The organism is Enterovirga rhinocerotis (assembly GCF_004363955.1).
Classification (GTDB): domain Bacteria; phylum Pseudomonadota; class Alphaproteobacteria; order Rhizobiales; family Beijerinckiaceae; genus Enterovirga; species Enterovirga rhinocerotis.
In genome coordinates, this window is sequence record NZ_SNZR01000013.1 from 1 (window position 1) to 54,118 (window position 54,118).

56 protein-coding genes, 1 tRNA gene and 2 pseudogenes (1 of these 59 cut by a window edge) are annotated in these 54,118 nt (G+C 67.7%); 32 read left to right on the plus strand and 27 right to left on the minus strand.

What is annotated here, in order from left to right:
- Positions 1-258: hypothetical protein (locus EV668_RS11710; RefSeq protein WP_208111524.1), on the plus strand; the 258-nt coding region annotated here is incomplete at its 5' end.
- Here EV668_RS11710 and EV668_RS11715 read toward each other — a convergent pair.
- Positions 253-999, minus strand: a complete 747-nt coding sequence (locus tag EV668_RS11715) for an SOS response-associated peptidase (RefSeq protein ID WP_133770211.1) — start codon at positions 997-999, stop codon at positions 253-255. The genes EV668_RS11710 and EV668_RS11715 overlap by 6 nt on opposite strands.
- Before the next feature lie 116 nt (positions 1,000-1,115).
- Between EV668_RS11715 and EV668_RS11720 the strand changes: the two genes are divergently transcribed.
- The 6 genes from EV668_RS11720 to EV668_RS11745 all read left to right on the plus strand — a co-directional run bounded on the left by EV668_RS11720 (position 1,116) and on the right by EV668_RS11745 (position 3,803).
- On the plus strand, positions 1,116-1,343 hold the full coding sequence (locus tag EV668_RS11720) for a DUF2798 domain-containing protein (protein ID WP_133770213.1): 228 nt from the start codon (positions 1,116-1,118) through the stop codon (positions 1,341-1,343).
- Between the two features lie 49 nt (positions 1,344-1,392).
- The gene (locus EV668_RS11725; protein ID WP_133770215.1) at positions 1,393-1,608 is read left to right on the plus strand and encodes a hypothetical protein; all 216 of its coding nucleotides are present in this window, start codon (positions 1,393-1,395) and stop codon (positions 1,606-1,608) included.
- Between the two features lie 40 nt (positions 1,609-1,648).
- Positions 1,649-1,900 carry a hypothetical protein gene (locus tag EV668_RS11730; protein WP_133770217.1) on the plus strand — a complete coding sequence of 84 codons (252 nt, stop codon included), beginning with the start codon at positions 1,649-1,651 and terminating at the stop codon, positions 1,898-1,900.
- A 238-nt stretch (positions 1,901-2,138) separates the two neighbouring features.
- Positions 2,139-2,543: a hypothetical protein gene (locus EV668_RS11735; protein ID WP_133770219.1), complete on the plus strand. Its 405-nt coding sequence runs from the start codon at positions 2,139-2,141 to the stop codon at positions 2,541-2,543.
- The gene (locus EV668_RS11740) at positions 2,530-3,039 is read left to right on the plus strand and encodes an ImmA/IrrE family metallo-endopeptidase (RefSeq protein WP_166652435.1); all 510 of its coding nucleotides are present in this window, start codon (positions 2,530-2,532) and stop codon (positions 3,037-3,039) included. The genes EV668_RS11735 and EV668_RS11740 overlap by 14 nt, the downstream gene beginning before the upstream one ends.
- Before the next feature lie 194 nt (positions 3,040-3,233).
- Complete coding sequence (locus tag EV668_RS11745) at positions 3,234-3,803, plus strand: hypothetical protein (RefSeq protein ID WP_133770223.1); 570 nt, start codon at positions 3,234-3,236, stop codon at positions 3,801-3,803.
- A gap of 468 nt (positions 3,804-4,271) precedes the next feature.
- Here EV668_RS11745 and EV668_RS11755 read toward each other — a convergent pair whose 3' ends face one another.
- The 3 genes from EV668_RS11755 to EV668_RS11765 all read right to left on the minus strand — a co-directional run bounded on the left by EV668_RS11755 (position 4,272) and on the right by EV668_RS11765 (position 6,705).
- Positions 4,272-4,523: a hypothetical protein gene (locus EV668_RS11755; protein ID WP_133770227.1), complete on the minus strand. Its 252-nt coding sequence runs from the start codon at positions 4,521-4,523 to the stop codon at positions 4,272-4,274.
- Between the two features lie 580 nt (positions 4,524-5,103).
- Positions 5,104-5,856: a hypothetical protein gene (locus EV668_RS11760; RefSeq protein WP_133770229.1), complete on the minus strand. Its 753-nt coding sequence runs from the start codon at positions 5,854-5,856 to the stop codon at positions 5,104-5,106.
- A gap of 669 nt (positions 5,857-6,525) precedes the next feature.
- On the minus strand, positions 6,526-6,705 hold the full coding sequence (locus tag EV668_RS11765; protein ID WP_245513125.1) for a transcriptional regulator: 180 nt from the start codon (positions 6,703-6,705) through the stop codon (positions 6,526-6,528).
- A gap of 158 nt (positions 6,706-6,863) precedes the next feature.
- On the opposite strand from EV668_RS11765, the gene EV668_RS11770 reads away from it, so the two are divergent.
- The 4 genes from EV668_RS11770 to EV668_RS24775 all read left to right on the plus strand — a co-directional run bounded on the left by EV668_RS11770 (position 6,864) and on the right by EV668_RS24775 (position 8,431).
- The gene (locus EV668_RS11770) at positions 6,864-7,208 is read left to right on the plus strand and encodes a hypothetical protein (RefSeq protein ID WP_133770233.1); all 345 of its coding nucleotides are present in this window, start codon (positions 6,864-6,866) and stop codon (positions 7,206-7,208) included.
- Between the two features lie 85 nt (positions 7,209-7,293).
- Positions 7,294-7,698, plus strand: coding sequence for a hypothetical protein (locus tag EV668_RS11775; protein ID WP_133770235.1), 405 nt, complete (start codon positions 7,294-7,296; stop codon positions 7,696-7,698).
- Positions 7,699-7,808: 110 nt separating this feature from the next.
- The gene (locus EV668_RS11780) at positions 7,809-8,279 is read left to right on the plus strand and encodes a hypothetical protein (RefSeq protein ID WP_133770237.1); all 471 of its coding nucleotides are present in this window, start codon (positions 7,809-7,811) and stop codon (positions 8,277-8,279) included.
- Positions 8,276-8,431, plus strand: a complete 156-nt coding sequence (locus tag EV668_RS24775; protein WP_166652436.1) for a hypothetical protein — start codon at positions 8,276-8,278, stop codon at positions 8,429-8,431. Before EV668_RS11780 ends, EV668_RS24775 begins: the two co-directional genes overlap by 4 nt.
- Before the next feature lie 173 nt (positions 8,432-8,604).
- Here the strand turns inward: EV668_RS24775 and EV668_RS25595 are convergent, their stop codons facing one another.
- A complete protein-coding gene (locus tag EV668_RS25595) occupies positions 8,605-9,777 on the minus strand; it encodes a calcium-binding protein (RefSeq protein WP_166652437.1) in 1,173 nt (390 codons plus the stop codon).
- 466 nt (positions 9,778-10,243) lie between these two features.
- A complete protein-coding gene (locus EV668_RS11790; RefSeq protein ID WP_208111525.1) occupies positions 10,244-10,765 on the minus strand; it encodes an NUDIX hydrolase in 522 nt (173 codons plus the stop codon).
- Between the two features lie 157 nt (positions 10,766-10,922).
- On the opposite strand from EV668_RS11790, the pseudogene EV668_RS11795 reads away from it, so the two are divergent.
- Both EV668_RS11795 and EV668_RS11800 read left to right on the plus strand, forming a co-directional pair.
- A pseudogene (locus tag EV668_RS11795) lies at positions 10,923-11,432 on the plus strand (Na+/H+ antiporter NhaA); the annotation flags it as partial.
- Positions 11,433-11,996: 564 nt separating this feature from the next.
- Positions 11,997-12,245: a hypothetical protein gene (locus tag EV668_RS11800; protein WP_133770242.1), complete on the plus strand. Its 249-nt coding sequence runs from the start codon at positions 11,997-11,999 to the stop codon at positions 12,243-12,245.
- 1,199 nt (positions 12,246-13,444) lie between these two features.
- Here EV668_RS11800 and EV668_RS11810 read toward each other — a convergent pair.
- The 5 genes from EV668_RS11810 to EV668_RS11830 all read right to left on the minus strand — a co-directional run bounded on the left by EV668_RS11810 (position 13,445) and on the right by EV668_RS11830 (position 17,991).
- The gene (locus EV668_RS11810; protein ID WP_133770244.1) at positions 13,445-13,693 is read right to left on the minus strand and encodes a hypothetical protein; all 249 of its coding nucleotides are present in this window, start codon (positions 13,691-13,693) and stop codon (positions 13,445-13,447) included.
- A gap of 124 nt (positions 13,694-13,817) precedes the next feature.
- Entirely contained in the window at positions 13,818-15,086 is a 1,269-nt protein-coding gene (locus EV668_RS11815) for a hypothetical protein (protein ID WP_133770246.1), read from the minus strand.
- A gap of 306 nt (positions 15,087-15,392) precedes the next feature.
- Positions 15,393-15,468, minus strand: a tRNA-Thr gene (locus EV668_RS11820).
- A gap of 59 nt (positions 15,469-15,527) precedes the next feature.
- Positions 15,528-16,853: a UDP-glucose dehydrogenase family protein gene (locus EV668_RS11825; protein WP_133770248.1), complete on the minus strand. Its 1,326-nt coding sequence runs from the start codon at positions 16,851-16,853 to the stop codon at positions 15,528-15,530.
- Positions 16,854-17,031: 178 nt separating this feature from the next.
- Positions 17,032-17,991 (minus strand): 3-hydroxyacyl-CoA dehydrogenase NAD-binding domain-containing protein, encoded by a 960-nt coding sequence (locus tag EV668_RS11830; RefSeq protein ID WP_133770250.1) that lies wholly within the window; start codon positions 17,989-17,991, stop codon positions 17,032-17,034.
- A gap of 347 nt (positions 17,992-18,338) precedes the next feature.
- On the opposite strand from EV668_RS11830, the gene EV668_RS11835 reads away from it, so the two are divergent.
- The 3 genes from EV668_RS11835 to EV668_RS11845 all read left to right on the plus strand — a co-directional run bounded on the left by EV668_RS11835 (position 18,339) and on the right by EV668_RS11845 (position 20,216).
- Positions 18,339-19,373: an aspartate-semialdehyde dehydrogenase gene (locus EV668_RS11835; protein ID WP_133770252.1), complete on the plus strand. Its 1,035-nt coding sequence runs from the start codon at positions 18,339-18,341 to the stop codon at positions 19,371-19,373.
- A gap of 107 nt (positions 19,374-19,480) precedes the next feature.
- Positions 19,481-19,807 (plus strand): hypothetical protein, encoded by a 327-nt coding sequence (locus EV668_RS11840; RefSeq protein ID WP_133770254.1) that lies wholly within the window; start codon positions 19,481-19,483, stop codon positions 19,805-19,807.
- Positions 19,794-20,216, plus strand: a complete 423-nt coding sequence (locus EV668_RS11845; protein ID WP_133770256.1) for a type II toxin-antitoxin system VapC family toxin — start codon at positions 19,794-19,796, stop codon at positions 20,214-20,216. Before EV668_RS11840 ends, EV668_RS11845 begins: the two co-directional genes overlap by 14 nt.
- An 18-nt stretch (positions 20,217-20,234) precedes the next feature.
- Here EV668_RS11845 and EV668_RS11850 read toward each other — a convergent pair whose 3' ends face one another.
- Both EV668_RS11850 and EV668_RS11855 read right to left on the minus strand, forming a co-directional pair.
- Positions 20,235-21,404: a CobW family GTP-binding protein gene (locus EV668_RS11850; protein WP_133771953.1), complete on the minus strand. Its 1,170-nt coding sequence runs from the start codon at positions 21,402-21,404 to the stop codon at positions 20,235-20,237.
- Between the two features lie 38 nt (positions 21,405-21,442).
- Positions 21,443-22,858 (minus strand): D-alanyl-D-alanine carboxypeptidase family protein, encoded by a 1,416-nt coding sequence (locus tag EV668_RS11855; protein WP_133770258.1) that lies wholly within the window; start codon positions 22,856-22,858, stop codon positions 21,443-21,445.
- 161 nt (positions 22,859-23,019) lie between these two features.
- Between EV668_RS11855 and EV668_RS11860 the strand changes: the two genes are divergently transcribed.
- The 3 genes from EV668_RS11860 (at position 23,020) to EV668_RS11870 (ending at position 26,545) form a co-directional block, all read left to right on the plus strand.
- On the plus strand, positions 23,020-23,928 hold the full coding sequence (locus EV668_RS11860; RefSeq protein WP_133770260.1) for an EamA family transporter: 909 nt from the start codon (positions 23,020-23,022) through the stop codon (positions 23,926-23,928).
- An 88-nt stretch (positions 23,929-24,016) separates the two neighbouring features.
- Positions 24,017-25,198, plus strand: a complete 1,182-nt coding sequence (locus EV668_RS11865; RefSeq protein ID WP_133770261.1) for an acetyl-CoA acetyltransferase — start codon at positions 24,017-24,019, stop codon at positions 25,196-25,198.
- Positions 25,199-25,339: 141 nt separating this feature from the next.
- The gene (locus tag EV668_RS11870) at positions 25,340-26,545 is read left to right on the plus strand and encodes an MFS transporter (RefSeq protein WP_133770263.1); all 1,206 of its coding nucleotides are present in this window, start codon (positions 25,340-25,342) and stop codon (positions 26,543-26,545) included.
- Here EV668_RS11870 and EV668_RS11875 read toward each other — a convergent pair.
- Complete coding sequence (locus tag EV668_RS11875; protein WP_425359619.1) at positions 26,520-26,786, minus strand: BolA family protein; 267 nt, start codon at positions 26,784-26,786, stop codon at positions 26,520-26,522. The genes EV668_RS11870 and EV668_RS11875 overlap by 26 nt on opposite strands.
- A gap of 77 nt (positions 26,787-26,863) precedes the next feature.
- Between EV668_RS11875 and EV668_RS11880 the strand changes: the two genes are divergently transcribed.
- From EV668_RS11880 to cobT, 4 genes are all read left to right on the plus strand, one after another.
- Positions 26,864-27,484, plus strand: a complete 621-nt coding sequence (locus EV668_RS11880) for a J domain-containing protein (RefSeq protein ID WP_133770267.1) — start codon at positions 26,864-26,866, stop codon at positions 27,482-27,484.
- 142 nt (positions 27,485-27,626) lie between these two features.
- Positions 27,627-28,613, plus strand: a complete 987-nt coding sequence (gene cobS, locus EV668_RS11885; RefSeq protein ID WP_133770269.1) for a cobaltochelatase subunit CobS — start codon at positions 27,627-27,629, stop codon at positions 28,611-28,613.
- A gap of 12 nt (positions 28,614-28,625) precedes the next feature.
- Positions 28,626-29,348 carry a haloacid dehalogenase type II gene (locus EV668_RS11890; protein WP_133770271.1) on the plus strand — a complete coding sequence of 241 codons (723 nt, stop codon included), beginning with the start codon at positions 28,626-28,628 and terminating at the stop codon, positions 29,346-29,348.
- Complete coding sequence (cobT, locus tag EV668_RS11895; RefSeq protein WP_133770273.1) at positions 29,345-31,249, plus strand: cobaltochelatase subunit CobT; 1,905 nt, start codon at positions 29,345-29,347, stop codon at positions 31,247-31,249. Before EV668_RS11890 ends, cobT begins: the two co-directional genes overlap by 4 nt.
- Positions 31,250-31,440: 191 nt before the next feature.
- Here cobT and EV668_RS11900 read toward each other — a convergent pair whose 3' ends face one another.
- The 6 genes and pseudogenes from EV668_RS11900 to hemC all read right to left on the minus strand — a co-directional run bounded on the left by EV668_RS11900 (position 31,441) and on the right by hemC (position 38,476).
- The gene (locus tag EV668_RS11900; RefSeq protein WP_133771954.1) at positions 31,441-31,869 is read right to left on the minus strand and encodes a Fur family transcriptional regulator; all 429 of its coding nucleotides are present in this window, start codon (positions 31,867-31,869) and stop codon (positions 31,441-31,443) included.
- A gap of 124 nt (positions 31,870-31,993) precedes the next feature.
- A complete protein-coding gene (locus EV668_RS11905; RefSeq protein WP_133770275.1) occupies positions 31,994-32,359 on the minus strand; it encodes a ComEA family DNA-binding protein in 366 nt (121 codons plus the stop codon).
- Positions 32,360-32,745: 386 nt separating this feature from the next.
- A pseudogene (locus EV668_RS11910) lies at positions 32,746-34,263 on the minus strand (heme biosynthesis HemY N-terminal domain-containing protein); the annotation flags it as partial.
- 14 nt (positions 34,264-34,277) lie between these two features.
- The gene (locus EV668_RS11915) at positions 34,278-34,727 is read right to left on the minus strand and encodes a hypothetical protein (protein WP_133770279.1); all 450 of its coding nucleotides are present in this window, start codon (positions 34,725-34,727) and stop codon (positions 34,278-34,280) included.
- A 13-nt stretch (positions 34,728-34,740) separates the two neighbouring features.
- Entirely contained in the window at positions 34,741-37,548 is a 2,808-nt protein-coding gene (locus EV668_RS11920; protein WP_166652438.1) for a uroporphyrinogen-III synthase, read from the minus strand.
- A 1-nt stretch (position 37,549) separates the two neighbouring features.
- Positions 37,550-38,476 carry a hydroxymethylbilane synthase gene (gene hemC / locus EV668_RS11925; RefSeq protein WP_133770283.1) on the minus strand — a complete coding sequence of 309 codons (927 nt, stop codon included), beginning with the start codon at positions 38,474-38,476 and terminating at the stop codon, positions 37,550-37,552.
- A gap of 101 nt (positions 38,477-38,577) precedes the next feature.
- Between hemC and tsaD the strand changes: the two genes are divergently transcribed.
- The 3 genes from tsaD to EV668_RS11940 are packed head-to-tail and all read left to right on the plus strand — an operon-like array spanning position 38,578 to position 41,040.
- Positions 38,578-39,630 carry a tRNA (adenosine(37)-N6)-threonylcarbamoyltransferase complex transferase subunit TsaD gene (gene tsaD, locus EV668_RS11930; RefSeq protein ID WP_133770285.1) on the plus strand — a complete coding sequence of 351 codons (1,053 nt, stop codon included), beginning with the start codon at positions 38,578-38,580 and terminating at the stop codon, positions 39,628-39,630.
- Positions 39,627-40,610 carry an NAD(P)H-dependent glycerol-3-phosphate dehydrogenase gene (locus tag EV668_RS11935; RefSeq protein ID WP_133770287.1) on the plus strand — a complete coding sequence of 328 codons (984 nt, stop codon included), beginning with the start codon at positions 39,627-39,629 and terminating at the stop codon, positions 40,608-40,610. Before tsaD ends, EV668_RS11935 begins: the two co-directional genes overlap by 4 nt.
- A gap of 13 nt (positions 40,611-40,623) precedes the next feature.
- Entirely contained in the window at positions 40,624-41,040 is a 417-nt protein-coding gene (locus EV668_RS11940; protein ID WP_133770289.1) for an EVE domain-containing protein, read from the plus strand.
- A gap of 33 nt (positions 41,041-41,073) precedes the next feature.
- Here EV668_RS11940 and EV668_RS11945 read toward each other — a convergent pair whose 3' ends face one another.
- Positions 41,074-42,300 carry an ABC transporter substrate-binding protein gene (locus EV668_RS11945; protein WP_133770291.1) on the minus strand — a complete coding sequence of 409 codons (1,227 nt, stop codon included), beginning with the start codon at positions 42,298-42,300 and terminating at the stop codon, positions 41,074-41,076.
- A gap of 322 nt (positions 42,301-42,622) precedes the next feature.
- On the opposite strand from EV668_RS11945, the gene EV668_RS11950 reads away from it, so the two are divergent.
- The 3 genes from EV668_RS11950 to hydA are packed head-to-tail and all read left to right on the plus strand — an operon-like array spanning position 42,623 to position 45,993.
- A complete protein-coding gene (locus EV668_RS11950; protein ID WP_133770293.1) occupies positions 42,623-43,537 on the plus strand; it encodes a DMT family transporter in 915 nt (304 codons plus the stop codon).
- The gene (locus tag EV668_RS11955) at positions 43,530-44,492 is read left to right on the plus strand and encodes a DMT family transporter (RefSeq protein WP_208111526.1); all 963 of its coding nucleotides are present in this window, start codon (positions 43,530-43,532) and stop codon (positions 44,490-44,492) included. Before EV668_RS11950 ends, EV668_RS11955 begins: the two co-directional genes overlap by 8 nt.
- A gap of 52 nt (positions 44,493-44,544) precedes the next feature.
- A complete protein-coding gene (gene hydA / locus EV668_RS11960; RefSeq protein WP_133770297.1) occupies positions 44,545-45,993 on the plus strand; it encodes a dihydropyrimidinase in 1,449 nt (482 codons plus the stop codon).
- A gap of 8 nt (positions 45,994-46,001) precedes the next feature.
- Here hydA and EV668_RS11965 read toward each other — a convergent pair whose 3' ends face one another.
- Together EV668_RS11965 and EV668_RS11970 are read right to left on the minus strand one after the other, a co-directional pair.
- Positions 46,002-46,751 carry an IclR family transcriptional regulator gene (locus EV668_RS11965; RefSeq protein WP_166652439.1) on the minus strand — a complete coding sequence of 250 codons (750 nt, stop codon included), beginning with the start codon at positions 46,749-46,751 and terminating at the stop codon, positions 46,002-46,004.
- 55 nt (positions 46,752-46,806) lie between these two features.
- Positions 46,807-47,706, minus strand: a complete 900-nt coding sequence (locus tag EV668_RS11970) for an amino acid ABC transporter substrate-binding protein (protein WP_133770301.1) — start codon at positions 47,704-47,706, stop codon at positions 46,807-46,809.
- A gap of 311 nt (positions 47,707-48,017) precedes the next feature.
- On the opposite strand from EV668_RS11970, the gene EV668_RS11975 reads away from it, so the two are divergent.
- Together EV668_RS11975 and EV668_RS11980 are read left to right on the plus strand one after the other, a co-directional pair.
- Entirely contained in the window at positions 48,018-49,166 is a 1,149-nt protein-coding gene (locus tag EV668_RS11975) for an aminotransferase class V-fold PLP-dependent enzyme (RefSeq protein WP_133770303.1), read from the plus strand.
- 135 nt (positions 49,167-49,301) lie between these two features.
- Complete coding sequence (locus tag EV668_RS11980; RefSeq protein ID WP_245513127.1) at positions 49,302-49,613, plus strand: c-type cytochrome; 312 nt, start codon at positions 49,302-49,304, stop codon at positions 49,611-49,613.
- 33 nt (positions 49,614-49,646) lie between these two features.
- Here EV668_RS11980 and EV668_RS11985 read toward each other — a convergent pair whose 3' ends face one another.
- Positions 49,647-50,984 carry a carbohydrate porin gene (locus EV668_RS11985; protein ID WP_245513129.1) on the minus strand — a complete coding sequence of 446 codons (1,338 nt, stop codon included), beginning with the start codon at positions 50,982-50,984 and terminating at the stop codon, positions 49,647-49,649.
- A 203-nt stretch (positions 50,985-51,187) separates the two neighbouring features.
- Between EV668_RS11985 and mntR the strand changes: the two genes are divergently transcribed.
- Entirely contained in the window at positions 51,188-51,670 is a 483-nt protein-coding gene (gene mntR, locus EV668_RS11990) for a manganese-binding transcriptional regulator MntR (RefSeq protein ID WP_133770309.1), read from the plus strand.
- 130 nt (positions 51,671-51,800) lie between these two features.
- Here the strand turns inward: mntR and EV668_RS11995 are convergent, their stop codons facing one another.
- The 3 genes in view from EV668_RS11995 to EV668_RS12005 are tightly spaced (at most 30 nt apart) and all read right to left on the minus strand, a layout consistent with a single transcriptional unit that may run on beyond the window.
- Positions 51,801-52,682 carry a 3-hydroxybutyryl-CoA dehydrogenase gene (locus EV668_RS11995; protein WP_133770311.1) on the minus strand — a complete coding sequence of 294 codons (882 nt, stop codon included), beginning with the start codon at positions 52,680-52,682 and terminating at the stop codon, positions 51,801-51,803.
- A gap of 30 nt (positions 52,683-52,712) precedes the next feature.
- Positions 52,713-53,651, minus strand: coding sequence for an electron transfer flavoprotein subunit alpha/FixB family protein (locus EV668_RS12000; RefSeq protein ID WP_133770313.1), 939 nt, complete (start codon positions 53,649-53,651; stop codon positions 52,713-52,715).
- A gap of 17 nt (positions 53,652-53,668) precedes the next feature.
- Positions 53,669-54,118, minus strand: partial view of an electron transfer flavoprotein subunit beta/FixA family protein gene (locus tag EV668_RS12005; protein ID WP_133770315.1) — the 3' portion only. The gene runs 300 nt beyond the window's last position; 450 of the gene's 750 nt are visible here — the last part of the coding sequence; its start codon lies off the right edge, out of view — the gene reads right to left on this strand; its stop codon occupies positions 53,669-53,671.

Sequence of the window (54,118 nt, forward strand, 5' to 3'; positions counted from 1 at the left end):
TGGCGTCGATCGAACCCGAACCTGCCCGAGCCCGAGCGTGCGGCGCATGTCGCGGCCCTGATGGACGCGCGCCGTCGTCTCGGGGTCGCCAAGCGAGCAGGTCGCCCGGATGAGTTGCGAAGTGCGCGTGCCGACGTCGACGCAGCGAAACGCGCGCTCGGCGAGCGCGGCCCGGTCTGGTGGACCGATGGCGCACCCGACTTCAACCGACGGATGGCCCGGACGACGATCTATGCCGATTGGCTCGCAGCCTTATAGGAGGGACGGCTCGGGCTGCGGCGGCGGATCTTCCTTCTCCCCTCGGGCGACGATCTCGAGCATCTCTGCCGGCAGCGGACGTTGAAGCGCCGAGGCTTCGGACCATGGAGCACCAAGCCAGACGTCACGCTCGGCTTCGGTCGTTAAGATGACTGGCATGGCCTTCGGATGGATGGACGCGACCGGCTCACTCGGCTCGGTCGTCAGGAAGGCGAAGAGGTCGATCGTCTCCGGCCCGGTCTTCACCTTCCGGACCGAAGTCCATTGCGGGGTCCAGATCCCGGCGAAGGCCACAAGCGGACGGTGCTCGCCGAATGCGAACCAGACTGGCAGCTTGTCGGCTCCCGGCTCGGCGAAGCTGGTCAGGGGGACGAGGCAGCGGGACTCGGGGCCGAGCCAGCGTTGCCAGTGCTTTGAAGACGTGTTGCGAACGTTGGTTGTCCCGCCGTCGGGCTCCGTGCGCAGCAGCTCCGCGAATGCCGCCTCGTCGACCACGCGGCCCTTCGCCCGGAGTTTGTCAGCGCGCTTCTTCGCCGCTTCGAACAGTGCTTTTCCGCTCGACGGCATGCCCCAGCGCGCCATTGCGAGGACGCGCTCGTCGCCATCGACCCGCACGATCGGCGCCGCATAGTCTGGGAACACGCCCGGCAACGGCGGCAGGTTGCCCGTCACGTCCCTGTCGACCCGGAACAGGCGCCGGATCGCCTCCTGGTTCGTCGTAACGGAGTAGAGATTGCACATGCTGGCGAGCGTAGCTCCAGCCTTGCACCCGCGGCTAGCGGCTTGTGCAATCCTGTGATTTCACGCACCCGGCACGATGCTCGCATACCGCCACCGACACTCACGACGCTGGTGCCATGCTTCCCATCGCCCGCCGACACGTTCACTACGTATTCGCCGTCCTTCAATCCGGCCTGACGACCGGGGTAGCAAGCGGCATCGCATGCCTTGCCGCAACCAGTGGAGGGCGTGTCCTGATGAACTGGCTCGTTGCCTGGATGACGTCGTGGGTCGTCATGCTACCCGTCGTAATCTTGGCGGCGCCGGCGCTGCGGAAGGTGGCGCTCTCGCTCACTCGCGAGTGATTGAGAACCCGAGCTGGCGAGCGTAGCCGAGCCGTGCGAGGGTCGCGAAATGCTGGCCTTGGCCGTCCTCCTCGCCACCACACCGACCTCGCTCGACTGCATCGGCGCGGACCGCAAGCGATCCGACCTAGCGGTTCGGACGCGGGTGTTGCTGAACCGGGAGGTTGATACCGGCCGCATAAATCGAGCGGAACTCGGCGCCTACCGGGCCATGAAGGCGAAGCGCGAGTGGCTGCTCGCGTGCCAGCCAGAGCAGGATCTCTGAGGCCAGTAGCGAGCATGGGCTGGCCATGCGAGGGTGCGAGATGGCCAACAAGACCACCTTCATCGTCCAAGCGTTCGAGCGGAAGCGCGGGCGGCTCGTGCCCGGCGCGAAGGATGTCGCGCCGACGCAGAACGGTGCGCTGAAGCGGGCCGAGGCGCTGGCGACCCGCGTGCCGGGCTCGGCCGCAATCAGCGTCGTCGCGGACGACGAGACCGGCGAAGTCGCCTCGATCTCGATCATCCAGACGGTCGGCGAGGTGCCGGACGACTTCGCCGAGAGTATTCAGGGATGACCGGACTATGGACGCCCTAGCCCCTTCCTCGATGACGGAGACAGAAGAAGCGGCCTGCATGCTGCTGGCCGTGACTCATGATGAGGATGAGGGCGGGTGATTAAGTGTGACGCAACGATCGCCGGCCGGGCCGACGGCCGTCTGACCCGCCTCTAGCCTTGGGGGTGGGTCGGGGCGGCGTGGGGCCGCCGTTAACCGAATCCCGCCACAACGGCTTGATTTCGGAAAACCCGCGGCCATGCGAGCAACCATCGTCATCCTCGGCGCCCTCCTGTGGCTCGCGACCATGGGCATTGCGATCATGGCCGGGCTCCTTCTCAACGCGCCCCGGCATTCGGGTCCATCCGCCCCCGCCAGCCCTGCCTTCGATCCTATCGCCGTCATCGGCGTTGCCGTATCGACGCAATCGATCGTGCTGGCCATGATGGCTTTCGTGGTGGCTATTGCGGCCATTTGGGGGTATGCATCTATCAAGGAAGTGATCCTCAATAAGAGCGAGACTACGGCCCGAGCGGTAGCCGAGAAGGCCGCCCGAGATACGGCGGCGTCGGTCGCGATCCGGACTGTGGAAGGGATGCTTTCGAGTGCGCGCACTGAAGAGGACTATGGGGACGCAGCGGGAGACGACGATGCGCGACAGTGAGTTGCTCCCCATTGAGATTATCGGAACGTTCCTCGATCGGGCTCCCGTCGATGTTGAGGGGATGGCTCGAGCCTTGGGTCTCATCGTTCTGCGCGTCCCGCTGCCCGACAACATCTCAGGCTCGATCCGATGCGAGCGCGATGGGCCTTGCACCGTCGAGGTGAACGCGCTGCATCCAAACACTAGGCAGAGGTTCACTCTTGCTCACGAGATTGCCCATTACGCGATGCACCGGGACCTCATCGGCGACGGCGTAGTCGACAATGCGCTTTATCGAAGTGAGCAGCTTGCGGACGTTCACGAGCGGCAGGCGAACAGTTTTGCGGCGCGAACCCTGATGCCTCGTTCCCTCGTTCGAGAAGCCTGGGAAGAAGGCTTGCAGACCGCCCCCGAACTTGCCGAGCGGTTTGGCGTATCCACACAAGTTGCAGAAATCCGCATGAGGGAACTCGGGTGCATCTTCTGGACGAAGAAGGCGCCGGCCGTAGCCGCCTGACGCTCAATTCGCACCGGCGAGCCGACACCAGCCCCGCCTAGCGCGGGGCTTTTTGGTCTCATCCCACCTCTCTCCCCTCTGCATCTAGCCAAGTCTCGGGATCAATCGAACTCCGACCGCGGCGCCATGGCATCCCGGGCGATCAGGATCGATTCCGATCTCGACAGGCTGGCCGAGCCAGCTACCATGCTGGCATGCGCGCCTGGATCGCCGCCTTCTTCGCTCGCCGCCGCGAGTTCCGCGAGCGTGTCGCGCGCGAGGCGACGGACCTGATGAACTGGATGGGGGAGATGGCCTATGCCGGCGCCCGTCAGCGGGCTCGGGAGGCGAGAGGGCGCCAGGATGATGCCGACGCCCGCCTCTGGGCGAAGGTCGCGGTGGAGATCGCTCGCCGGACCGGCCAGGATATCGGCATCAAGGGCGCGGATCGGTATCCGGATCCCGGACCACGGCCGAAGGAGCCGACACGCAACCGGCGGGAGATCGCAGAACGGCTCGTCGATATCTCGCGAGGGATCGCGGCGCTGTCCGCCGGCAGAGGCGACGTAGCGACGCTTCACAACATCGATGTTGCTGCGCGTCAGGTGCTCGACTTCACCGGACGCACATACGCCATCGAAAAGGCCGTGCTGGACGTGATCGGCGCTTGCCAGCGAGTGCAAGCCTATCCGACCATCGACGACCTATTGAATGGCCGTTATCCGCCGGTCGTGGATGAGGCCGCACTGGCTTTGCAGAAGCTCCGAAGGCTTGCCCTGCCATGAGGGCCGTGCTCGCCGGGTTTCTCGTCTCTATAGCCTTTCTCGGGCCGGCCGCGGCAGCGTGCTCGGGGTGCGGCTGCCGTGGCGGCCCAGGCTATCGTGGCCCGAGCGGTCGATGCGTCGGCTGGGCGGACATTGGCAGGGTATGCGGCTCGCCCCCCACGACGCGATGTTCTGCCGAGGGACCGAATGCAGGCGCCGAGGAGGCGGCCGAGCATGGCGTCAGGGCTTCGAACTCCCGCTTCCTGTCCGGCCGTCCCGAACGCAAACCGGATTCGCGGTGACGTCATGGCCGGGAATCGCCTTACCGTCATCCAATGCCTCGCCTGCGGTCATGTAGCGACGCTCAGAAGGGAAGCTGACGAGATGCCGCTCGTCCGGCTGACGAAGCGACTTGTCTGCTCGCAATGCGGGGCACGGACGATGAAGGCGGAGAGACAGACTGGCGACATCGCGCCGGGTCGCGGTCGATCAGTCGAATAGCCGGTCTTCGATGCGACGCATAAAGGTCGTCTGAAATAACATCGCACCTACGCGACTTCGGTCACCGAAACCGCCCGCTGCCTCGGCTGCGCGAACCACGAGTGCGTTGCTCCTCTCATCCTTCAAGTTTCCGAGCGTGTAATGAAATATGGTGAGCGCATCGTCGACACCTCGGATGTACGCCTCATCTTCGGCCCCCGCGAAACGAACAGCCTCCATCACGATCTCTGCCCCGTTCATGTTCGAAACGCTTCCGATCCCGTCCGCTACTGCTTGCCCTAGATCACTCCCAGCGATCCTACCTGCGGTCGCGAGCTTAGCATGGCTTGTGGCCAAGCTCGTGAAGAACCCGACTACATAGGGGTCGAGCCAGAATCGCGGCGGGAGGCCTCGAGCATGCTGAACGATCGCGACCAAAGGCCGAAGTCCGTCAACGATCGCGGAGGTCGCTTTCCGGCGTCCCATCCCAAACATGTTGCTGCCCCTTATTCCGGGGCTCACAGTACGGGAACCTGCATTCTCCGCTAGAGGGCTCTCCAAGGTGTCGTCTGCGAGGCCCTGTCGGCCGGGCTCAACTCAGCCCGGCTGAGGTTCTCGTCGATCACGGTGCAGGAGCGCTCCGATCAGATCGCCGAATGGGTCAGGCTGACGGAGGAGAAACGGAAGGTGTCGCAAGTTGCGACACCCGGAGGGAAGCAGCCGAAGGACGCTGGTATCCGAGCCGCTTCGCGCGAACTGGGCATCGACAAGGACGCGGTCCACCGCGCCGCCAAGATCGCATCCCTCTCCGATGAGGCGAAAGACGCCGCTCAGGAACTCCTTAAGCTGCCAAGGCTGCGGGGGCGGCTTCGATCGAAACGAGGCGTGACGTGGAGCTGAGCACCGCTACATGGGGCGTATGCTCCTTGTCCGCCAGCACCGAGAAGCGATCAAGCTGGCCATTGGAGAGCTGGCTTAAGTCAAGGAACTTGGTGACGGTCGCGTTGACCGAATTGGCGTTAGCCGCGACCAGATCGAAGACGGCATCTAATCGCCCCGGCCGGTGCACAAGGGCGTCAACTCTCCACTTGGACGACGCCCCAACTAGTTCAGCCTCCCGAATTACGTTCTTGGCGCCGAGAATATCCTCAACGCGCCCGAGAAGACGCTCTAGGTCGATCTCGTGCCGCCGCTCCGCTAAACGGAACGCGGTGAGCTCGACGGCGGTCTTGGACGCATTCGCGACCATGATCGCCGCGGTAACCAGGGCATCCCTCGGCACCTCAATGTCGAAGATCATGTCGCTATCGAACCGAACTTCATTCAAGGCCGCCTGCTCACGCGCAATACGCTGAAAGATGCGCCCGCCGCCGAGGAGATCGGCTTCCCGCGCCCCGGAGCCGAAGTCGCTCACTAGGTAGCCGTGCTCAAGAGGGCGAATGCCAAGCGTAACCCGCGTCCCGCCGGGATAGATCAGAGGTGTCACGATGACGGGATCGCCGTTGGTTTGACGCGAGTAAGCGAGCGCGCTCGCGACCTCCTGGGCGATCTCGTGAGCGCTCGCAACGGGGATAGGTGAACGGTGGCTGATCATACCATTCCCTCCTGCGTTGGCGGCGGCGGTAGGTCATCGAGGCCAGCGATTGCGAAAACCACTCCGACAAGTCGCACAAAATCCCTAAAGCTTTGAGGTTCTTCCTCAACGGGGTAGGCGACGGGGAGGTTTCCGACCGGATGGAATGCATCCCGCCCTACCCTCGCATTCTCCTCGAAGCGATGAACGTGCGAGCCATCAATGGTAGCCGGGCAGCCGAATTTGCGCCAGTGCTGGTTCGTATGCGGTGAGCGAGGATGGCAGTCGACACGGGCAAGGCATGTCGGCTTCCCCTCATAGAGCGTTTCGAGAATCGCCGTCACATCCTCCAGGGAGCGGCGTTTCCATGCCATGATCCGCAGGTGCGTCCCCTCAAGAGAAGCGGAGGTTTCATCAGCAAGCAGAACGGTAAGCGTGCACCTATCCGCCTCATGCGAGATGAACGGAGTTCGACCAGCCCTTCTAGCTCGGGCGGGGCTTTCGTGTCGGGATGGAACCTCGATCCAAGACGGCCATCCAAAAACGGCTTTTCGGCACTGAACCAGACCGCACCATTCGCGCATCGGTGGCTCGAAATCTTCCGGGCTCAGAGCCGCTCACTCCCCTTTTCGCTATATTCCGTACACGCAGGGGGTGAGAGTCAACGCTACCGCAATTCGGACGCCCTGTTTATCGATCCCCCCTCTTCGCCAGCCGGACGCCTGCGCCGCCGCCGTTCTCGGGGATGAACTTGACGCCCGCACGTTCCAGGGCTTCCCGCATCGAGTTCAGGTTATTCGAGATCGGCACGGACCGGCCCGCCTCGAAGTTGCGGACCGTGCTCAGGCCCACATTGGCCTGCTCGGCCAACTCGCTTTGCGACCATTCTACGAGTGCCCGACCCGCACGGCATTGAGAAGGCTTCAAGCCAACCTCCAAACAAAATCGGTTCACCATAACGATTTTCGTTTGACAGGAAAAGTATGGCTGATTAGGTTCATCATAACGAATTTAGTTGTGATGAACGAATGCCCCGCCATCTCGCCCTCCGCAGCTTCATCGACACCGTCCGCGCCGAGCGTGTCGCGAAGCCCGCCCTCGTTTCCGGCGGACGCTTCAACCGCTCCGCCATCATGCGCGAGGCCGTGGCGATGGCCCGATCCATCAACCGCTCTTTCGGCTCCTGGCAGGTCCGCATGCGGATTGCCCTCCGCACTGTCTGGGCGCGCGCTAAAGCCGCCATGGTGGAGACGTGTGCGGCCGAGCCCTTCGCGATCCGCGAGCCGGTTATGATCCGGCCCCGGCCTGTCGTCAGCCCCTATCGCGGTCGCGTCTTCCACTCCGGCTCCCGCGCCGCCGTTCACGGATGGTGAGCCGATGATCCTTCACCGCGTCGCGTAACCCACCGCGCCGGCGTCGGCGCTCCCCTCAGTCCAGAGAACCACCACGGAGACCATCATGTCTGCGAACCCTGTCGCTCGCCCTCAGTCCAGGCGGGCCTTTATCGGAGCACTGGCGGTCCTTCCTGCCAGTGCCGCGACCGCCAGCGCCACGGCAGCCCCCGAGCCGATGTCCGATCTAGCCGCAGCCTGTTTGAGAACAGTGGAACGGGCGAACTGGCACGACGTCTCTGCTAACGTCGGGCGCCTGTCCGAAGCGGATTGGGACGAATGGTTCCGGCAGCAGAATGAGGTGTGGAGGCGAGCGATTGCAGAGCCGTCTACCGGTATCCGCGATATCGCTGCCAAGGCCGAAATGGTCCGGCAGGACTTGGACCGATTTCATCCTGGGGCGCCGGATGATGAATTCAAGCTGCTGCGGCTCGTCCTGAAGGAAATGGCCGCTATGGGCGGCTTCGCCTGATCGCCAAACGGGCCGCCGCTTCTACGACAACCGCTCCACTGAGCGACCGGCGCGGCAGTCCCGCTGCCGGGCCTCCTGCCCCCCATCACGCCACGAACGGAGACATCACCATGTCGACAAACGATCCCGCTCGCCCATCATCCCGGCGTTCCTTCCTCGCCGGCCTCTATGCCGCCTTCACGGTCGCGCCCGTGACAATGGCATGGGCGTCTCCTCTCCATCCAGCCGATCGCGCGATCCTGACGTGGCTCGGCGCATGCTCGGCCTATAACCGCGAGCCGGACGACCTCCCGGACGGCGTTACCGATCCACTTCTCATCGCGCTCGATGGCACCGAAGACGCGATCCGCAACCTGCCACCGTCCATCATGAGCGCTGCGGCCGTCCTGCTCGTCGAGATCACCTATGAGACGTCCCCGACCTTGAGGGATGATCCCGCCCGCCTGCGCATCTTCGCAGCACTCCAGCCGCACCTGTCCGGCTTCATCGGCCGGATCGTCTCAGACCTGCTCGACAATCCAGACCGGCCCTTTCGCGAAAGCCTCGTCTGGCGCCTTCGCAGCGGGGAGATTCAGGCATGAGCAAGCGCAAGAAGGCCAAAGCCGAGGACGCCCGTGTCCGGGACCTCGCCCTGGACCTCGAAATCCTCCTGACGTGGATCAAGCTCACTCCTGCGGAGCAGAAGGAAGTCTTGCGGCGGATCGAGACCGGTCAGCCACTGGCCGAAGGTTGAGCCCCGATCCCGCGTCCGCCTCGCTTCGTTTGGACGCCGGAATTCCCGGCTTCCAACGCTGCCGCGACACCGGCGATGATAGTCTCGGCGCCGCTCTGGCGCTGATCTAAATCTCCGTTACGAAGGCGCAGACCTGCATGGTTGTAACAGCCACGCAGGACGCTAATTCTGCCTCAGAAGACGTAGAAATCGGATGCGGTCAGGGCGGTGTTGGGCGTGAGATAGGCGATGAGTTGCGGGGCCTCGTCGCGGCCGGAGCCGTCGGCATCATAGTAGAGATGCCCCTTGCTCTCGACATATAGGAAGCGGTCCGTGGCGCTCGTCGCCCGGCCGGTCGTGCTGAGGACGAATTGCTCGGGGGTGAGTGCGTCACCCGCGAGGAGCCCGCCGCCGAAGAGCGAGGCGCTGATCTGAAGGGTGTCCTCGCCCGCCACGAAGTCGCGGATCATGTCGCGGTCGGCCGTCGTCGCGGTGAGCACGAAGGTGTCCGCGCCCGTCCCGCCATACAGGCTGTCGATGCCCGCGCCGCCGCTCAGTGTGTCGTTTCCGGCCCCGCCCTTGAGCGTGTCGCGGCCGGCCCCGCCGGACAGAACGTTGTCTCCCGCATTGCCCTGGAGGACGTTGTCGAGGTCGTTGCCGCTCGCCGAGACGATGCCGTCGCGCAGGATCAGGCGCTCGACCGAGGCGCCGTCGGCGAGGACGTAGCCGTCGACGCTGAGGAAGGCAGTGTCGTAGCCCTCGCCGGCCTCTTCGACCATCACGTCGCCGAGATCGTCGATGTAATAGGTGTCGTTGCCGGTGCCGCCGATCAGGGTGTCGGCTCCTGCCCGCCCGTCGAGGCGATCGTTGCCGGCCCCACCCGAGAGCGTGTTGGCGCCGCTGTTGCCCTGAAGGACGTTGTTCAGCGCGTTGCCCGTGCCGCTGAGATCGGCAGTTCCCATCAGGAACAGGTTCTCGACGTTGGCGCCGAGGACATAGTTGTCGAGGGTCGTACGGACCTGATCGGTCCCTTGACCGGCCAGTTCCACGACGATGTCGCCGACATTGTCGACATAGAAGATGTCGTTGCCGGTGCCGCCCGTCATCGTGTCCGCGCCAAGGCCGCCGTTCAGACGGTCGTCGCCGCCGCCGCCGTTCAGCGTGTCCGCGGCGGATCCGCCGATTAGGACGTCGCCCCAGTTGCCGCCCTGGAAGTTTGCGACACCGGCCCCTCCGGAATAATCGAGATAGATGGCATGTTGCGTGGGGCCCAGATACGCTCCGTCCGGAGCGTTGAGTGTCCAGGCGCCGGAAGTGCCGAATCCGCTGTTGTAAGCAAGGAAATAAGAAGAAGCGGTTACGACCATGCTATCGTTGGTGTTGATGAACAAATCGAGCGGCGGTCCGCTATTGAATCTATGTATGCTCGAAGAATTATTCGGGTCGTAATTTCCTCCGCTTGTAAACCGAAAAACTCCTGCCATGTCCCTGCCTCCCCGGGGGGCACGGCCCCCTGCAATACGACAACACACCCATCTCATTGCAGGTTAAAAGATCAATGCTCGAATCTTGGATTTTGTCCGGATAAGCCAGATCAGTCGTAGCAGTACGGCATAGGACAAAATGTTCCTTGCCCCACGATGACTCTCGCTCCGATCTCTCGGGCGGGCTCTTACGGGATCACCGCGGCGCCAACTCGATCGGCAGACCTCTCCGGTACGGCGGGATCGTCCACCTCCGCTTCACGCCGGTCTCGCCTGCCGCATGGCGCGGACGATCTCCCGCAGCTCTCGCATCTCCGCTCGCTTCTCGACCTCTTCGTCCATCTCGCGGTTACGCACCACCGGGTGGCCTGATGATAGGGTGCGGCCCTGAGATTTGATCCACGAGCGGAATTGCGCGGGCGTTCGATCGCCACTTCTTCGGCAGGCGCCGCGGCAGGTTCAGAACGATTTCAGCCAAGCCGGGCTCGTCGATCAGGGTGGCTGCATCTTCGGCCTTCAGCCACGCGATCGACCGCTGTCCCTTCTCCTTCCAGCCGTCGAGGTGCCCCTGGACCTCTATGAGGAAGACCTTCACCTTCACGAGACAGAAACCGGTCTTCTGCCGCTTCCAGGCGAGGTAGGATCCGATCGGCTTCGGATAGGTTCGGCCTACAAGCCCTGCCTCTTCCCTCGCCTCGACCGCCGCAGCTTGGTGGTCTTTCAAGCCTTTGACCGGCCAGCCCTTCGGTACGATGAAGCGCATTGTCTCGCGAGATGTGATCATAAGGATACGCAGGGCGCCGGAGGGATCGCGGGCCAGCGGTAGTGCCGCAACCTGCTTCTTCGGTTCTCCGTCGCGACGCTTCCTCATCGAGCGGTCATAGGGGGTTCCACAAAGGGATTGGAGTCGGCTGCGACATGGCATCCCCGGGCGATCAGGGTCGATGCCGATCTCGACACGATGCGGTGACGCGATAGCATTACGGCATGCGCGCCTGGATCGCCACCTTCTTCGCCCGCCGCCGCGCGTTCACGCGACGGTCGCAGGCGTCGTCCTGGCGCTGACGATCCCGTTGCGCCAAAGCCCGGGCCGGCCGGATGATGCGACGTCTCCGCTGCATCGCCTCGAACATGCCCTGCAGCCATGGTGCGCCTTCGTCGTCCTCCCCATCTTCGGCTTCGCCAATGCCGGCGTGTCGCTCGCCGGCCTGTCGTGGGCGACGATGCTTCATCCGGTCACGCTCGGGATCGCGCTCGGCCTCTTCGTCGGCAAACAGATCGGCGTCTTCGGTGCCGTGTACCTCGCGGTGCGGACCGGCATCGCAAAGCTGCCGGCGCATGCGACCTGGCTACAGACCTACGGCGTCGCGACCCTCTGCGGCATCGGCTTCACGATGAGCCTCTTCATCGGTCTGTTGGCATTCGATAACCAGCCGCAACTCGAAGCCAACGTGAAGGTTGGCGTGCTCGTGGGCTCGATGATGTCTGTCTTCGTGGGCGCGATCGTGCTGCTCTGCCAACCACGAAGAAGGCTCTAGAGGACACCGCATCAAGGAAAACGCCCGCTCCGATCTCTCGGGCGGGCGCCTCTGCGTCTCGATCGCGCGCCGGACTATGTGCCGGGACGGGCGACGAAACTGCCGCCGGTGCTCAAGCCCCTCGGGGCGAACACCATGGCGATCCGAACGATATGGTGGGCGATGGCGGCAGGATCAAGTCGGCCGGCCTCGGCGGTTGTCGCCTCCGTAAGGTCGCGATCCCGGCTGCTCAACCGACACCGGGATCAGCTTCGTCATCAGGGACAGACGCGGGGCCGGCGCCATCGCCGGGCGTGTTGACCTCGTCCCTCTCCTCTTTCCGGGAAGGCGGATCCTTACGCCCCGTCACCTCGTCCGAGCCGGGGTCGTCCTGCGACCGCGACGGAGCCGCGTTCGGAGGCGCCGTGTCCTGATTGCCGTAGCCTTGCGTTGCCATGCGTATGACCTCCTGCAAGGCCAACGCGGGGATGCGGCAGCGGTTCGGCGGGGCCTTCGTTCGTCACCTCCTCCCTTGCCACTATCCGCGGCCTGGCCAACAATCGATCGGCGGGGGAATCGTGTGGCATGACGATCGCGGCGAGCAGGACGGGAAGCCTTTCGGAGAGCATCGGCACCGAGGATGCCACGCGTGCGGCCGTCGCCTATGATCGCGCCGTCTCGATCCTCTCGCTCAACGACCGGTACTATGTGCCCTCGCGTGAGGTCCGTCGAGACATGTTGAGCGCGATCCTCTCATCCGGCCGCGAGCATGGCTTCGATGAGGACAGGCTTACGCTAGCGGCCTTGGCTGCAGCTCCGACCGAAGGCGGTTGACGTCGTCGCACGACCGGAGTCCGGTTCCGCCACCCATCGGGGAGCGGAAGTATCCTCTTGATCAGGTTGGATGCTGGACGATAATTCCGCGGCGTGCTCAGGCGCGTCGAGCCAGTTGGCTCGCATCTCGGGTTGCCTTCGCTTTGGGGGCGTGAAGTGCCGACGGGCAGGACTGATGAGCTCACGCGCCGATTTGGTGGCGAGGCCGCAACCGCAATCACAGCAGCTTATGAGGCGGTCGTTCTGCACTCGGCATCATCGGTCTTGGCGATGAGCACCGAAGCTAGGTTGGACTTGGTGCAGATGTTAATCCGCGAGGTCGAGGCCGGCCGGGTGGATCCCTCTCACCTCAAGGCTGCGGCGCTGGCCTTCGGAGACGATTGTGTAACCAGCCGTACCTTTGCCGGATGAGCGTCGAAGCCTCAACCTATAGCCACAAGCGTGATCGCGGCGGTCAACAAAACCAAAGACACGACCGGGATCCAGAGTGCTGACCTGCCGGCTGTGTGTGAGGGAAGGACTTTCACCGTCAGCAGTCCGACAAAGAATGCGCTCGCTAGTGACAACGCCAACGCAGCGCAAATCCATTGATGATTCGACACTGCCTGTCCTTGACGATGCCTCGATTATTAAGCCCTTTCAGACGCGAGAGTTCCCTCCGCTGTATACCGATCGCTCGGCGCGCCCCCACAATTACTATTTCAGCATCCCTTCGCCTTGAGCCATTCAGTTACGACCCGCTGGATAAGCTTCGACCGGTTGGACTTGTCCGGATTAGCGGCGGCGGCGACTGAGCCCCTCCGGGCTTCATGGTCGTCACCTTATAGACGGCCCCTTCACGATCGTAGGTCGTCCAGTCGCCCACCTGCACCCCGTCGAGGAAGTATCCCGTGCGCAACTTGGTGCCGTCTTTTCGAAACCATTCCCAATATCCAGTGGGAACATCGTCGATGGTCTGGCCCCGTGCCCAGATCGTGCCGTCTCTGTGGAACTTCTGGAAAGCCCGGATCATCGCATCTCCCGCTTCGCTCGGCCCTCGCGAGCAAGGGCGACCCTGCAACCTGAATCCGCAACCTCAGGGCCGACTTTTGGCACCTTTGTCCATTTTGTCCACCTAGGGCCATGCATCTGCGACGACGACAAATACCGCACGGTGCGGAATTTGAGACCTCCATCCGGGGAGAGCAAAAGCGCAACCGTTACGGATATCGCACCGTGCGATTGTCGAGGTAGGTGCCCTTATCGAGGTCGGTTCCTCGGATGAGGTCGAGCGCCTCGGGGCAGACCTTCTCACCGCGCTCGGCGTCGCGCTGGATATTGCGCTCGGCCCGGCCCGTCCTGTCGGCGGTCTCTTTGGTGAAGCGGGGGGAGGCTTCGCCATTTTGGCGAAGGCTGTCGTGTTGGTTTGCGCCGTTGGCCGTCTCAGGATGCTTCTTGATGTAGAGCACCTTGCGTCGCGCCGTCTGCGAAGCCCTGTCGTCCGACTTTCCTTGGAAGCGAACTGTCGCAAACGTCGCGGCTGTCGCAATGTCGCAAGCGCGGTCACGGACAGCGGCATGACGATGCTCCCTCCTACCAGAAATGGCCGTCCGGAGGATCGCCGAGTGGATCGAACAGTTCGTCATCTTCCTCGCTCGGGAAGAGTTTCGCGTTCGTCGCGGTCTCTTCAATTCGCAATGGGTCAAGCTGTGCCTCGAGAGATGCCAAGCGACGTTCCCCCCAATCGATCATGCGATCGATCGACACGCTCGCGCCTCCGATCGAGCCTCTGATCTGCGAAAGCTGATCACGAAGCAAAGTCGCCTCCTGCCGAACCGCTCCCAGCCTTTCAAAAAAATCGAGGCGGGCCTTCTCCCGTTCCCCTCGCTGCTGAGCCAATTGGCGCCGCCGCCTCAACTCAGTCCATCGTCTCGCATGCTCCTCTCGCGCCTCCCTTGCTGCTTTTCGGGCTGCGAGAAGGATCTCTGTGCCATCGACTATCGAGGGGATGAGGTCTTCGACCGTTTGCAGCTTACCGTCCGCCCAGGTACGTCGGACGCCTTCAGTGTAGCCTTCAATTTGGACGGACAGCTGACCGGTTCGGATGATGTCCTTCTCCGGATAGGATCGATCGTATCCTCCCAAAAACCACGTGGATTCATCATTCCAACTTCGGGAGAGACGCTTTTGACGACGAGCCTCCGCCTCAATTTCTTCAGCCGTGGGTATATGGTCCACTTTCCGCACGCGCTCGATCAGCCGGAGGATTGCAGAGTCTGGGCCCACCTCAACGCGCATCCCATTTCCGATCGGTACGAGCGGAAGGCCGCGCTCTTCAAACGCGCGAGCCATCTGGTCGAGGATAAAAATCGCTCTCTCAATTGATGCCTGCCCGATTTCGACCCCGCACATGCCCTCCGCTTTTGCGCGAGCTATTTCTGACCTCTCCTTCGTTGCGCGGAGTTCCCTCGCCGTGGCCTTGATCTTGGGATGCGGATCTCGAATCGGTTCGTGCTCAACTATCGTTTTCGGTGCGCGCCGCCGCTCCGCGTGTTGCTTTCGTTCAGCCCTCTGCACCTCGATCACATGACGTACAGGCTCTGGCAGTTGCAGCGCATGGGTTCCAACTTCGATCTGATTTAGCCGTGCGTCGTCCACCTCGACGAAGACCGCCTTCTTGGTCTTTTTCCCCGCCTCGATCTGAGCCCAATAGCCCCTGGGTGGGGTCGGCACCCTATGCCGATCACAGCTCTTCTTGAGACCCACGTCCGAAATGCCAAACTGCTGAGCCAGCGTCCTCATAGGCGTTGACCACACGAGGTCGTACAGTTCGCGGCGAGTCAGCTTCGTCCCAACGGCCATCTGGAGGCTTCGAATCGAGTTTCCGCGACTAAAGTACCTGGTCTTTGCCGATCTGCGGCATTCCATCGAACATGGCCCGACGCTTGGATCCTAGGCCGCCCGGCGGACATGGATCGAACGCGCACCGAATGGGGTCGGCGAGAGCCTCGTCCTGCTTGCGCTTCCCGCAAGTGGGCTAACCGACCACGCGAATCGATCTGCGTCGGCAAGCGCCCAAAATCATGTTCAAGGGGTCCGCATGGGGTCCGCAAAACGAAAGGCGCCTCAATGGGCGCCCTGCAACTGCATCTAAGTGCTTGAAATTGCTGGTGCCGCAAGAGGGATTCGAACCCCCGACCCCCTCATTACGAATGAGGTGCTCTACCAGCTGAGCTATTGCGGCGACGGGCCCTCTTATCCGGTTCCGGGGGGATTGCGCAAGGTGGGGTTTGGGGACTGAGTTCAGGTGATCGGGGCCGGCGTGTCGGGGCGGCCGATGCTGACATAGGCGAAACCGCGTCGGCTCATCTCGTCGGGGCGGTAGACGTTGCGGAGATCGACCACGATCCGGCCCGCCATCGCCGCCTTCAGCCGTTCGAGATCGAGCGCGCGGAAGGAATCCCATTCGGTGATGAGGACGAGCGCGTCCGCGCCCTCGGCGCATTCATAGGCGTCGCGTGTGTAGTCGACGCCGTCCAGCACGCTCGCGGCATTCTCCATCCCCTCGGGGTCGAAGGCGCGGATGCGCGCGCCGGCATCCTGCAGGGCCGCCACGATGGCGAGGGAGGGGGCATCGCGCATGTCGTCGGTGTTCGGCTTGAAGGTGAGGCCGAGGACGCCGATCGTCCGGCCGCGCACCGAGCCGCCGCAGGCCGCGATCACCTTGCGGGCCATGGCGACCTTCCGCTGGTCGTTGACGGCGACCACCGTCTCGACGAGCCGGAGCGGGGCGCCCGCATTCTGCGCCGTCTTCGTCAGGGCGAGCGTGTCCTTCGGGAAGCAGGAGCCGCCATAGCCCGGCCCGGCATGCAGGAACTTGCCGCCGATCCGCTTGTCGAGCCCGATGCCGCGCGCCACCTCCTGCACATTGGCGCCGACCTGCTCGCAGAGATCGGCGATCTCGTTGATGAAGGTGACCTTCAGCGCAAGGAAGGCGTTGGCGGCGTATTTCGTGAGCTCAGCCGTGCGCCGCCCCATGGTCAGGACCGGCGCCGCGTTGAGATAGAGCGGGCGATAGAGCTCGGCCACGAGCTCGGCGCCGCGCTGGTCCTCGGCCCCGATCACGATCCGGTCCGGACGCTTGAAATCCTCGATCGCGGCACCCTCGCGCAGGAATTCGGGGTTCGAGACAACCGAGAACGCGGCCCCGGGCCGCGTCTCGCGGATGATCCGGTCGACCTCGTCGCCCGTGCCGACCGGCACGGTCGATTTCGTCACGACGACGGTGTAGCCCTCGAGCGAGGCCGCGATCTCGCGCGCGGCGGCGTAGACGTGGGAGAGGTCCGCGAAGCCGTCGCCCCGGCGCGAGGGCGTGCCGACCGCGATGAAGACCGCGTCCGCCTGCGGCACCGCCGCGGCGAGATCGGTCGAGAAGGAGAGCCGGCCGGCCCGCACATTCGCCGCGACCGTCTCCTCGAGGCCCGGCTCGAAGATCGGGATGTGCCCGGCGCGGAGCGATTCGATCTTGGCCGGGTCCTTGTCGACGCAGACCACCTCGTGTCCGAAATCGGCGAAGCAGGCCCCCGAGACGAGGCCGACATATCCGGCCCCCACCATCGCAATCCGCAAGATCGTGCTCCCTGCTCAGGCCGCGTCATCGGCCACGACAGCCTCTGACCCCACCATTCGCGACGAGAATGCGACAAGGGCGCCGGGGCCGGCCGCGGCGGGCGGACATATGCGCCGAAGCGCGGCCGGGGTCGAGGGCGGCTGCCGCCGAGGAGGATGGGTGGCCGGGAACCCGAGGTCAGGCCTTGTCGCGCGCGAGGCCCAGCACGTCGAGGAGCGCGATCAGGCGCGCGTCGCGCTCGGCGGCGAGGTCGGCCATGCTGCGCGAGCCCGCCTCGGCCTCGACCCCCGCGACCAGCGCCTCGTTCACCTCCGGCGTCAGGCTCGGCTGGCCGAGGCTCTTCCACCAGCTCTCCATCGGCGGGCCGAGGTGATCGAGGAAGTGATGCATGCCGCCCTCGCCGCCAGCGAGATGGAAGATCATGTGCGGCCCCATCAGCGCCCAGCGCAGGCCCGGCCCGTAGGCGATGGCGGCATCGACGTCCTCGACGGTGCCGACGCCCTCGGCCACGAGATGCACGGCCTCGCGCCAGAGCGCCGCCTGGAGCCGGTTCGAGATATGGGCCGGCACTTCCTTCTTGACGTGGATCGGATGCTTGCCGACGGCGCGGTAGAACTCCATCGCCCAGGCGACCGCGGACGGATCGGTCTTCTCGCCGCCGACGACCTCCACGAGCGGGATGAGATGGGGCGGGTTGAAGGGGTGCCCGATCACGAGGCGCTCCGGATGCGCCATGGTCTGCTGAAGCTCGCTCGCCTTGAAGCCCGAGGTCGAGGAGGCGATCAGCCGGTCCGGCGGCAGGGCGGCGTCGATCCGGGCGAGGAGCGATTGCTTGAGATCGAGCCGCTCCAGCGCGTTTTCCTGCACCACCGAGGCGCCGTCGAGCACCTCCTCGAGTTCGGGGCTGAAGGACAGCCGGTCGAAGGCCGGCTCGGCCTCCCGCGCGGCGCCGATCCGCACGAGGGCCGGCCAGGCCTTGGCGACATAATCGTGGAGGAACTGGTCGCGGCCATGGAGCGGATCGGTCACGGCGACGGTGAGCCCGCGCCCGAGGAACCATGCCGCCCAGGAGGCGCCGATCGTGCCGGCGCCCACGACGGCGACCTTCGTGACCTCGTTCGGCTTCGGAAAGGTCATGGTTCCTCCGGTGCGGCGGCTTCGGCCGATTGTCGATCTCCGGCATATCGCCAAAATCGGACAGGCGATCAATGCGCGAGGGCCTCCGGTCTCGGTGGCGGCGACCTTGACAGATCGCGTCGTCCGTGGTCCTCACCCCCATTCGGCAGACCATGGCCATGACCGCGACCCTCGCCTTCACGACGATCATCCGCCCGACGCGGCGGCTGAAACGCATCGGCTGAGCCCGGCCCGAGAGCCGGTTTCGCGTTCGCGCCCGGATCGAACCATCCCTGGATCGAGACCTCGGGCGTATCAGTTCCGCGCCCTGGACGGGCGTTCTTCCTTCGGACGATCAGGAGAGTGAGATGGGCTACAAGGTTGCCGTTGTCGGCGCGACCGGCAATGTGGGCCGCGAGATGCTGGGCATTCTGGCCGAGCGCGGTTTTCCGGCCGACGAGGTCGTCGCCCTCGCCTCGCGCCGCAGCGTCGGCACCGAGGTCTCGTTCGGTGACAAGGTCATCAAGTGCCGCGCGCTCGAAGATTACGACTTCGCGGACACCGATATCTGCCTGATGTCGGCCGGCGGCGAGGTCTCCAAGGCGTGGTCGCCGAAGATCGGCGCGCAGGGCTGCGTCGTGATCGACAATTCCTCGGCCTTCCGCACCGATCCCGACGTGCCGCTGATCGTGCCGGAGGTAAACGCGGACGCCATCGCGGGCTTCACGAAGAAGCACATCATCGCCAACCCGAACTGCTCGACCGCGCAACTCGTCGTCGCGCTGAAGCCGCTCCATGACGCGGCGAAGATCACGCGCGTCGTCGTCTCGACCTACCAGTCGGTCTCCGGCGCCGGCAAGGAAGGCATGGACGAGCTCTACGACCAGACCAAGAGCGTCTATTCGCTGTCGCAGATGGAGCGGAAGAAGTTCCCGAAGCGCATCGCCTTCAACCTCATTCCGCAGATCGACGTCTTCATGGAGGACGGCTTCACCAAGGAAGAGTGGAAGATGGTGGTCGAGACCAAGAAGATGCTCGACCCGAAGATCAAGCTGACCGCGACCTGCGTGCGCGTGCCGGTCTTCATCGGCCATTCGGAGGCGGTGAATGTCGAGTTCGAGAACCCGCTTTCGGCCGACGAGGCGCGCGAGATCCTGCGCGCGGCGCCCGGCATCCTGATCGACGACAAGCGCGAGCCCGGCGGCTACATGACCCCCCACGAGAGCGCGGGCGAGGACGCGGTCTTCATCTCGCGCCTGCGCGACGATTCGACGGTCGACAACGGCATCGCCTTCTGGTGCGTCTCGGACAACCTGCGCAAGGGCGCGGCGCTCAACGCGGTGCAGATCGCCGAGTGCCTGATCGAGCGCGGCCTCCTCGCCGAGAAGAAGCGCGCGGCCTGAGGGGCGCCCGCTGCGACACTCCCAAGGGCAGAGAACGGACTCGGGCGGAAGCCCGAGCCGGGTGAGGAGAAGAGCTTTCCGCAAGGACGCCCCGACAGGGGACGCGCGTGCTTGACATATCGGCGTGCCGGCTCATCCTGACCGGCATGTCGATCGAGCGCACCACCGTGCGATTGCCTGCTGATCTCATGGACAAGGCACGCCGCAAGGCGGCTGCCGGTGGCAGCACCTTGGCGGCACTGATCGAGGAAGGCTTGCGGCAAGTCGTCCGCGACAAGGCCGAGCCGGATACGGCCCGGCGACGTTTGCCGCGGATCAGTCGCGCCGGCGGCGGTCTTCTTCCCGGCATCGATCTGGATCGCTCGTTCACGATCCGGGAGATCGAGGATCTCGACGACGCCGGGCGCCTGACCGCACCGCATGATCCTGCCTGACGTCAACGTCCTGATCTATGCCTTCCGGGCTGACAGCCCCCACCACGAGCGTTGCCGCGCCTGGCTGACCAGCATCGTCCTCGGCGGCCCGCGCTTCGGCCTGTCGTCTCTCGTGCTTAGTGCGGTGATCCGCATCACGACCTCGCCGCGCATCTTCCGGACGCCGAGTTCGCTGGAGGAGGCTTTCGGCTTCTGCGAGGATCTGACGAGCCAGCCGCATGCTGAGGCGATAGAGCCCGGCGCGCGCCACTGGGACATCTTCCGCCGCCTCTGCCTCGATACGGCGACACAAGGTCCGCGCACCACGGATGCGTGGCTCGCGGCGCTCGCCATCGAGAGCGGTTGCGAATGGATCACGCTGGACCGGGATTTCGCTCGGTTTCCGGGGCTGCGCTGGGCAGCTCCGTAATGGCGGTCGCGGTGGGCCTCAGCCCCGCAAGGTCGCGGGGGCGAGGGGGTTGTCGGCGAGCGCGGCCGCGTCCGGTGCGTCGAGGGACGGGATGCCGGCGAAGGCGCCCCACATCCGCTCGATGGCCTCGCCCGGCACGTCCTCGACGATCATCACGATGCGCGTGCGGCGATCGCCGTCCGGCCATACCGGCAGCATGGTCGGGATATGGAGGACGCGGCGGACGCCCTGAATGACCAGCGGCCTGTCGGGCTCGCGCTTGAGGCGGACGAGCCCCTTCAGGCGCAGGATCCGAGGCCCGAAGGTCGACCGGACCATGTCGAGGAAGAGGTCGAGCGATCCCTCGGCGATCGGCGCCTCGCTCGTCAGGACGAGAGAGCGGATGCGCTCGTCGTGCCGGCTCGGGTCGTGATGGTGATGGCCATGCCCATGATGGTGGCCGTGCCCATGATGGGCATGGCCGTCATGTGGATGGGAATGGTCGTGAGCGTGGTGATCGTCCGGCCGGCTCGCCTCGGCCTGTAGCCAGGCCTCGACGTCGCCGATCTTGCCGTCGAGGCCGAACAGGCCGCCCAACAGGAGCCGTTCGGCAGGCACGTCGCCCTGGACGGCCCGGATGATGGTCGCGCCGGGATTGAGCGCGCGGATCCGCGCCTCCAGCGGGACGGTCTCCGCCTCGGGGAGGTCGCTCTTGCTCACGACGATCCGCTCGGCGACCGCGACCTGCCGGCGTGCCTCCTCGTGGTGCTCGAGGCTTGCGAGGCCCGTCACGCCATCCACGACCGTGACCACGCCTTCGAGCCCGTAGCGCAGCTTGAGATAGGGGTGGTGCAGCACGGCCGCGAGGACGGGCGCGGGATCCGCGAGCCCCGTCGTCTCGATGACGACCCGGCGGAAGGGCATGATCCGGCCGTTGTCGCGGCGGCGCAGCAGGTCTTCCAGGGTCGAGACGAGGTCGCCGCGGATCGTGCAGCACAGGCACCCGGCCGAGAGCAGGACCATGCCCTCGTCGGACTGCTCGACGAGCAGGTGGTCGATCCCGACTGCCCCGAACTCGTTCACGATCACGACCGTGTCGGTGAGCGCCGGATCGCGCAGGAGCCGGTTGAGCAGCGTCGTCTTGCCGGCTCCGAGGAAGCCGGTGAGGACGGTAAGGGGGATCGGTGGAAGGGGGCCGCGGTCTGGCATGCCGTCCTGTGCCACGGCTGGCTCCGTCTTGTCTCCGATCAATCCGCCTTGGCGGCGGCCGACTTCTTGGCGGGCGCCGGCTTGCGGCTGGCCGTTCTCGCGGCAGGGTTCGTGCCCTGCACGGCCGGCGTCGGCTTGGCGGTGGCCGCGGCAGCCCGGCGCTGGGGCGGCAGGACGGCGCCGGCGGCGTTCGCCTTGCGCTTCGTATCCGCGACCGTCGCGTCGGCGCTCGCCCGTGCGGCGCCTCTCGGGGGCAGGCGCGGCTTGCCGGCGATGATCGACGGCGTCGCCGAGCTCGAGGTGAAGGCCATGGCGGCGGGGCCCGGCCGGCTGGCGGGCGTCGGGGTCGCGACCCGCGAGCGGCCGTTGCGCCTGGCGAGCTGGGAGCGTCCGCGACCCTTGGTCAGGGCCTCGTCGTCGTTGCCGCCCGGCTGGGCGCCGACCCAGACGGGAGTCGGCGCGAAGGCGACGCGCGGGCCGAGCGTGCGGCGCGGAGCGGCGCTCGCGAACATGGCGGCGAGCGGGTTGTCGGAGGAGGCGACATTGTCCTCCTCCTCGGCCGGCTGCCTGCGCTTCGGACCGCAGACGACGGGCCGCATGTCGGGGGCCGCCATGGAGGCCGAGAGAGGCAGCGTCTCGAGCGTGCCCGCGCCCCAGCCGGAGGAGCTGAAATTGGCGTCGAAGAGCTGGGCGGCGCGCAGATCGCGCTCCTTCGAGGACGCGTGACCCATGACCACCGTGATCAGGCGGCGGCCGCCCTGCTGGGCGGAGGCGACGATGTTGAATCCGCCGGAGCAGATGAAGCCGGTCTTCATGCCGTCGGCCCCCGGATAGCGTCCGAGGAGGCCGTTATGGTTGCGCATGACGACGCTGCCGAGCTGCACGGCACCGATGCTGAACAGGTCCTGCCGATCCGGGAACTCGCGCAGCAGCGCCCGCGCCAGGATCGCCATGTCGCGGGCGGAGGTCACCTGGCGATTATCCGGCAGGCCGCTCGGATTGTACCAGCGGCTCTCGTTCATGCCGAGGCGGCGGGAGGCCTGGTTCATCATCGCCGCGAAGCCCTCCATGGACCCGCCGACATTCTCGCCGATCATGGTGGCGACGTCGTTCGCCGACTTCACCATGATGATCTTCAGCGCGTTCTCGAGCGTGAGCGTCAGGCCCGGGCGCAGGCCGATCTTCGAGGGCGGCATCGCGGCCGCCCGCTCCGACATGGTCAGCAGCGAATTCATGCGCAGCCGACCTGACCTCACCTGATCGAGCGCGACATAGACCGTCATCAGCTTGGTGACGGAGGCCGGATACCAGGGATCGGTCGCCCGTTCGGCATGGAGCACCCGGCCCGAAGCCGCGTCGACGACCAGGGACGGGGTCTGCGCGGACGCGGTCCCGAATGCGCCGACGGCCAGGGCCAGGGCAGTCGCGATAAGGGCTCTCGGCCTCGCTCTCATGCGGGTCAGCTCCAGAACGGCGAGAATCGGGCGGCAGGGATCGAGCGCGCGAAAAGGGATGGAAACGTCAGCGCATCAGCCATGCGCTTGTGCCCCCTCACTTATCCCCTCATACGTGGCGACACCAAGGCATAGCACGAAACCGGCAAGACACGATCGTCATGGACATCACGTTCCTCTGGGTGCCCGTGACCCTGATCGCCGCGGCGGGGCAGGTCGCCCGCAACGCCATGCAGAGGCGCCTGACCGAGACGATCGGCACGGTCGGCGCGACCCAGGTCCGCTTCCTCTACGGGTTCCCCTTCGCGCTCGTTTTCCTCGCCTGTATCCTTCTTGCCACGGGCGAGTCCCTTCCCGGGCCCGGTGCCGGCTTCGCCGGGTTCCTCGTGCTCGGCGCCGTCTCGCAGATCCTGGCCACGGCGATGATGCTGGCGGCGATGCGGGATCGATCCTTCTCGGTCGTGACGGCGCTGATCAAGACGGAGGCGATCCAGATCGCGGTGTTCGGCTTCCTGGTGCTCGGGGACCGGCTGTCGCTGCCGGGCATCCTGGCGGTCGGGATCGCGAGCGCGGGCGTCGTCGCGATGTCCTGGTCGAAGCGCACGGCCGGGGAGGCCCTTCAGGGCGGCCTGAAGCCGATCGCGCTCGGGATCGTCTCGGGAGGCCTCTTCGCCCTGTCCGCCGTCGGCTATCGCGGCGCGATCCTCGCGCTCGATTCGGGCTCCTTTCTCGTCCGCGCCTCGACCACCCTCTCCTGTGCCCTCGCGCTCCAGACCGCGATCCTGCTCGTCTGGCTTCTGGCCTTCGACAGGGCGGCGATGATGGGGAGCCTGCGCGAATGGCGGTCCTCGCTGCTCGCCGGCTTCACCGGCGCCGCGGCCTCGCAGTTCTGGTTCATCGGCTTCGCGCTCACGGCCGCGGCCAATGTCCGGACCCTCGCTCTCGTCGAGGTGCTGATGGCCCAGGCCGTCTCGCGCAAGCTTCTCCACCAGGACACATCCCGGCGCGAGATCGCCGGGATGGCGATGATCGTGGTTGGGGTGCTGCTGCTTCTGGTGTCGGCCCGCTAGCCGGCATCCGGCCTGCCCCGCGCCCGCGCGTCTTGTCCGGCCATTTCGAACCGTGCATAGGCCTCGGTCAACGGATCGGAGAAACGCCATGGACCAGCTCCCTCAGAAGCCGGCGATCGTCGGCTGGGCCCACACCCCCTTCGGCAAGCACGACGCCGAGACCGTCGAGAGCCTGGTCGTCCGCGTCGTGCGCGAGGCGCTCGACCATGCCGGCATCGGTCCGGACGAGGTCGACGAGATCCTGCTCGGCCATTTCAACGCCGGCTTCTCGCCGCAGGACTTCACCGCCTCGCTCGTGCTCCAGGCCGATGACCGGCTTCGCTTCAAGCCGACGACCCGCGTCGAGAACGCCTGCGCGACCGGCTCGGCCGCCGTCCAGCAGGGCGTCCGCGCCATCGAGGCCGGGCACGCGAAGGTCGTCCTCGTCGTCGGCGTCGAGCAGATGACGCGCACGCCCTCCGCCGAGATCGGACGGAACCTGCTCAAGGCCTCCTATCTCGCCGAGGAGGGCGACGTGCAGGGCGGTTTCGCCGGCGTGTTCGGCCAGATCGCGCAATCCTATTTCCAGCGCCATGGCGATCAGTCCGATGCCTTGGCGCTCATCGCCGCGAAGAACCACAAGAACGGCGTCGACAACCCCTATGCCCAGATGCGCAAGGATCTCGGCTTCGACTTCTGCCGCCAGGAATCGGAGAAGAACCCCTTCGTCGCCGGGCCGCTGAAGCGCACCGATTGCTCGCTCGTCTCCGACGGCGCCGCCGCGCTCGTCATCGCCGATGGCGAGACCGCGCAGGGCATGAAGCGCGCCGTCGCCTTCCGCGGCACGGCCCATGCGCAGGATTTCCTGCCCCTGTCGAAGCGCGACATCCTGAAGTTCGAGGGCTGCACGGTCGCCTGGCAGCGGGGCCTCGAGCAGGCTGGGATCGCGCTGTCGGACCTCTCCTTCGTCGAGACGCACGACTGCTTCACCATCGCCGAGCTGATCGAGTACGAGGCGATGGGCCTCGTGCCGGAAGGGCAGGGCGCGCGCGCCATCAAGGAAGGCTGGACGCTGAAGGGCGGCAAGCTGCCGGTGAACCCCTCGGGCGGCCTGAAGTCGAAGGGCCATCCGATCGGCGCGACGGGCGTGTCGATGCACGCCCTCTCCGCGATGCAGCTCTGCGGCGAGGCCGGCGGCATCCAGGTCGAGGGCGCGACGCTCGGCGGCATCTTCAACATGGGCGGTGCCGCGGTCGCGAACTACGTCTCGGTGCTCGAGCGCGTGAAGTAGGCCGCGGGCGGGCGGGTCGGTCCGCCTGCTGATCGCGGTGTGCCGACCCTCCCCGTCCAGGGGAGGGTGAGCCTCCGGCTTCGAGAGCATCCGGGAGGAACCCGTGCCGAACCGGGGCGGGCATGAGAGGGCCAGGCGGCCGTGACGAGCTTTCTCGTTCTTCTTTTCGCGTACACTCTGAGCCAGTTCTACCGCTCGTTCCTGGCCGTCGTCTCGGCCGACATGACCCGAGACCTCCGGCTCGATCCGGCCGCGTTGGGGACTTTGTCCGCCGCCTGGTTCTTCGCCTTCGCCTTCGCGCAGTTTCCGGTCGGCTATGCGCTCGACCGCTGGGGGCCGAGGCGGATGCTGGCCCTGGCCATGCTGGCCGCCGTTGGAGGAGCGCTCTGGCTCGCCCTCGCATCGGGGTTCACGGATGCCGTGATCGCGATGGTGCTGATCGGGATCGGCTGTTCGCCGATCTACATGTCCTCGCTCTACATCGTCGCGCGGACGCGGCCGCACCAATTCGCCTTTCTGTCGTCGGCCATCCTCGGCATCGGCTCGATCGGGAACCTCCTCGGCGCGACGCCGCTCGTCCTCGCCGCCGAGCGCTTCGGATGGCGCGGCTCGCTGATGGGCATCGCCGCCCTGACCCTCGCCTCGGCGGTCTCGGTCTGGCTTCTGGTGCGGGACCCTCCGCCAGCGGAGCGGACGGGCGGGGATTCGCTTCTCGGCGGCCTGAAGACGATCCTCTCGATCCGCGTGATCTGGCTACTCGTGCCGCTCGCGCTCGTGAGCTACGCCGTCGTGATCGCGACCCGGTCCGTGTGGATCGCGCCGTATCTGACCAGCACCTTCGGGCTCGCGCCCGAGCCGCTCGGGAACGCCGTGCTCGCCATGGCGCTCGCCATGTCGCTCGGGGCCATCATCTCGGGCGCGCTGGAGCGCTGGATCGGAGCGAAGACCACCACCGCCTGCGGCATCGCCATCGGAACCTGCGGCTTCCTGGCTCTCGGCCTCGGCTATGCGCGCGATGTCTGGGCGGCGGTCGCGATCCTCACCGCGATCGGCTTCTTCGGCATCATGTATGCCGTCCTGCTGGAGCACGCCCGGTCCTTCATGCCGGCGGCCCTCGTCGGCCGGGGCATCACCTTCATGAACTTCGCCTTCATCGGCGGCAGCGGGTTGGTGCAGTGGCTGTCGGGGCGGGCCGTGAGCGGCTGGATCGGCGAGGGGATGGCGGCACCGGAGGCCTATCAGCGCCTCTTCCTCGCCTTCGGCATCGCGCTCGTCGCCGCCCTTGCGATCTACCTCTTCGCGCCGCCGCGGCCGGCCCGGGCTATTCGCCCGGCGCCCGCGCCTTGATGGCGAGCGCGTGAAGGCCGCGCGCGAAGGCCGGTGCGAGGGCCTGGTTCACCAGACGGTGCCGCTCGACGCGGCTCTTGCCGGCGAAGGCCGGCGATACGACATCCACCCTGAAATGAGTTTCGCCGCCCTCGCGCCAGCCGGCATGGCCCGCATGGAGGTGGGATTCGTCCAGCACCGAGACGGTCTCGGTCGAAAATTCCCGACGCAAAGCCTCGTCGATCCAGTCTCTTAACGCCACGTCAACCTCGCGCGGGCTCGCTGGCTCGTCCCGGCGGGGTTGCCCGAACGCCCGCCGCGCTCCCATAATCGGCTCATATGGACCTCAACTCACCCCTTTTCGACCGCATCAGGATCAAGCCCTCCGCCGACGAGCCGAGGAAGGCCGAGCCCACCTGCGAGCATCCCGGCTGTTCCGCTGCCGGTCCGCACCGGGCCCCGAAGGGACGCGGACGCGAGGGGGAGTACTGGCGCTTCTGCCTCGATCACGTCCGCGAGTACAACAAGCGCTACAACTATTTCGACGGCATGGCCGACGACGACGTCATGGCGTTCCAGAAGGATGCCTCGACGGGCCACCGGCCGACCTGGAACTCGGCCAGCAACGCGGCCACCGGCCGCCGCCGCAAGGACGGCTCCCCGCCGCCGACGAACGATTTCGACTATCTCGATCCGTTCGGTGTCCTGCGCTCCGCGCAACCCTTTCACGCGCGCCGCGCGGCCGAGCCCGAACGGCCTCGCCGTCCGGCTCCCGTCATGCGTGCGCTCGAGACGCTGGGGCTCGACGACAACGCCGATGCAGCCGCCATCAAGGCTCAGTACAAGACGCTCGTGAAGCGTTTTCACCCCGACGCGCATGGCGGCGACCGGTCTTTCGAGGACCGGCTGCGCGAGATCATCCGGGCTCACGACACGCTCAAGGCCGCCGGCCTCTGCTGATCGTGCCCTTTTTGGTCCTGTCGAGCACCGGTCTCGAAATTGCACGCGGACGGGCACGCCGCTAAGACAGTCTGACAACAGCGCCCAACTCACCGGGACCGTCAGGGCTCGGTCACGCCCTGCCCCGAAGAAGGCTCATTCGATGCTGATGACAACCGATGCCCCTCCGGCCGTTCCGGACATGAAGGTGTCCGTCCGCCAGGTCTTCGGAATCGATACCGACCTCGAAGTTCCCGCCTTTTCCACGTCGGAGAGCCACGTCCCGGATACCGATCCGGACTACATCTTCGATCCCCCGACGACGCTCGCCATCCTTGCCGGCTTCTCGCGGAACCGGCGCGTGATGGTCACGGGCTATCACGGCACCGGCAAGTCGACTCATATCGAGCAGGTCGCGGCGCGGCTGAACTGGCCCTGCGTCCGCATCAACCTCGACAGCCACGTCTCCCGGATCGACCTCGTCGGCAAGGACGCGATCGTCCTCAAGGAGGGCAAGCAGGTCACGGAGTTCCGCGACGGCATCCTGCCCTGGGCCTACCAGAACAACGTCGCGCTCGTCTTCGACGAATACGATGCCGGCCGGCCGGACGTGATGTTCGTGATCCAGCGCGTGCTCGAATCCTCGGGCCGCCTGACCCTGCTCGACCAGAGCCGGGTCATTCGTCCCCACCCCGCCTTCAGGCTCTTCGCGACGGCCAACACGGTCGGGCTCGGCGACACCTCGGGCCTCTATCACGGCACGCAGCAGATCAACCAGGCGCAGATGGATCGCTGGTCGATCGTGACGACGCTCAACTACCTGCCGCACGACGTCGAGGTCGGCATCGTCCTGTCCAAGGCGCACCACTATCGGAACCCCGAGGGCCGGGACATCGTCGGCAAGATGGTCCGGCTCGCCGACCTCACCCGCAACGCCTTCATCAACGGCGACCTCTCGACGGTGATGTCGCCGCGCACGGTGATCACCTGGGCGGAGAATGCCGAGATCTTCTCGGATGTCGGCTTCGCCTTCCGGCTGACCTTCCTCAACAAGTGCGACGAGCTCGAACGCTCCCTCGTCGCCGAGTTCTACCAGCGCACCTTCGGCAAGGAATTGCCGGAGAGCGCCGTCAACGTCGCGCTGAGCTGAGACGGAGCCCCCATGGCTGAGGCAGGCGAGGGGGACGCGGTGCCCGAGGTCGGGGCTCTGTTCTTCGACGTGTTCGGGACGCTGGTCGACTGGCGCGGCTCGATCGCGCGCGACGCGCCGCCGATCATCGGGCGGGAGATCGACGGCTTCGCCTTCGCCGATGCCTGGCGGGACGAGTACCAGCCCGGCATGGAGGGCGTGCGCAAGGGGGATCGCGGCTACGTGAAGCTCGATCTGCTTCACCGCGAAAACCTCGAGCGCATCCTGCCTCGCTTCGGGTTGACCGACTTGGCTGAGGATGCCCGGGTACAGCTCAACCTCCTCTGGCACCGGCTGGACGCCTGGCCGGACGTCGAGTTCGGCCTCTCCCGCCTGCGCCGGAAGTTCCGGCTCGCGCCGGTCTCGAACGGCAATATCGGCCTGATGGTCGACCTCGCCCGGAAGAACGGCTTCGTCTGGGACGCGATCCTCGGGGCCGAGATCGCGCGGGACTACAAGCCGAAGCCGGCGGTCTATCTCGCGGCGGCCGAAGCGCTCGGGCTCCCGCCGGAGCGCTGCATGATGGTGGCCGCCCATTCCTACGACCTCGCGGCCGCCGCCGAGTGCGGGCTCCGGACGGCTCATATCGCGCGCCCCGACGAGCATGGGCCGGGCACGGGCGAGACCCAGCCTCTGGTTCCCGTCGACGTCGCCGCCGGCAGCCTGACGGAACTCGCACAGCGTCTGTCCACATGACGATCTCGAACCGCAAGCCGGGCGAACGGCGGGAGCCGCCGAACGAGCCCCTCAAGCGCTCGATCGCGGCCTGCCTGCGCGCCATCGCGCACAGGCCCGAGCTCGAAGTCACCTACGCGCCCGACCGGCCCTCGCTGTCCGGTGAGCGGGCGCGGCTGCCCGAGCCGCCGCGCAAGGTCAGCCCGGAAGACGTCGCCATCGTGCGCGGTCACGCCGATTCAATGGCTCTGCGCCTCGCCTGTCACGACGCGGCCCTGCATCGCCGCTTCGCGCCTCAGGCCCAGGCGGCGCGCTCCGTGTTCGACGCCGTCGAGCAGGCCCGCGTCGAGGCCATCGGCTCCCGCCGGATGGAGGGCGTCGCCCAGAACATCTCGGCGATGATCGAGGACCGCTATCACCGCGGCGGCCGCTACGAGGAGATCACCGACCGGGCCGACGCGCCGCTCGAAGACGCGGTCGCCCTCATGGTGCGGCAGCGGCTGACCGGGCGGAAGCCGCCAGCCTCGGCCGAGAAGATCGTCGACCTCTGGCGCGACTTCATCGAGGACAAGGCGGGGACCGATCTCGACGGCCTTCTGTCGAATCTCGAGAATCAGCGCGCCTTCGCGCAATCGGTGCGCGAATTGCTGTCCTCGCTCGACATGGCGGACGATGCGGCTTTCGACCGCGAGGACGACCAGAACGAGGACGACGCCGACAATTCGGAGCAGCAGGAGGGCGGAGAAGGCGAGGCGGAGGAGCGCGCCGACGGAGAGCGCGCCGAGATCGACCTTCAGGACGACGCGACGGAGGAGCTGGAGGACGGGGCGACCGAATCCGCCGATGCTCCGACGGGCGAGATGCCCGAGGACATGGAGGAATCGGATGCGGACGAGGCCTCCGAGGCCTGGCGCCCGCCGCCATCCCGCGCCAACGAGAACCGCGGTCCGGAATACCACGCCTTCACGACCAAGTTCGACGAGGAGATCGAGGCGGACGAGCTGTGCGACGCCGAGGAACTGGCCCGGCTGCGCTCCTATCTCGACAAGCAGCTCTCGCATCTCCAGGGCGTCGTCGGCCGTCTGGCGAACCGGTTGCAGCGGCGGCTGCTGGCGCAGCAGAACCGCTCCTGGAACTTCGATCTCGAGGAGGGCATCCTCGATCCGGCCCGCCTGCCGCGTGTCGTCATCGACCCGCAGCAGCCCCTCTCCTTCAAGCAGGAGAAGGACACCGATTTCCGCGACACGGTGGTGAGCCTCCTGATCGACAATTCGGGCTCGATGCGGGGCCGTCCGATCACCGTCGCGGCCACCTGCGCCGACATCCTGGCGCGCACGCTCGAGCGCTGCGGCGTCAAGGTCGAGATCCTCGGCTTCACGACGCGGGCCTGGAAGGGCGGACAGTCGCGCGAGAGCTGGCTCCAGGGCGGCAAGCCGGCCAGTCCCGGCCGCCTGAACGACCTGCGCCACATCGTCTACAAATCCGCGGATGCGCCCTGGCGGCGCGCGCGGCGCAATCTCGGCCTCATGATGCGCGAGGGGCTGCTGAAGGAGAACATCGACGGCGAGGCGCTGGACTGGGCGCATCAGCGCCTGCTCGGCCGCATGGAGCAGCGCCGGATCCTGATGGTGATCTCGGACGGCGCGCCGGTCGACGATTCGACGCTGTCGGTGAATGCCGGCAACTATCTCGAGCGGCACCTGCGCCACATCATCGACGAGATCGAGAACCGCTCGCCGGTGGAGCTGATCGCGATCGGCATCGGCCACGACGTCACGCGCTACTACCGGCGCGCCGTCACGATCGTCGATGCCGAGGAACTCGGCGGCGCGATGACGGAGAAGCTGGCCGAGCTCTTCGACGAGAAGGCGACGCCGGTGCCGACGGCGACCCGAGCCCCGAAGCGGCGCGCGCGGGCGTAAGGGGCGGAGCGCAAGCTCGCCCCCTCCTCATCCTGAGGCGCTTCGCGAAGCGAAGCCTCGAAGGGCGCACCATCGTCGCGCGTGCTTCGAGGCTCGCCCTGCGGGCGAGCACCTCAGCATGAGGAGCCTGGGCTTGCATCTTGGGCAGGGGGGCGTCGAACGTCGGGTTCGACCTGACCTTGTTCCGACCCCTACGGCCGCTTCCGCCCCTTGATCGGCTTCGCGTAGATCTCGAGCCGGTGGCTGACGATCCGGAAGCCGAGATTGCGGGCGATCTCCTCCTGGAGCCGCTCGATCTCGGGGGAATGGAACTCGATCACGCGGCCGCTCTCGATATCGATGAGATGGTCGTGATGGGCCTGGGCCGCGCTCTCGTAGCGGGCGGGGCCGTCCGCGAAGGCGTGACGGGCGAGAATCCCCTTGTCCTGCAGCAGCTTCACGGTCCGGTAGACGGTCGCCATGGAGATGCCGGGATCGATCGCCGCGGCCCGGCGATGCAACTCGGCGGCGTCGGGATGATCGTCGGCGCGGGAGAGGACCGACAGGATCGTCAGCCGCTGGCCGGTCATCCGCAGGCCCTGCTCTCGGCAGGCGCCTTCCAGTTCGTTTGCCCTATCCATGATGTCGCTGTCGGTCACGCGTCCTGGTCCGGCCCCGATTCCTCGGAGCCTATAGCATGGCGCAACCGTCCCGGCGCCGTCTGCCGGGGACCTACAGAGGATTCTCGGCGCCGAGAGGCGTGGATCACGCCTGCTTGGCGATGATCCGGTCCTTGATCTGGTCGTACACGTTCTGAGGAACGATCTTCTTGCGGACGAGGTCGTCCTTCCCCCGGTAGGGCCGGTTCTTGATGATGGCCTCGGAGCGGACGGCACCGATGCCCGGAAGCGCCTCGAGCTCTTCCTTGGTCGCCGAATTGAGGTCGAGCAGCTTGGTCGCGGCCGGCGTGGCAGCGGGAGCTGGCGCCGGCTTCGCGGCCGGTGCGGTCGCGGGCGCAGCGGGGGCCGGTTTCGCGGGGCTCGTGGCGGGGGCCGCCTGCTGCGCCTGTGCCGCGATCGGCAACACGAGTGCGGAGAGTAGGGCGGCAGCGAGAAGACGTGACCGAAGCATGAGGTTCACTCCAGCGATCCCAAAGCCTCGGGGGAGGAGGCCGGGGGCGATCATCACACGCGTAACCTGAACCGCTGCCGACGATCCTCGCCGCCTTCCAGACCCGGATCGTCCGGCGGATGGCGCACGGGGAAGACGACCGGCTCCGGCTCCGCGGCCGGCCGGGTCCGGACCGGTCCGGACCCGTTCGGGGTATCCGGCTTCGCCGTCTCGGTGGCCTTGGCGGGCGGTGCGATCTCGGCCGGGGCCTTGGCGTCCTTACCGTCCTTGGGCTCCGCGGATTTGCCGGGAGCCGGGGGCTCGGGCTTGATGGGCTCGGCGGCCTTCGGAGGTTCGGCAGCCGGACCCGCCTTCGATGTCGGCACCGGCGGCTTCGCGGCGGGCGGCGGAACAGGGGCCGGGACAGGGGCCGGGACAGGGGTTGCGGCGGCGGCCGGGGTCGAAACCGGTGCCGGAACGGCCGGCGGAACGGGTTCGGGCGCGGGCGGTGCCTTCGGAGCGGGATCCGCCGCGACCGGAGCGGGCGGCGCGATGGTGCGTCCGATGAAAGGCGGCAGCTCGGCTTCCGGTTCCTCGGGCTCGAAGAAGGCGGCCTCGTTCCCCTCGGCAGGCGCGCCGAGCGCTTCCGGCGGCGTCTCCCAGACGAAGGCGTCGAGGCGACCCGTGACCGGCGAGACCGGCATCCAGCGATCCGAGACGTAGCCGTCGGCGATCCAGGCCTTGTCCCGCGGGGCGCGGGCGGCACGGGCGAGCCATTCGCGGGCGGCGCCCGCCTGCCCGCTCCGGCCTTCGATCTCGGCCATCGTCATGCAGAGGCGGACCGTCGGCCGCTCGGAGCCGCCGAGCAGGGGCGCCAGCGCCTCGCGCGCCTTCGGGAAATCGCGCGCCTCGATCGCGGCGCGCGCGACCGCGAACCGGGCCTCGTCCGACCAGCTCGACAGCTTCGCCAGCGTCTCCGCGCGACGCATCCGGTCGAGGGCCGAATCGCCCGGGCGCAGGTTGAGATAGGCGCCGGCGAGATCGGGATGCGGTTCGGCGCTCCAGGCGGCTTCGATGATCTTGGCGGCGCGCTTCAGGTCGCCCTTGCCGGAGAGCAGCCGTCCGGCCAGCGTCGCCGCCGGCACGAGGTCGGGAGCGAGTTTCGCGGCCTGTTCGGCGGTGGCGAGAGCGCCGTTCGGATCGCTCGCCTCGCGCTGCATCGCATCGGCCGTGAGCAGCACGGCGCGCTGGCGCCGCGAGGTGGCGCGGTCGACGAGGCCGAGCGAGGAGCGGCGCTCGATCATGCGCACGGCACCGGTCCAGTCGCCCTCGGCGGATTTGGCTTCGAGCACCGCGTCGCTGGCCCAGCCGACCGACGGCGCGATCCTGGCCGCTTCCTCGGCGTGCTCGGCCGCCGACGCCGCGTCCCCGCGGCGCCGCGCTTCGAGATAGAGGCCGCGCAGACCGAGGACGCGCGTCTCGGGCGTGCCGGCCATCTCGCGGAAGGTCGCCTCGGCCCGGTCGCGGTCACCGGAGGCCTGAGCGGCCTGCGCCTTGAGCAGAAGGGCCAGGGGCTGGTGCCCGAGCAGCCGCTCGGCCTCGCCCGCATAGCGCCGCGCCGCGACCACGTCGCCCGCTCCCACCGCCACGATGCCGCGCGAGAGGGCCGTGTAGCCCCGCTTCTCCTTCCGGCCGCGCGCATGGCGCCGCAGCGTGAAGGGAAGCCGGATCACGCCGCGGATCAGCGCGAGGACGAAGGCGATGAGAAGGGCCGCGGCCACCAGGCCCGTGACGCCGACCGCGAGGGAGACCGAGTACTCGGTCCCGCGCCACGTCATCGAGAGGGTCTCGGGATTGCTGGCCAGCCAGACCGCGCCCCAGGCCGCAAGGCCGACGAGGGCGAGATAGAGAAGGACGCGCCACATGGTTCGATAGGCTCCTAGCGCGTGTGACCGCGCATGCGGCCGGTTGCGGACGAAAGCCGAAGGTTGCCCCGGCTCAAGGCGACGAGAAACGCGATCAGGTAGGCAAAGGCAACCATGCTCGCGGCGCCCGATGCGAGGGATCCGGAGAAGCTGCCTCCTCGCCACGCAAGCGTCATGGTCTCAATCGGCATGGAACGAGCGAGCCCAGCGTAGACGGCCGCGACGATGACGGCGGCAAAGGGAAGCGAAACGATGAGAGGTGGCATGTCGCCGCCGCTGATCGCGATGATGATGCCCGGAAAGAAGAGAAACAGCGTCAGAAATCCGACGACGGGACCGGTCAGGGCCACCGAATACTCCATCCCGCTCCAGGTCGCGGAGACCGCGCTGGACGGGCCGCCCAGCATCAGCGCGCAAAACGCCGCCATCCACGTGGCGGCGAGACAGAGAAGACCCCGCGCCATCCCGGGCCGGCTCCTAGCGCGTGGCCGCGTCGAGCGCGGCGAGCGATTGTGCGCCGATCCGGCGGGCGGCGTCTTCCGCCGCCGCGCGGCCGCCGAGGCGTTCGCCGAAGGTGGCCGAGACGCGGCGCTTGTCCTCGGGAAGCTTGTCCCAGGCGGCCTTGGCCTCGCCGACCGCGCCGCGCGCGAGGGAGCTCTCGATCCGGGCGATCAGGCCCGGCACGTCGCTGCCGCTGCCGTCGCCGATGGCCCGGACGGTCACGACCTTGCCGACGAGGCGCTTACCCTTGTCGAGCCAGCTCTCGTCCGGCTGGGCCGGCACGGCCGTCATGGCGTCGGCGAGGGGCTTGAACTCCGCGGCGAGCGTCGATGCGCTCGGCGCCGCCGCCTCGGCATAGGGCTGGAGCGGCGCGAGCAGGGCAGGCTCCGTCCCGAGCTTCGTCAGGGCCGCGATGGCGGGCTTCAGCGGTGCGCCGGAGCGCATCGCATCGTCCAGCCGGCCGGCGACGACGACGCGGAGCCCGGCCTGGATCGCGGCCGGGGAGAGCTTGGCGAGATCGGCCGAGACCCGTCCGAGGCCATCGGTCAGCGTCGTCAGCCGCTTCTCGGCATCGGCGCTGCGTGTATCGAGCGTCGCGGTCCCCGTCCTCAGGGTCCCGACATCGGTCTGGAGGCTGCGGACATGGGTGTTCAGCGCCTCGATCGCCTTCGAGCCCGCGGCGAGGCCTTCCGTCGTCTTGCCAGCGAGCGTTTCGAGCGTCTGGCCGATGCTGGTGGTGATCGGGCCGAAGCGTGCGGCGGCGGCTGTCGCCTCGTCGGCCTTCTTCGCGGCTTCGGCGACGCCGGCGGCGGTCTCGTCGAGGCGCTTCGCGGTCTCGTCGACGCGGCCGGTCAGGGCCTGGATCGAGGCACGGGCCTCCTGATCGGGGCCGGCGACGGCGGTCGTCCCGGCCGGGCGGCCGAGGGCTTCCGCCGCCTGTTTCCCGGCCGTCTCGGCGGCGGCACGGGCGGCCTTGGCATCGTTGCCCGCCTGCCGCAGGCCGGATTCGAGCGCGGCGATGCGCGGCTCGATCGTGCCCGGCTCCGCGATGCGGCGCTCAAGGGCCGCCAGGCGCTCGTCGGCGCCGGTATTGGGCAGGAACTGGAGGGCGCCCGCGGTCAGCAGCGCGCCGAGAAGGCCGCCGCCGAGGCCCGCCGCGAAGACGGCGCCCGATCCGCCGCGGCGAGGCTCGGCCGCAGCGGGAGGAGGCGTGCGATCCTTGTCCGTGGCGGGCGTCTGGGGCGCGGCGGTGCCGCTCGCGGGCGTCGCGGAAGAAGGCTTCGTTGTGCTCGTGGCGGCCGCGCTCGCCGGAGAGGACGGGCCCTTGGCCGAGGAGGCCGCATCCGCGGGCTTCGACGATCCGGTCGCGGGCGCCTCGGCGGGCTTGGTTCCGAGGCCGGGCGTTGCGGTGGAGGAGGCCGCGGAGGACGTCGACGGGCCCGTCGCGCCGGGCTTGCCGGATGCCGGCACCGACGAGGAGGAGGCCGCAGCCGTCGATGCCGACGGGGCAGCGGTCGAGGAGAATGGCGCGCCGGATTTGGGCGTATCGGCCTTGGCGGACGCCGAGGAGGAGGCGGCAGCCGCGCTCGCGCCCTTGTCGTCCGGCTTCGCGCTGGTCGTGGGGCCGCCCGCAGAAGGCTTGCCGTCCGACGGCGTCGCGCCGGCCGGTTTGGGGGGAGACGCCGGGCTCGCCACGTTCTTGGCTTCGGGCGGCTTGGCCTCGCCGGGTTTGGGCTCGCCGGGCTTGGCCTCACCGCTGCCGGCTTCCTTGCCCGTCTGAGCGCCCGCGGTCGCGGGGGGCTGCGTCTTGGACGTGTCGGGCTTGCCGGAGGCGTCCGTGCCGCCGGCTGCGGTCGTCGACCCGCCCTTGCCGGGCGCGTCCTTCGCGGACGCGTCCTTGGCCGCAACCTCTTCGGCCTTCAGGTCGATGGTAGGCGGCGTCCGCCGCAGGGGATCCCGTCGCGTATCGCTCATCGAGGGGCCGTCGTCCTTGGCTGGCTGAGAAGTGCCGGTGGGCGGATTCGTTCCCTGTCTAACACTCGATTTGAGGCGGGCGCGAGCCCGCGCGTCAATCGGCCCGAGATGGGCGCGTTCGATCAGGTCGAGCAGGGCGGCCTCGTCCGGCCGTCTCGCCACCGCGATGCGGATGGGTCCGAGGCCGTCGAGCGCCGCGGCGACGGCGCGGGACAGACACAGATGGACCGGCTTCAGCAGCGCGGCGGCCAGGCCCGCCTCCGCCGCAAGCCTCACCAGCGTCTCGGCGCTGCGGGGGGAATAGTGGAGGATCGTGTCGAGGCTTCCCTCGGCGAGGGCCGTGCGGGCGACGTCCGGCAGCACCGCCACGGTGCGCGTCTCGTAGACCTCCCACACCGACAGGTCGAAGCCCGCGCGCCGCAGAGACGCCTCGGGCTCGTCGCGGCGCGGGATCCCCGCGACGCGAAGCAGGGCGGCGCCGCGCGGAAAAGCCTTGCCGACGGCGCGCGCGAGCGTCTTGCCGTCCTGAGCGGCCACCACGCGCGCGAACCCGGCTTCCAGCAGGGCCTCAGCCGTCGCCGGGCCGACCGCGTGGATCGGGACGTCGCGGAAGCGACCGAGATGGGTCGCGAGCGCCGGTACGGCATTGGCGCTCGTCACGAGGATGGCGGCCGGTATCGCAACGTGCGGCGGATGGCCCGTCGGCACGATCGCGAGCAGCGGCGCGAGGACCGCCTCGTGACCGCGCCCGACGAGCGCGCGGGCCGTCGCCTCGGCCTGGTCCGGTGGGCGTCCGACGAGAACCCGCATCTCAGCCCGCGACCCACCCGGCCGGGAGCCGCGCGCGGAGGTCGCGTCCAGCCTCCCGCCCGATCGCCTCGGCATCGGCCGGATCACCTGCGCGTTCGACGGTTTCCGCCCGCTTGCCGTCCGGCGTGAGCACGATGCCCCGGAAGGCGAGGCTTCCCTTCTCCACGGTGGCATGGCCGCCGATGGGCGTCCGGCAGGAGCCGTCGAGGACGGCGAGGAAGGCGCGCTCGGCCGCAAGGGCGAAGCCGGTCGCGGCGTCGCAGAGGGGGGCGAGGGCGCGCGCGACCCGCTCGTCGCCGGTGCGGATGGTGATGGCGATCGCGCCCTGGCCGACTGCCGGCAGGAAGCTGTCTGTCGGCAGGATCGTCGTGGCGAGATGGGCGAGGCCGAGGCGCTTGAGGCCGGCAAGGGCGAGGAGCGTGGCGCCCATCTCGCCGCTCTCGAGGCGGCGCAGCCGCGTGCCGACATTCCCGCGCAGCAGCGTCACCCGGCAATCGGGGCGGGCCCGAAGCACCATCGCCTGGCGGCGGAGCGAGGCCGAGCCGACGACCGTCCCCGGCGGCAGGCCGTCGAGATCGGCCGCGAGCGGGGTCAGGAGCACGTCGCGCACGTCCTCGCGCGGCAGGTAACCGGCGATCGCGAGGCCGGGCGGCAATTCGGTCGGCAGATCCTTCGCCGAATGGACCGCGAGGTCGATCGTCCCGGCGAGGAGCGCCTCGTCCAGCTCCTTCGTGAAGAGGCCCTTGCCGCCGGCCTCCGAGAGAGCCCGGTTCTGGATCCGGTCGCCCGTCGAGGTCATGGGTGTGAGCGGCAATGCGTCCTCCGGCAGCCCCGATTCCGCGGCGAGCCGCGCCTGGACCTCCCGCGCCTGGGCCAGCGCGAGCGGGCTCGCGCGCGTGCCGATGACGAGAGGGGAGGGTTCGGACATGACGGCTCCGGGCCGGATGCGAGGCCGGCCTTGCGCGGTGGGACCGGCCCCGTATAGGCGGAGAGTGCCCTTCCGTCGAAGGGGCTGCGGCGAAGAGATCGATGCGCGTCCTCGGGATCGAGACAACCTGCGACGAAACGGCGGCGGCGGTGGTCGCCAGCGGCGACGATGGCCGCGGCGTGATCCTGTCGAACGAGGTCTTCAGCCAGATCGCCGAACATGCGGGCTATGGCGGGGTCGTGCCCGAGATCGCGGCGCGTGCCCATGTCGAGGCGATCGACCGGTTGATCGCCCGGGCGTTGAGGGCGGCGGACGTCACGCTCGACCAGGTCGACGGCATCGCGGCGGCGGCCGGGCCGGGCCTGATCGGCGGGCTCCTCGTCGGGCTGACCACCGCCAAGACGCTGGCCCTCGTCGCGCGAAAGCCGCTGATCGCGGTGAACCATCTCGAGGCGCACGCCCTGACCCCGCGGCTGACCGACGAGGTCGCCTTTCCCTATCTCCTCCTCCTTGCCTCGGGCGGCCACACGCAGCTCGTCGCGGTGCGCGGCGTCGGCGATCATATCCGCCTCGGCACGACGATCGACGACGCTTTGGGCGAAGCCTTCGACAAGGTGGCCAAGCTCTTGGGCCTGGCCTATCCGGGCGGTCCCGAGGTCGAGCGCGAGGCCCGGCGGGGCGATCCGGAGCGCTTTGCGCTGCCGCGTCCGATGATGGGGCGGCCGAAGCCCGATTTCTCGCTCTCCGGCCTCAAGACGGCGCTCCGCATCGAGGCCGAGAAGGTCGCACCGCTGACCGGGACCGACATCGCCGATCTGTGTGCAGGCTTCCAGGCGGCCGTGGTCGACGTGATCGAGGACCGGACCCGCGTCGCGCTGCGCGATTTCCGCGAGCGCGTCGGCCGGCCGACCGCGCTCGTCGCGGCCGGCGGGGTCGCGGCGAACGGTGCGATCCGCGATGCGCTGGCGCGGCTTGCAGGGGAGGCGGGTCTCCGCCTCGTCGCGCCGCCGCTGCCGCTCTGCGGCGACAACGGCGCCATCATCGCCTGGGCGGGGCTGGAACGCCTGCGCCTCGGCCTCACCGACGACATGACGGCCGCCGCCCGGCCGCGCTGGCCGCTCGCCGAACTCGAGGCGGCGCCGCCCGCGTCATGAGACGGATCGCGGTGATCGGTGGGGGCGCCTTCGGCACGGCCCTCGCCAATGCGGCGGCGCTCGCCGGATGCGAGGTGGTGCTGTGGCTGCGCGATGCGGCAGCGGCCACGGAGATCGCAGCGACGCGCGTGAACCCGCGCCTGCCGGGCATTGCGCTGCGCCCGGCTGTGCATCCGACGGCCGATCCGGCGGCCCTCGCCGATGCCGAGGCGGCGCTCTTCGCCGTTCCGGCCCAGTCCCTCCGCGCGGCCCTCGAGGCGCCGGGCATCGCCCTCCGGCGGGGCTGCCCCATCGTGATCTGCGCCAAGGGGATCGAGCGGTCGACGGGCTCGTTCCTGAGCGACGTCGCTGCGTCGCTGCGGGCCGCCTCGCCCTGCGCGGTGCTCTCGGGCCCGTCTTTCGCGCAGGATATGGGGGCGGGGCTACCGACCGCGCTGACGCTCGCCTGCTCGGACGAGGCCCTGGCTGCCGAACTCGCCGCGGCCCTGTCGGGTCCGACGCTCCGCGTCTACCACGCGACGGACGTGCGGGGCGTCGAGATCGGCGGCGCGGCCAAGAACGTCCTCGCCATCGCGGCCGGGATCGTCGCCGGCCGGAGCCTCGGCGAGAGCGCGCGGGCGGCCATCGTCGCGCGGGGCTTCGCGGAGCTCCGGCGCTTCGCCGATGCCCATGGCGCCTCGCCCGCGACGCTGATGGGCCTTTCCGGGCTCGGCGACGTCGTGATGTCGTGCTCCTCGCCGCAGTCGCGCAACTTCGCCTTCGGGCTTCGCCTCGGCCAGGGCGCGACGCCGGAGGAAGCTGCGGAGGGAAAGCTCGCCGAAGGCGCCTTCACGGCCGAAGCCCTGCTCGGCCTCGCCCGGGCACGGGGCGTCGAGATGCCCATCGCCGAGGCGGTGGCGGACGTCCTTGCCGGCCGCCGCTCCGTTTCGGATACCGTCTCGGCGCTCATGGCGCGGCCGCTCAAATCCGAACTCGCCTGAACGGGAGCCCTTCATGGCACATTGGCTGTACAAGTCGGAGCCGTCCGCCTGGTCCTGGGACGAGCAGGTGGCGGCGGGTGCTAAGGGAACCCCATGGACGGGGGTGCGCAATCATTCCGCCAAGCTGAACCTGATGGCGATGAAGATCGGCGAGCGCGGATTCTTCTATCATTCCAACGAGGGCAAGGCGATCGTCGGCATCGTCGAGGTCATCAAGGAATACTACCCCGACCACACCGATGCCTCGGGCCGGTTCGGCATGGTCGACCTCAAGGCGGTCGAGCCGATGAAGCGGCCGGTGACGCTCGACGACGCGAAGAAGGAGCCGCGCCTCGCCACGATGATCCTCATCAACAATTCGCGCCTCTCGGTGCAGCCGGTCACCGACGAGGAATGGGCGGTGATCCGCGAAATGGGCGGGCTCGCCTGAGGGCCGGACCGAAGCCCGGCCCTCGGCGCCGCCTCACTTCTTGACGAGGCGACAGGTGCTGTCCGCGAGCGGCATGAAGGCGTCATCGCCCTCGATCGTCGCCAGGACCTTGAAGATGTCGTGCGGGCCGGTCGATTTCTCGGGCGTCTTCACGCGCACATGGTAGATGTCGTGCACCATCCGGCCGTCGACGCGGACGCGCCCGTTGCGCGAGAAGGCATCCTCCAGCTTCACCGACCTGAGATGAGCCATGATCCGGTCGGGATCGAGCGAGCCGACCGCTTCCACCGCCTTCAGATATTGCAGCGTCGCCGAATAGGCGCCGGCATGGTTCATGGTCGGCGGGCTCTTGTGGATCGCCGTGAAGGCCTTGGAGAAGGCGCGGCTCCTGTCGTCCAGGTCCCAGTAGAAGGCGGTCGCGAGTTCCATGCCCTGAGCGACCTTGAGGCCGAGCCCGACGATGTCGGTGTCGAACATCAGAAGCGGGACGATGGTCTGGTTTCGCCCGAGCCCGAACTCGGCCGCCTGTTTGACGGCGTTCTGGGCGTCCCGGCCCGCATTGGCGAGCGCCACGACCTGCGCCTTCGATTGCTGGGCTGAGAGCAGATAGGACGCGAAGTCGGGCGCGTTCAGAGGATGGCGGACGCTGCCGGTGATCGTGCCGCCGAGTTCCTTGACGATCTTGGCGGCGTCGCCCTCGAGAGACTTCCCGAAGACGTAGTCGGCCGTGACGAAGTACCAACTCTTGCCGCCCGCCTTGACCGCGGCGCGCGCCGCTCCGCCCGCCATGGAATAGGTGTCGAATGCGTAATGGATGCCGTAGGGCGAGCAATCGGCATTGGTGAGGGCGGTCGTGCCGGAATGGAGGAAGCTGATCCGCTTCTTGCTTTCGCCGAGCTTCTGAAGGGCGACGGCCGAGGCCGAATCCGACGCCTCGATGATCATCTGGACAGCGTGCTGGTCGTACCATTCGCGCGCCCGCGAGACCGAAATATCCGCCTTCAACCCGCTATCGGCGCTCAGCACCTCGATCGGTCGGCCGAGGACCTTTCCGCCGAATTCCTCGATCGCCATCCTGGTGCCGATGACGACGCCCGGTCCCGCCAGGGAGGAGTAGGGGCCGCTCATGTCGGTGATGATGCCGATGCGGACCGGCTCCTGGGCCATGGCGGCCCCGGTCAGCCATAACGTGGTCAGGATGGATGCCGTGGCGACGCGGCCGAAGCGCGCTGCTCCGCTCGGAGCAGTACGATTGGTCATAATTCCCCCCAAATAAAGCCGGAGTGATCCCGGTCATGCGGCCCGGCTAGCATGCAACGGGAAGCAAGCCAACGATGAATCCCGAAACCAGACTGGAGCGGCGATAACACTGTCGGCGGAATATCATCTCGTCATGGGTGATTGTGCAATATTTCTGAACGATAATACGCCGCTCGAGAATAAATCATCGCGCGGTATCAGGCTCTGAAAAGCGGACGGCGACGCCCCGTGCGCAGGGGCTAGGCCGCGCCCTCCGACGCGGGGGGCAGGGTTGCGCGAGTGCACGATTGAGCCGGGGCGCGGGGCCTCGTAAGCGAGGATCATGGGAGCGCTCGCGGGGATCCTGGCCGCCCTGACGGGCCGGCCCTATCTGCTGCTCAGCCTGGCGACGATCGGCTGGGCCGGCAACGCCGTCGCCGGCCGGCTGTCGGTCGGTCACATGTCGCCCATGGTGATCGTGTCGCTGCGCTGGCTCGTGGTGATGCTTCTTCTGGGTACGCTGGCGAGCCGGGCTCTGCGCGCCGAATGGCCGATCATCGCGCGCCACTGGCGCTACCTCTTCTGCATGGGCGGGCTCGGCTACACGATCTTCAACGCCATCTTCTATTGGGCGGCGCATCATACGAGCGCGGTGAATATGGGCGTTCTCCAGGGCGTGACACCCGTGCTCGTGATGACCTTCGCCTTTGTCGCCTATCGCACGAGGATCGGGCTCCCGCAGGCGGTCGGGGTCGTGGTGACGCTCGTCGGAGTGGCGGTCGTCGCGAGCCGCGGGTCTCTCGAGGTTCTACGCACCATGGCGTTCAACATCGGCGATCTCGGCATCATCGCGGGGTCCGTCCTGTATGCCGGCTATACCGTCGCCCTGCGGCAGCGGCCTGCCTTGTCGCCGATCGCCTTCTTCACCGCGATGGCGTCGGCCGCCTTCGTGACCTCCATCCCCCTCGTCGGACTGGAAATGGCTCGCGGCGACGCCTTGTTTCCAGATCTGCGGGGCTGGGCGCTGATGATCTATATCGCGCTCCTCCCCTCGCTCCTGTGCCAGTTGGCCTTCATGCGGGCCGTCCAACTGATCGGGCCGAATCGCGCGGGCCTTTTCATGAATCTCGTGCCGGTCGTCGCCGCGCTGCTCGGCGTGCTGCTGCTCGGCGAGCATTTCGGCCTCTATCATGCTGCGGGCCTCGCCCTCGTCCTGGGCGGCATCTGGCTCGCCGAGCGGAAGCCGGCCGGTGTCTGATCCGCCGGGCCGGGTGCCCTCCCCGCGGCTGCTCGCGCTCCTGACGGAGCAGCCCTATCTGCTCCTGCCAGTCGCGATGGTCGGCTGGGCCGCGACGGCGGTCGCCGGTCGGCTCGCGGTGGGGCACGTCTCGCCGATGGCGATCGTGGTCCTGCGGGTGCTGGTGGTCCTCATTGTCCTCGGGCTCTTCGCGCGGCGGACCCTCAGCGAGAACTGGCGGCAAGCCTTGCCGCACTGGCGTTACATCCTGGCGATGGGAGCATGCGGCTACACGCTGTTCAGCGCCCTCTTCTACTCGGCCGCGCATTACACGAGCGCCGTGAACATGGGCGTGATCCAGGGCGTCTCGCCCGCGCTGATCCTGGCGGGCGGCTTCATCGCCTTCGGCTCGCGGTTCACCGCGTGGCAGGGCGCCGGCGTCGCTGTGACGCTCGTCGGGGTCGTGATCGTGGCGAGCCGCGGTTCGTGGGACACGATCCGGAGCCTCTCCTTCAATCTGGGTGATCTCGGCATCCTCGCCGCGGCGCTCTTCTATTCCGGCTACACGGTGGCGCTGCGGCGGCGCCCGGCGCTCGATCCGCTCGTCCTGTTCGCGGGCATGACGCTCGCGTCCCTCCTCGTCGCCCTGCCGCTGCCCCTGATCGAGGCCTGGCACGGCAGCTTCGTGTGGCCGGATGCGCGGGGCTGGGCGCTGGTGCTGTTCATCGGGCTCGTGCCTTCGTTCCTCAGCCAGGTCGCCTTCATGCGCGGTGTCGCGCTGATCGGGCCGGCTCGGGCCGGTCTGTTCCTGAACCTGATGCCAATCGCGGCGGCTATCCTTGGTGTCGCGATCCTCGGAGAGACCTTCGCGCTGTATCACGCCGCGGGGCTGGCCTTCGTGCTCGGCGGCATCTGGCTCTCCGAACGGGGGCGGGCCGCTCCCGCCGGGCCACCCTCGGCCTCCGCCGGGAGTTGACGCTGCGCGGCCCCTTCGGCAACCGAAGGCGCATCACCGATTGGAGCCCCTCATGAGCGAAGCCCCCTACGACCTCGTCATCCGCGGCGGCACCGTCGCGACCGCCTCGGACGTGATGGAGGCGGATGTCGCGATCGCCGGCCAGGAGATCGCCGCGATCGGGCGGGGCCTGCCGAAGGGAGCGCGCGAGATCGACGCGGGAGGCAAGCTCGTCCTGCCGGGCGGCATCGATCCGCATTGCCATATCGAACAGCTCTCGGCGAACGGCCTCCTCAACGCCGATACGTGGCAGAGCGCGACCACGGCGGCGGCCTTCGGTGGCACGACGACCGTCATCGCCTTCGCCGCCCAGCATCGCGGCATGGCGATGAAGCAGGTCGTCGAGGATTATCAGGCTCTTGCGAAGGCGGGCGCCGTCGTCGACTACGCCTACCACCTCGCCATCGCGAACCCGACCGAGGAGACGCTGAAAGGGGACGTGCCCGATCTCGTCGCGACCGGCCATTCCTCTCTCAAGGTCTTCATGACCTATGACCGGCTGAAGGTCGACGACGAGGAACTGCTCGACGTCCTCTGGGCGGCCCGCAAGAGCGGTGCACTCGTCTGCGTCCATTGCGAGAACAACGGCATGATCTCGTGGATGGGCAAGCGCCTCCTCGAGAAGGGCTTCACCCATCCGAAATACCATGCGCCCTCGCATCCGCGCGCGGCCGAGGCCGAGGCGATCGAACGGCTCGCCTGGGCCTCGCAGACGCTCGACCAGCCCGTGATGGTCTTCCACGTCTCGACCGCCGAGGGGGCGGAGGTCGTCAGGCGGGCGCGCGGACGGGGCGTCAAGCTCTTCGCCGAGACCTGCACCCAGTATCTCTTCATGACCGCGGCCGATCTCGACAAGCCCGGCCTCGACGGCGCGCGCTGGATGTGCAGCCCGCCCATCCGCACCGAGCGCGACCAGGAGGCGCTGTGGCGCGCGCTCGAGCTCGGCGACCTGCAGATCGTCTCCTCCGACCATGCGCCCTACAAGCTCGACGAGACCGGCAAGTTCTCCGCCGGCCCCTCGCCGAGCTTCAAGCAGATCGCGAACGGGATGCCGGGGGTCGAGCTGCGCTTGCCGGTGATGTTCGACGCCATGGTCTCGAAGGGCCGGCTCGGGCTCAACAAGTTCGTCGAGCTGACATCCACGGCCCCGGCGCGCATCTACAACCTGCCGAACAAGGGCTCGATCGCGATCGGCGCCGATGCCGACATCGCCATCTGGAACCCCGACCGCGAGGTCACGATCGGCGCCGAAACGGTGCACGACGCGTCGGGCTACACGCCCTATGACGGCCGCATCGTGCGCGGCTGGCCGGAGACGGTCCTCGGCCGCGGCCGCATCCTCGTCGAGGATGGCCGGCTCGCCGCCGAGCCCGGCTCCGGTCGCTTCCTCCCTCGCGACGGCGGCGAGGCGGCCCGGCCCGCCGGCCGCCCCTCCGCGGAGGTGGCGCTGCTGCTGGACTAGGGGGCGGCTCAGATCGCCCGCGCGATCCGGGCGGCGGCGCTGCGCATGGCGGGGACGAAGCCGGTCAGCCTCTCCAGCGTCATCCTGATCTTCGGCGCGGAGATGGTCAGCACGGCGAGGATGCGGTCGTCCTCGCTGCGGACGGGCACGGCGGCGCCGACGACGCCGACGATGAACTCGGAATCGTTGGTGGCGTAGCCCTGGCGGCGGATCAGCAGCAGCTCCTCCCGCAACGCCTTGGGATCGGTGATCGTGTGCGGCGTGATCCCCTGCCACGGGCCGGTCGCGAGGAAGCGTGACAGCCGCTCCTCGGACATGTTGGCGAGGAAGATGCGCCCGCTCGAGGTACAATGGACGGGCGTGCGCTGCCCGGCCTGGAATTGCAGGGTCAGGGGCGAGTTTCCGTAGGCGCTCGCGATGTATTCGACCTCGCCGCCCGCGAGCATGGCGATGCTGCACGTCTCGCCGGTGCGGCGGGCGAGATCGGAGAGGGCGAGCTGCAGCGGCGCGTAGACGACCGTGGCGCTCATGATGTCTGAGGCGAGGCCGACGAGGCGCGGGGCAGGGCCATAGCCCGAACGGCCCGGCAGCTTCTGGAGGTAGCCCATCCCTTCGAGCGTCGCCACGATGCGATGCGCCGTCGGCCGTGGGATGCCCAGCACCTCGACGACCTGGGCAACTGAGATCGAGCCGGCGGAGGCGGCGAGTTCGAGGACGGCGAACACGCGGGAAATGGGAGACGAGGTGTCGTCTCCCATCGGTATTCCGGGGCGTCGTACCAAGCCGACCCCCATCAGGCGAGTACGGGACGGGTCAGCTATCGACCTTGTCGCTCGGCTTGGCAATGCGCTCCTTCAGCGCCTCGCTCGGCGGGAAGTTGAGGTTGTCGCCATACGGCGCGATCGGCGATTGGAACCACTTGTCGTAGAGGGTCATGAAGGCGCCCGAGGCCATCATCTCCTTCAGTACGCCATCGGCCAGCGCCTTGAATTCGCTGTCGCCCCTCGGCAGCATCAGGCCGTAGGGAACGCTGTCGAACGTCTCGGGCAGGAAGACGAGGTCGTCCTTGTTCGGCGCGCGCGCCTTGAGGCCCGCGAGCAGGATATCGTCCTCCAGGAACGCTGCGGCGCGTCCCGTCTGCACCATCAGCAGCGACTCGGCGTGATCGCGCGCCTGGACGATCTCGAACGTCGCGCCCTTGGCCTTGAAGGCCTGCGCGAAGCCGGCTGCGTTCGACCCTTGTGTGACGGCGATCGTCTTGCCGTCGAGGCCCTTCATGTCGGCGATGCCGAGCGAGCGCTTGGTCAGCCAGCGAGGAGAACTGACGAATGTCGCGACCGTGAAGGAGACCTGCTTCAAGCGAGCGAGGCTGCTCGACGTGCCCCCGCATTCGATGTCGATCGTGCCGTTCTGGATGAGGGGGATGCGGTTCGAGGAGTTCACCGGCTGAAGCTTCACCTCCAGCTTGTCGAGCTTCAGCTCGCTTCGGATGCGCTCCACGACCGGCGCGCACAGATCGATCGAGAAGCCGACCGGCTTCTGGTTCTGGTCGAGATACGAGAAGGGGATCGAGGATTCCCGGTAGCCGAGCGTGATCGCACCCGTCTTCTTGATCTTCGCGAGAGCAGGACTTTCGGCCCGGGCCGTCGGAACGACGAGACTGGCGATGAAGCCCAGGGCTAACCCGGCGACGGTCCCGGCACGACGCGACATCCCACCCTCCTGCTCTGTGTTCGGCATGACTCTCGCTTGGAGGGAATGGCCTTCGCCGCCCAAGCACCGGCATGCTCCGCGACGATCTCGTGACGGTCAATCGTCGTCCGAAAAATGATACGATATGTATCGAATTTCGATCACACATGGGCGGGCGAGCAAAGACGCCGCAGCGTCCAAGCTCCTGACGCTGCGTCAGGTTTCGGCTCTCGCATTTCGAGACCTGATTCCCGTCCTTGCCGTCTCGACGGCTTCCGCCGGCTGGATTTATGAGACGTCGCTCAGCATCGCCTATCCGGGCTGGAGAGACCATGTCGCGGCATTATGACGTCGAGGCCGTCCGTCGGGAGTTCCCGGTGGTCGAGCGGATGCTCTACCTCGACAGCGCCCATCAGACGCCGCTTGCCGCGAGCGTCAGGGACGCTCTGCTTCGCTTCTATTCCGAAGGCCATGACTTCGCCGGGCCGAAGCCCGTCTGGCTCGCCCGCGTCGACGAGGTCCGCCGCCGGGTCGCGCGCCTCCTGAACTGCGCGCCCTCCCAGATAGCCTTCACCAAGAACACCTCGGAGGGTATGAACATCGCCGCCAACGCGCTTCCGCTGGAAGCCGGCGACAACGTGCTGCTCGTCGAAGGCGATCACCCCAACAACGCCTATGCCTTCCTCAACCTGACGCGGCGGGGCGTCGAGGTCCGCTTCGTGCCCCTGCGCGGGGAGACGGCCGACGCCTCGACCTTCGCCGACGCGATCGATGGGCGGACACGGGCGATCTCGCTGTCCCACGTCACTTTCCATGCCGGACACCGCTTCGACGTCGAGGCGATCGGTCGCCTGTGCCGCGAGCGCGGATTGTTCTTCGTCGTCGACGCCATGCAATCGACCGGCGTCGTTCCGCTCGATGCGGCGGCGATCGGCGCGACCTTCCTCGGTTCGGGTTGCCACAAGGGCCTGCTGGTGCCGCAGGGCCTCGGCATCCTCCTCTGCCGTGAGGACGTCCGGGAGCTGAACCCGGCCTACATGGCGATGTCGAGCCTTGCCAGTCCTCCTGCCGACTATATCGCGCGCGCCGACAACATGGCGCTGCGCGCCGATGCGGGCCGGTTCGAGATCGGCAATTTCAACCTGCCCGACATCCATGCGCTGGCCGCCTCGCTCGACCTGATCGAAGGGATCGGCGTCGCCTCGATCGAGGCTCATGCCTATGATCTCGGCGATCGGCTGATCGGCCATTGCGACGAGATGGGCGTGCGGCTCGTCGGCCCCCGGGACCGAGCGCAGCGCGCCCCGCACATCTATGTCCTCGATCTGCCGGGGGAGGGGTGGATCGACTATCTCGCGAGCGAGAACGTGCGCATCTCGCCCGAGCGTGACGGCATTCGGGTCTCGTTCGGGCTCTTCAACAGCGAGAGCGACGTCGATCGCTTCGCCGCCATCGTGAAACGCCGGCTCGGCGCCGTCTGAAACCCGGCGCCGGCCTTAGGGCAGGGCGGATTGACGAGGATCAAAGCCGACCACCCGCCGGCATGCGATGGTCCCCGCCTTGGAACGACCTGGCGGGGAGCGGCGATGGCAGGCAGGCGGCGGAGGCCATGGGGATTGGCGGCCCAGGTGGGCGCCATTCTTCTCGGGGTGGTCGCGCCGGTGCAGGCACTCGATCCGTCCGAGCAGAGAGGGCTGACTTTCGTGCGGGAGCATTGCGCCCGCTGCCATGCCGTCGGCAAGGCGGATGCGAGCCCCCTCGCGGAGGCGCCGCCCTTCCGCATGCTGCATCGGAACTATCCGGTCGAGGACCTTGCCGAGAGCCTCGCGGAGGGGATCACGACGGGGCACCCGACCATGCCGGAGTTCCAGCTCGATCCGGGGCAGGTGAACGACGTCATCGCCTATCTCAAGACGCTGGAGCGGTAGGGCGGGCACCAGCCGCCCCGAACCCTGCCGCGCTTAGTAGGTGAGGGTCGAGCGCAGCCCGACGATGAAGCCGCCCTTGAGGAGGGTGCCGGGCCGGTACGGGTTCTCCACGCCGCCTGCCGGCCGGTACACGTATTGGATGTCGGGCTGGACGACCCAGCCGGGCGCGATCTGGGCCGCGTAGGTCGCCTCGAACGTGGCCTCGTAGCTGCGGATCGGCGCGAAGGCCCCGGCATGGATCTGCGCGTCGCGATCGGCCGAGCGCAGCGCCCGGCCGATCCGGGAATAGATGAAGCTCACCCCGAACTGATCGTGCGGCCGGCGCGGGACGAGACCGGAGAAGACGAGCCCCCCATCGGCCCAGAGGTCGATATGGCTTCGGTCGGAGGGGCTGGCCGAGAGGCGCCCGTAGACGAGGATGCCGTCCTCGTGGCTTCCGCCCTCGGGTCGCCAGAGCTGATGGTCGACGACACCGTAAAGCCCGCTCATGCCCCTGAGACGCCGGGGCTCGCCGTTGCTGGTCGGATGGAGAAGGGCGAGGCCTGTCCGGTCGTAACGGAGATCGTCGAACCGCCCGAGCCGGTGGTAGCCGCCGAGGCGCCAGGTCCCGGCAAGGCCGGTCGACTCCTTGTCCTGCCCGTAGCGGTACTGCACCTCGCCCATCAGCAACGCCGGATCGCGCAGCGGGAAGCGGAGCCCGTCCCGGTTCACCTCCTTCTGGTCGCCCGGATCCCCGTTGAAGATCGCGAAGAGCGCCGTGAGGCTGTCGGTCGGCTGGGCACGGAAGCGGATGCCCGGCGTCGAGATGGGATAGGCTGGCCCGCCCGCCGGCAGGTTGGCGCCGGTGATCGTCGGCCAGTCGTTCGACAGGAAGATCCGGCCGTAATCGGCGGAGAAGAATTCGCCGTCCGCCGTGATCTGGCCGATCCGCAGACCGAAGCGGTCACCCGCCCATTTCTGTTCGAGCCAGATCTCCGACAGGCGCGTCGACGGGTAGGCCTCGATGTTCGAGACGGTGACGAGCCGGCCGAAGGTCCGGTCGCGCAGGCCGCCCGTATCGTGGATCTGGAAGGCATTGGCGAAGAAGGCGAGGCCCTGCCAGCCGGCCATGGTGCCGAGATCGATGCCGAGCTGCGCCTCCAGCTTGCCGGCATAGACGCCATGCCGGCGGAGCCCGCCCGAGAGGTTCCCCAGCATCTCGTTCGTGTAGCTCAGGTTGATCGTCAGGCCGCGTGCTTCGGCCGCCGCGCGCCATCCGCCCGGATCCCCGAACGGGCCGAGCGAGCTCTGGATCGAGGGCGGCTTGTCCGTCGCCGCGCCGGACTGCGAAGCGTCCTGCGCCAGGGCCGGCCCTCCGATAAAGCTACTCAAGGCGGCAGAGCCGGCCAGAACGAAACGCCAATGCATGAGCACGCCCTCCCCGCGAATGAGCATCGACGCTAGAATATAGCATATGCTATATCAAGCAGAATCTGCTTATTCATGAAGCCGGTGCTGCGCGGCATCCCGGGCCGCCGTTTGGACGACATCAAAGCCTCGGGCTATGAATCCTCATGGGTAGGCATGGCGGGGACATGGGACGGGGTGCTGCTGACAAGGCGAACGCGGCCGAGGCCGCTGAGGCGGGCGGGCAGCTTGCCGATGTCGAGAGCCAGGCCGAGAGCTTTCGCCGGGCGCGCCGGGCGCGCCGCTCGGAACTCGTCGACGACTATGTCGAACTGATCGCGGATCTCATCGCGGACGGGGGCGAGGCGCGTCAGGTCGACATCGCGGCGCGCCTCGGGGTCGCCCAGCCGACCGTCGCGAAGATGCTGAAGCGTCTGACGGAGGAAGGGCTCGTGACGCAGCGGCCGTATCGGGGTGTCTTTCTGACGGCCGAGGGACAGGATCTCGCCGACAGAAGCCGCCGGCGGCACCACATCGTCGAGTCGTTCCTGCTCGCCGTCGGCGTCGACCCCGAGCATGCGCGTCTCGATACCGAAGGCATCGAGCACCATGTCAGCGACGCGACGCTCGCGGTCTTCGCACGCTTCGTGAAAGAGGCAGGGAAGCCGTAGGCGGCCCGGAGCGGCTCACGCCGGCGGAGCCGGCTCCATCGCCTCGCCGGCCGCGGTCATGTCCCGGCGGCCGGATCGTCGGTTCCGGACGCTCGGTCCGGACGAGGGGCGTCGGTTGGCCGGCTGCGCCTCAGCGCGTCGGGACCGGGTTCTCGCCCCGATAGTCGTAGAAGCCGCGCTTCGTCTTCCGGCCGAGCCAGCCGGCCTCGACATATTTCACGAGCAGCGGGCAGGGCCGGTACTTCGTATCGGCGAGACCATCATGCAGCACCTGCATGACCGACAGGCAGATATCGAGGCCGATGAAGTCGGCGAGCTGAAGCGGCCCCATCGGGTGGTTCGCGCCGAGCCGCATCGCGGTATCGATCGATTCGACCGAGCCGACGCCCTCGTAGAGGACGTAGATCGCCTCGTTGATCATCGGCAGGAGGATGCGGTTGACGATGAAGGCCGGGAAATCCTCCGAGACCGTCGTCGTCTTGTGCAGCTTCGCGGTGAAGGCGCGGGCCGCTTCGAAGGTCGGATCCTCCGTCGCGATGCCACGGATCAGCTCGACGAGCTGCATCACCGGCACCGGGTTCATGAAATGGATGCCGATGAAGCGTTCCGGCCTGTCCGTCGCCGCCGCGAGGCGGGTGATCGAGATCGAGGACGTGTTCGTGGCGAGGATCGCGTCCGGCCGCACCAGCGGGCAGAGATCGACGAGGATCTTGCGCTTGATCTCCTCGTTCTCGGTCGCCGCCTCGATCACGAGATCGCAATCCGCGAAGCCCTCGTAGGTCTTGACCGGCTGGATGCGGTCGAGCGCCGCCCGGCGTTCGTCCTCGCTGATCGACCCGCGCGACACCTGCCGCGCGAGGTTCCCGTTGATCGTCGCCATGCCCTGGTTGAGCCGGTCGGCCGAGACGTCGTTCAGGCGGACGTTGAGGCCGGCAGCTGCGCAGACATGAGCGATGCCGTTGCCCATCTGGCCGGCACCGACGATGCCGACCGTCCGGATGTCCATGGTCATGAGGTCATTTCCATCCGCAGGGGAGAGGCGTCACGATTTGATTTTGGCGAGCTCTTGATCGAGCTCCGGGAGCACCTTGAAGAGGTCGCCGACGAGGCCGTAATCCGCCACCTGGAAGATGGGGGCCTCCTCGTCCTTGTTGATGGCGACGATGACCTTCGAATCCTTCATGCCGGCGAGATGCTGGATGGCGCCGGAGATGCCGACCGCGATGTAGAGGTCGGGGGCGACCACCTTGCCGGTCTGGCCGACCTGCCAGTCGTTCGGGGCGTAGCCCGCATCGACCGCGGCGCGCGAGGCGCCCATGGCCGCGCCGAGCTTGTCGGCGATCGGCTCGATATAGGTCTTGAAGTTCTCGGTCGAACCGAGCGAACGCCCGCCGGAGATGATGATCTTGGCCGCGGTCAGCTCCGGACGGTCGAGCTTGACGATCTCCTCGCCCTTGAAGCTCGAGATGCCCGGGTCTTCCGCCGCCTGCACCGCCTCGACCGAGGCCGAGCCGCCCTCTCCGGAGGCCTGGAAGGCCGAGGTCCGGACCGTGATCACCTTCTTCGACTCGCCCGACTGGACGGTCTGGATGGCGTTGCCGGCATAGATCGGGCGCTCGAAGGTGTCGGGCGAGACGATCTTCGTCACGTCCGAGACCTGCATCACGTCGAGCAGCGCGGCGACGCGGGGCAGGACGTTCTTTCCGTGCGTCGTCGCGGCCGACACGATCGCGTCGTAGGGGCCGGCGAGGGATACGATCAGGGCCGCGACGGGCTCGGCGAGGCCGTGCGCATAGGCGGCGTCGGTCGCGGACAGAACCTTCTCGACGCCGTCGAGCTTGGCGGCCGCCTGGGCGGCCGCTTCGGGCCCGGTGACGAGGACGTGGACCGGGCCGCCGAGGGCCTTGGCCGCCGTCAGCGCCTTCTTGGTCGCGTCGAGGATGGTGGCGCCGTCGTGATCGGCGAGAAGAAGCGTGGTCATCATCGTCTCCTTGGCGCTCAGATCACCGCCGCTTCGTTCTTGAGCTTCTCGACGAGTTCGCCTGCCGATCCGACCTTGACGCCGGCCTTGCGCCCGCCGGGCTCGACCGTCTTCAGCACCGTCAGGCGGGGGGCCGGATCGACGCCGTAATCGGCGGCCGTCTTCTCGGCGATGGGCTTCTTCTTCGCCTTCATGATGTTCGGCAGCGAGGCGTAGCGCGGCTCGTTGAGGCGCAGGTCCGTGGTCACGACCGCCGGCATCTTCAGCGAGACGGTCTGGAGGCCGCCATCGACCTCGCGGGTGACGTCGACCGAGCCGTCACCGGGCTCGACCTTCGAGGCGAAGGTGCCCTGCGGCCAGCCGAGGAGGGCGGCCAGCATCTGGCCGGTCTGGTTGCAATCGTCGTCGATGGCCTGCTTGCCGAGGATGACGAGATCGGGATTTTCCTCGTCGACGACGCCCTTCAG

Excerpts from the sequence above, each read along its gene's own strand:
- EV668_RS11715 (WP_133770211.1), bottom strand. The coding sequence starts at position 999 with ATGTGCAATCTCTACTCCGTTACGACGAACCAGGAGGCGATCCGGCGC.
- EV668_RS11720 (WP_133770213.1), top strand. The coding sequence starts at position 1,116 with ATGCTTCCCATCGCCCGCCGACACGTTCACTACGTATTCGCCGTCCTT.
- EV668_RS11725 (WP_133770215.1), top strand. The coding sequence starts at position 1,393 with ATGCTGGCCTTGGCCGTCCTCCTCGCCACCACACCGACCTCGCTCGAC.
- EV668_RS11730 (WP_133770217.1), top strand. The coding sequence starts at position 1,649 with ATGGCCAACAAGACCACCTTCATCGTCCAAGCGTTCGAGCGGAAGCGC.
- EV668_RS11735 (WP_133770219.1), top strand. The coding sequence starts at position 2,139 with ATGCGAGCAACCATCGTCATCCTCGGCGCCCTCCTGTGGCTCGCGACC.
- EV668_RS11740 (WP_166652435.1), top strand. The coding sequence starts at position 2,530 with ATGCGCGACAGTGAGTTGCTCCCCATTGAGATTATCGGAACGTTCCTC.
- EV668_RS11745 (WP_133770223.1), top strand. The coding sequence starts at position 3,234 with ATGCGCGCCTGGATCGCCGCCTTCTTCGCTCGCCGCCGCGAGTTCCGC.
- EV668_RS11755 (WP_133770227.1), bottom strand. The coding sequence starts at position 4,523 with ATGAACGGGGCAGAGATCGTGATGGAGGCTGTTCGTTTCGCGGGGGCC.
- EV668_RS11760 (WP_133770229.1), bottom strand. The coding sequence starts at position 5,856 with ATGATCAGCCACCGTTCACCTATCCCCGTTGCGAGCGCTCACGAGATC.
- EV668_RS11770 (WP_133770233.1), top strand. The coding sequence starts at position 6,864 with ATGCCCCGCCATCTCGCCCTCCGCAGCTTCATCGACACCGTCCGCGCC.
- EV668_RS11775 (WP_133770235.1), top strand. The coding sequence starts at position 7,294 with ATGTCTGCGAACCCTGTCGCTCGCCCTCAGTCCAGGCGGGCCTTTATC.
- EV668_RS11780 (WP_133770237.1), top strand. The coding sequence starts at position 7,809 with ATGTCGACAAACGATCCCGCTCGCCCATCATCCCGGCGTTCCTTCCTC.
- EV668_RS24775 (WP_166652436.1), top strand. The coding sequence starts at position 8,276 with ATGAGCAAGCGCAAGAAGGCCAAAGCCGAGGACGCCCGTGTCCGGGAC.
- EV668_RS25595 (WP_166652437.1), bottom strand. The coding sequence starts at position 9,777 with ATGGTCGTAACCGCTTCTTCTTATTTCCTTGCTTACAACAGCGGATTC.
- EV668_RS11790 (WP_208111525.1), bottom strand. The coding sequence starts at position 10,765 with ATGAGGAAGCGTCGCGACGGAGAACCGAAGAAGCAGGTTGCGGCACTA.
- EV668_RS11800 (WP_133770242.1), top strand. The coding sequence starts at position 11,997 with ATGACGATCGCGGCGAGCAGGACGGGAAGCCTTTCGGAGAGCATCGGC.
- EV668_RS11815 (WP_133770246.1), bottom strand. The coding sequence starts at position 15,086 with ATGGCCGTTGGGACGAAGCTGACTCGCCGCGAACTGTACGACCTCGTG.
- EV668_RS11830 (WP_133770250.1), bottom strand. The coding sequence starts at position 17,991 with ATGACCTTTCCGAAGCCGAACGAGGTCACGAAGGTCGCCGTCGTGGGC.
- EV668_RS11835 (WP_133770252.1), top strand. The coding sequence starts at position 18,339 with ATGGGCTACAAGGTTGCCGTTGTCGGCGCGACCGGCAATGTGGGCCGC.
- EV668_RS11845 (WP_133770256.1), top strand. The coding sequence starts at position 19,794 with ATGATCCTGCCTGACGTCAACGTCCTGATCTATGCCTTCCGGGCTGAC.
- EV668_RS11850 (WP_133771953.1), bottom strand. The coding sequence starts at position 21,404 with ATGCCAGACCGCGGCCCCCTTCCACCGATCCCCCTTACCGTCCTCACC.
- EV668_RS11855 (WP_133770258.1), bottom strand. The coding sequence starts at position 22,858 with ATGAGAGCGAGGCCGAGAGCCCTTATCGCGACTGCCCTGGCCCTGGCC.
- EV668_RS11860 (WP_133770260.1), top strand. The coding sequence starts at position 23,020 with ATGGACATCACGTTCCTCTGGGTGCCCGTGACCCTGATCGCCGCGGCG.
- EV668_RS11865 (WP_133770261.1), top strand. The coding sequence starts at position 24,017 with ATGGACCAGCTCCCTCAGAAGCCGGCGATCGTCGGCTGGGCCCACACC.
- EV668_RS11880 (WP_133770267.1), top strand. The coding sequence starts at position 26,864 with ATGGACCTCAACTCACCCCTTTTCGACCGCATCAGGATCAAGCCCTCC.
- cobS (WP_133770269.1), top strand. The coding sequence starts at position 27,627 with ATGCTGATGACAACCGATGCCCCTCCGGCCGTTCCGGACATGAAGGTG.
- EV668_RS11890 (WP_133770271.1), top strand. The coding sequence starts at position 28,626 with ATGGCTGAGGCAGGCGAGGGGGACGCGGTGCCCGAGGTCGGGGCTCTG.
- cobT (WP_133770273.1), top strand. The coding sequence starts at position 29,345 with ATGACGATCTCGAACCGCAAGCCGGGCGAACGGCGGGAGCCGCCGAAC.
- EV668_RS11900 (WP_133771954.1), bottom strand. The coding sequence starts at position 31,869 with ATGGATAGGGCAAACGAACTGGAAGGCGCCTGCCGAGAGCAGGGCCTG.
- EV668_RS11905 (WP_133770275.1), bottom strand. The coding sequence starts at position 32,359 with ATGCTTCGGTCACGTCTTCTCGCTGCCGCCCTACTCTCCGCACTCGTG.
- EV668_RS11915 (WP_133770279.1), bottom strand. The coding sequence starts at position 34,727 with ATGGCGCGGGGTCTTCTCTGTCTCGCCGCCACGTGGATGGCGGCGTTT.
- EV668_RS11920 (WP_166652438.1), bottom strand. The coding sequence starts at position 37,548 with ATGCGGGTTCTCGTCGGACGCCCACCGGACCAGGCCGAGGCGACGGCC.
- hemC (WP_133770283.1), bottom strand. The coding sequence starts at position 38,476 with ATGTCCGAACCCTCCCCTCTCGTCATCGGCACGCGCGCGAGCCCGCTC.
- tsaD (WP_133770285.1), top strand. The coding sequence starts at position 38,578 with ATGCGCGTCCTCGGGATCGAGACAACCTGCGACGAAACGGCGGCGGCG.
- EV668_RS11935 (WP_133770287.1), top strand. The coding sequence starts at position 39,627 with ATGAGACGGATCGCGGTGATCGGTGGGGGCGCCTTCGGCACGGCCCTC.
- EV668_RS11940 (WP_133770289.1), top strand. The coding sequence starts at position 40,624 with ATGGCACATTGGCTGTACAAGTCGGAGCCGTCCGCCTGGTCCTGGGAC.
- EV668_RS11945 (WP_133770291.1), bottom strand. The coding sequence starts at position 42,300 with ATGACCAATCGTACTGCTCCGAGCGGAGCAGCGCGCTTCGGCCGCGTC.
- EV668_RS11950 (WP_133770293.1), top strand. The coding sequence starts at position 42,623 with ATGGGAGCGCTCGCGGGGATCCTGGCCGCCCTGACGGGCCGGCCCTAT.
- hydA (WP_133770297.1), top strand. The coding sequence starts at position 44,545 with ATGAGCGAAGCCCCCTACGACCTCGTCATCCGCGGCGGCACCGTCGCG.
- EV668_RS11965 (WP_166652439.1), bottom strand. The coding sequence starts at position 46,751 with ATGGGAGACGACACCTCGTCTCCCATTTCCCGCGTGTTCGCCGTCCTC.
- EV668_RS11970 (WP_133770301.1), bottom strand. The coding sequence starts at position 47,706 with ATGTCGCGTCGTGCCGGGACCGTCGCCGGGTTAGCCCTGGGCTTCATC.
- EV668_RS11975 (WP_133770303.1), top strand. The coding sequence starts at position 48,018 with ATGTCGCGGCATTATGACGTCGAGGCCGTCCGTCGGGAGTTCCCGGTG.
- mntR (WP_133770309.1), top strand. The coding sequence starts at position 51,188 with ATGGGACGGGGTGCTGCTGACAAGGCGAACGCGGCCGAGGCCGCTGAG.
- EV668_RS11995 (WP_133770311.1), bottom strand. The coding sequence starts at position 52,682 with ATGACCATGGACATCCGGACGGTCGGCATCGTCGGTGCCGGCCAGATG.
- EV668_RS12000 (WP_133770313.1), bottom strand. The coding sequence starts at position 53,651 with ATGACCACGCTTCTTCTCGCCGATCACGACGGCGCCACCATCCTCGAC.